Here is a 56,260-nt window from a genome sequence, read left to right as displayed (position 1 = left end):
TGTCGGGGCCGAGGAAGACGTGGTCGCCGGCCTCCACCGCCACGGCCCGGCGGGAGCCGCCGACGCCGGGGTCGATGACGGCGACATGTATGCCCGGGGGGAGATAGGGAACCGTCTGTGCCAGGATCGCCGCGCCGCGCCGTACGTCGCCGGAGGGCACGAGGTGGCACACGTCGATGATGCGGATGCCCGGCGCGATCCCGGCGATGACGCCGTGGCACATGGCGACGTAGCCGTCTTCCGTCCCGTAGTCGGTGAGGAGGGTGATGACAGAGGTCACATCAGGTGACTGTACGTCTGACCATCTGCCATGAACAGCCGGAAATTCCCGACTATCCTGGCATCGGGCCGCGTGCGCGCGGTGCGGTCATCGTGCGCCCGACCGAGGAGGACACCAATGGACACTGCGCCGATTCCCGGTGACAGTGCTGCCCAGGACGCCGCTCAGGGCGCCGCCCGGAACCCGGCCGCGCGGGCCCTCACCGAGAGGGAGCGGGAGCTGCTCGCCTTCGAACGCCAGTGGTGGCGTTACGCGGGCGCCAAGGAGCAGGCCATCCGCGAGGCCTTCGACCTGTCCGCCACCCGCTACTACCAGCTGCTCAGCGAGCTCATCGACAGACCCGAGGCCCTCGCCCACGACCCGATGCTGGTCAAGCGCCTGCGCCGGCTCCGCGAGAGCCGCAGGCGCGACCGTGCCGCCCGGAGGCTGGGCTTGCGCCCCTGATCCGCGGGTACGGCACCGGCGGGCCCGCCGGTGCGGGCGTCTTCCGGGAGCTCCCCGGCAGGCAGGGGATCCGACAGGACGGGCACCGAAGCATGATCTTCGACAGGACGGGTGGCGAAGCATGATCTTCGACAGGACGGGTGGCGAAGCATGATCGAAGCACTGGAGGCGATCGTGGCCGACCCCGCCGGAGCGGTGGTCGGCCTCGACTTCGACGGCACGCTCGCACCGATCGTGCCCGACCCGGAGGCGGCCAGGATCCACCCGGCCGGTCCGGAGGCGCTGGCCAGGCTCGGCGGGCTGGTCGGCTCCCTGGTCGTCATCACGGGCCGCCCGGCGGCCACGGCCGTCGAGTACGGCTCCCTGGCCGCAGTGCCCGGCCTGGTCGTGCTCGGCCACTACGGCCTCGAACGCTGGGAGGGCGGCGAGCTGTCCAGCCCGCCGCCCCATCCCGGCCTGATCACGGTCAGAGCCGAGCTGCCCACGCTGGTCGCCGGGATCGCCGGGGTCGGGATCGAGGACAAGGGGCGGGCGGTGGCCGTGCACACCCGGCGGACCGCGTCGCCGCAGGCCGCGTTCGACGCGCTGGCCGGGCCGGTCGCGGAGCTGGCCGCGGAGACGGGCCTGGCGGTCGAGCCGGGCAAGTTCGTGCTGGAGCTCCGGCCGCCGGGGACGGACAAGGGGGTGGCGCTGGGCGACTTCCTGCGGGAGCGCTCGGCGCGCTCGGTGCTGTTCGCCGGGGACGACCTGGGCGACCTGGCGGCCTTCGAGGCCGTACGGACCTGCGGGCTGCCCGGCGTGACGGTGTTCAGCGGGTCGGCCGAACTCAGCGTGGAGGCCGACATCGTGGTGGACGGGCCCGCCGGGGTCGTCGAGCTGCTCGGCTCGATCAGCGACGCGATCGCCGCGCGCCGGCGGTGACCCGGGGCACGACCGGCGGTGATCCGGGGCACGACGAGCCGCGGCCCGGGGCGGGTACAACCGGCCGTCAAGTCGGCGGCAAGTGGCGGCCGATAGCTTGCCGGCATGAGAAAGCGATCTTTCGTCCTCGCCGCGCTGGCCGGCGTCACCGTGCTCGCCGCCCCGGTCACCGCCTCGGCCGCCGCGGAGACCTCGGGGGCCGCGGGGGCCTCGGGTACGGCGACCGCCGCGGAGACGTCGGGGGCGGCGGGCACCCGGACCGTCTCCTTCCGGGGGATGAGGCTGCGGGTCCCCTCCGGCTGGCAGGTGCACCGCCAGGGCGACTGGATGCTGGTGCAGACGGGCCGGTGCGACCGGCCCGCCTACTTCGCCCCCGGCTGCAAGGGCTTCTGGGTGCTCGGCCCGGAGGCGATCAAGTACGGTCGCGAGGGCTTCGGCGCCTACACCGGCGAGCAGCCCTTCTACCCGGCGAGCGACGTGCAGTCCTGTCCCTTCAGCGCCAAGACCGGCCAGGTGATCGGCAAGCCCACCGCGGCCGGCCTGCGCCGGGTCGGGCGCGGGCACAAGGCGAAGTACGTCTCCTGGTTCGGCCGGTGCGTGACGCACCAGGGCGGGCGGCAGACGGCGACCTTCGCCCAGCGGGAGTGGTTCCTGCCCACCTCGAAGATCCTGGTGGTGGACGTGTGGAACACCCCCGGCCTGTCGAACGTGCTGAAGAACGCCACCTGGAGCTGACCGGCCGGGACCGGGGCGCGGCCCTGTCCGCCCCTCGGCCGCCTGCCGGCCCCGCGCCGTCTACCGCCCGCCGGCCAGGATCCCGCCGACGGCCAGGCCGATCAGCACGGGGACCATGAGGAAGGCGCGCTGGGCGCCGAACCCGTCGGCCAGCGCGCCCAGTACGAACGGTCCCGCGCCGATGGCCAGGCCGGAGAAGACCGAGGCCACGGCCGAGGCCCGGTCCAGGAGGCCGCCGGAGGCGGCGAGCACGCGCGAGAGCGCCAGTGGGAAGTGCAGCGAGACGCCGATCCCGGACAGGACCAGGCCCAGGTAGGACACGACGGGGTCCCCGCTCACCCAGAAGATCGCCCAGCCCGCGCCGGTGAGCGCGAGCGCGCCGACGAACAGGGGGGTCGGCGCGATCCGCAGGGCCAGCCAGGCGCCGCCCCAGCGACCGGCGGCCATGCCGGCGGTGAACGCGGTCAGCGCGGTCGCCGCCACCGCCGCCGACAGCCCCGTCTGGTCGGAGACCAGCTTCGCCGCCCACAGGTTGAAGCAGAACTCCATCGCGACGCAGCAGAACAGCACCGCGCCGGCCAGGTAGAACCGCGCGCCGAACCGCTCCCCGGCCGCCGGGGCCGCACCGTCCCCGGCGGCCTCGGCGCGGTCGCGCGCGCCGGACCGTTCTCCGCCCGCCGGGACCGCACCGGCTCCGGCGGTCCCGGCGCGTCCGGCCCCGGGGATCCGGACGCGGCCCATGGCCAGGACGAGCAGGGCGCTCGCGACCGGGGTGGCCAGCAGCGCGGCCCGCCAGCCGAGCGCGCTCTGCGCGGCGAGGCTGACCAGGAACGGCACCGCGATGCCGACGGTCACGCACACCGCGTTGGCCTCGCTGATCGCCGCGGGACCCGCCGGGCCGTGGTGGTCGCTGAGCACGGCCATGCCCGAGTAGAGCATGATCGAGGCCATCCCGCCGGCGACGGCGTACCCGAGGAGGGTGACCGGCAGGACGCCGCCGAACAGCACCAGCAGCACGCCGGCGTTCATCCCGGCCAGGCCGGTCCAGGCGACGGCCGGGCGGCCGATCGCGCGGGTCAGCCGGGGCAGCGCGAGCCCGGTCAGGACGGCGCCCGCCGCCATCGCGGTGCCGTGCAGCCCGGCGACGGCCTGGGTGATCTCCAGGTCGAGGCGGAGCAGCGGCAGGACCGCGCTGAGGCCGTACAGGTAGGTGGCGAAGACGCCGAGCTGGAGGTAGATGAGCCAGGTGGCGCGGTCACGGACCAATCGGACGGACGTGATCGCGGTCACCGATGTTCCCCCAGTGGACGGAAGGCGATTTGCCCACCGAAACTACCTCACCTGATCGGGTGACCAGCCGAGGGCCGCCAGCTGCTCGGCGAACCACAGGTGCGGGGGGAGCGCGGCGGCCGCGGCGGCCAGCCGGGCGCCCCGCCGCCTGCGCTCCTCCTCGGGCATCACCAGGCCCCGGTGCAGGGCCTCGGCCGTGGCAGAGACGTCGTAGGGGTTGATCACCAGGGCGTCCGGGCCCAGCTCGACCGCCGCGCCCGCCTCCCGGGACAGGACCAGCGCACCGGCGGGGGAGAGGATGGGGCCCTCCTTGGCCACCAGGTTCATGCCGTCGCGGATGGGGTTGACCAGGAACACGTCGGCCAGCCGGTAGGCGGCCAGGGAGCGCGGGTAGTCGTCGTTCACGTTGAGGATGAGCGGGTCCCAGTCCTCGGTGGCGTACTCGTCCTCGATCTCCTTGGCGCAGCGCTGCACCGCCGCGGTGTACTCGCGGTACTCGGGCAGGTCGTGCCGGGACGGGTAGGCGAAGGCCAGGTGCACGACGCGGCCGTGCCACTCCGGATGGGCGGCCAGGAACTCGCGGTAGGCGGCCAGCCCCCGGACGATGTTCTTGGACAGCTCGGTCCGGTCGATCCTGACGATCAGCTTCCGGTCGCCGACCTGGTCGCGCAGGGCCGCCATGTGCGACTCGACGTCGGGCTCGCCCGCCCTGGCCCACAGCGCCTCGCCGTCCACGCCCAGCGGGTGCACGCCGATCCGGGTGGTACGGCCGGCGTGGGAGACGGTGTGACCGGCGCGGTCGACCCCGGCGCCGAGGACCGCCTCGCAGCAGTCCATGAACGCACCCGCCCAGCGCGTGGTCAGGAAGCCGGCGTGGTCGGCGCCCAGGACGCCCTCCAGCAGCTCGACGGCGACGTCGTCGGGGAGCAGGGCGAAGTACTCGGGAGGGGCCCACGGGGTGTGCGAGAAGTGCGCGATGCGCAGGTCGGGCCGGTCGACCCGGAGCATCGCCGGGGTCAGGCTGAGGTGGTAGTCCTGGACCAGCACCTGCGCGCCGTGCGCGGCCTCCTCGGCCAGCGCCACGGCGAACGCGGCGTTGTAGGACTGGTAGGACTCCCATTCCCGGCGGAAGCGCGCGTCGAAGTGCGGGGTGTTGGCGGTGTCGTAGAGCAGGTGGTGGACGAACCAGAGGGTGGAGTTGGCCACCGCGTTGTAGGCCCGGTGGAACGTCGCCGGCGGGATGTCCAGCATGCGCAGCGCGCCGGTGTCGTAGCCGGCCTGGTCGATGCGGCCGCCGGGCGCCAGCCGTACGGCGCCGCGGTCGCCGTCGGAGAGCGCGGCGCAGACCCAGAGCATGTCCAGCTCCTTGGCCACCTCGGACAGGCCGGACACCAGCCCGCCGCCGCCCCTGCGCATGCACAGGGAGCCGTCCTCCGAAACGGTGAACGAGACGGGACCACGATTGGACGCCACCAGGATCGTGTTCATCTGTTCTTCCTCGTCTAGGACATGCCCCTTGTCTCCTGCCTACTGCGGACGGCGGCCTGTCGCCCCGCCCCGGGGCACGCTTGCCCCAGAGGTTAACCAAACATTGCCCCCGCCCGTAGGATGTCCAGCGACCGTGATCGCTGATGGGGGCTCGGGATGGCGCTGGACGAGACGACCGAGGCACTGGCCCGCGCGGCCGCCCAGGGCGACCACCGCGCGCTGGGCGAGCTGCTCAAGCGGATCGAGCCCGACGTGCTGCGGCACTGCGGGCGGATCCTGCCCTACCGGCAGGACGCCGAGGAGGCGTGCCAGGACACCCTGCTGGCGGTGGCCCGCAACATCGGCCGCTTCGAGGGCCGGGCCCGGTTCACCACCTGGCTGCACATCGTGACGGCCAACTGCGCCCGGACGACCTACCGCTCGCTGAAGCGCCGGGCGGCCGAGCAGAGCTCCGACGAGCTGCCGCTGCAGAAGCCCGACGTGGCCCGGGTGAGCGTGATCGCCGGCTCCCGGCTGGACCTGCTCGACGTGATGGAGTCACTGGAGGCCGAGAAGCCCGATCTGGCCCAGGCGCTGGTGTTGCGCGACATCTGCCAGCTCGACTACAACGAGGTGGCCGAGCAGCTCGGCATCCCGCTGGGCACCGCCAAGTCCCGCATCCACCAGGCGCGCAAGTACGTCCAGAACGCGCTGGGCGACGCCTACGGCTTCTGACCCGGCCCGGTGCACCCGCTCCGGGTGTCCGCCGGTCGACACATCCCGTCTCGGAAAGTGAGATGGATGGTCGAAGCGGTGAGCGGCCGGGGTAGAGTGCTTGCAACCTGCTCATCAGGTTCGACAACTGAATATTGCTCATCCAGAGGGGTGGAGGGACCGGCCCTGCGAAGCCCCGGCAACCCTCCCGGTTCAAGACTCGTGATCTGACGAGGTCGGCCGGGACAGGTGCCAATTCCGGTCTGTGACCAAGGTGGTCGCAGACGAAGATGAGGGAAAGGCCTCGCTTCATGGCGCTCGCAAGCACTGAAACCACCACCACCTCCCTTGACTTCGGTCCGGCCGTCGCGCTCTCCTGCCGCGAATGCGGGGCGCGCTCCCCGCTCGGCCCGGACTTCGCCTGTACCGAGTGTTTCGGCCCCCTCGAGATCGCCTACGAGTTCCCCCGGGTCACCCGCGAGCAGATCGCCGCGGGGCCGGCGAACATCTGGCGCTACCGCGCGCTGCTCCCCGTCCCGGCGGACGTGGCCTCCAAGCGCAACATGGCCCCCGGCTGGACCAAGCTGGTCAAGGCCGACAACCTCGCCCGCGAGCTGGGCCTGCGCTCCCTGCACGTGAAGGACGACTCGGGCAACCCCACGCACTCCTTCAAGGACCGCGTGGTGGCCATCGCGGTCGAGGCGGCCCGCAACTTCGGCTTCCACACCCTGTCCTGCTCCTCCACCGGCAACCTCGCGGGCGCGGTCACCGCGGCCGCCGCGCGCGCCGGACTGGACGCCTGCGTGTTCATCCCCTCCGACCTGGAGCAGGCCAAGATCGTCATGGCCTCGGTGTACGGCGGGCGCCTGGTGGCCATCGACGGCAGCTACGACGACGTGAACCGCTTCTGCTCGGAGCTCATCGGCGACGAGCTGGGCGACCGGTGGGGCTTCGTCAACGTCAACCTCCGCCCGTACTACGCGGAGGGCTCCAAGACGCTGGCCTACGAGATCGCCGAGCAGCTCGGCTGGCGGCTCCCCGACCAGATCGTCGTCCCGGTGGCCTCCGGCTCCCAGCTGACGAAGATCGACAAGGGGTTCAAGGAGCTGGTCGCCCTCGGGCTCGTCGAGGACCGGCCGTACAAGATCTTCGCCGCGCAGGCCGAGGGGTGCTCGCCCGTCTCGGCGGCCTACAAGGCCGGCCACGACGTGATCCGCCCGGTCAAGCCGGACACCATCGCCAAGTCGCTGGCGATCGGCAACCCGGCCGACGGCCCGTACGTCCTGGACATCGCCCGGCGCACCGGCGGCGCGGTGGAGGACGTCACGGACGCCGAGATCGTCGACGCGATCAGGCTGCTGGCCCGGACCGAGGGCATCTTCGCCGAGACCGCGGGCGGCGTCACCGTCGGCGTGCTCCGCAAGCTGGTCGCCGAGGGCAGGCTCGACCCCGACGCCGAGACGGTCGTCCTCAACACCGGGGAGGGGCTCAAGACCCTCGACGCGGTGGCCGACCACGCCCGGCCCACCGCGGTCATCCGGCCGTCGCTTGACGCATTCCGTGCCGCCCTCGCCTGAGAACTCCTGAAAGGTACTGGACTATGAGCGTTTCTGTGCGGATTCCGACGATTCTTCGCACGTACACCAATGGCGCCGCCGAGGTGGGCGGAGAGGGTGCGACCCTGCGGGAGGTTCTGGAGAAGCTCGACGCGGACTTCCCCGGCATCGGCGCCCGGATTCTCGATGAAACGGGCAAGATCCGGCGTTTTGTCAACGTTTACGTGGGAGAAGAGGACGTCCGTTTCGCGGACAACCTCGAGACCGCCACGCCGTCCGGGGTCCAGATCTCCATCATCCCGGCGGTCGCCGGGGGCTGATCCCCTCGGGCCGTCCAGGCCGCTCCGGGAGCTCCCGGGGCCTCCGCCACCCCCGCGACACCCGTACGCCGCTCCGGCCGCGTACGGGTGTCGTGCTTTGTAGCGTCCGTTCATAACCGGGACGCGAGGAAATAATGCAATATTGAACCAAACGGCGCGAGGGCAAAAGCTTGTTCTCCTGCCAAAGGCGCCGGTAAACGGATGATTAGTGGATTGACTCTGTTGCCCTACGGTGTCCCACAGGTATGGTCGAGAACGATCGATGCGGACGAGGTCTTCGCCGCGGAGATCGAAGGCTTCGCGAGTGGAATGGGCGTGGTCTTCAGGGCCGGTAAGAGGAGTCGGAAGTGGCGCAGGGCACCGTCAAATGGTTCAACGCGGACAAGGGCTACGGCTTCATCGCGGTAGACGGTGGTAAGGATGTTTTCGTCCATTACTCCGCGATCCTGATGGACGGCTATCGTGCGCTCGAGCAAGGCCAGCGGGTCGAGTTCGAGATCACCCAGGGGCAGAAGGGGCCGCAGGCGGAGGCCGTCCGGACCGTCTGAGGCGGTCGGCCGGCGGATGCGCCGGAGACGGCCGGGACCCCCGCGGCAGTGCGGTCCGCGCGGATCCCCCACGTGTCGGCCCGGCCCACCGGACGCCCGGAGGGCCGGGCCTTCGCGTTCCCGCACCCGGTGCCTGCCGGCGCGCCGTGCGGCGGGAGGTTCCCGTGGCGGAGAGGGGGTCGTCCGCCCGGCTTCGCCCCGATCCGGCGCCTTCGCTCTGGGCGGAGCCCAGCTCAGGAGGGCGTAGCTTGCACTCGGCAGGGTAGAGTGCTAAACAGTTCGTTGGCACTCTCTGTTCGAGAGTGCCAACCCTGGATCGAGACGATGGGACCCGCCGAACGGAGTCGCGGGTCCACATGCCGTCGCGGGCGTCGGCTCGATCCGGTGCACGCCACCCTGTGTTTGGGAGGTCTAGCCGTATGGCAGCCAAGATGATCGCGTTTGACGAGGACGCCCGGCGCGGTCTCGAGCGTGGTATGAACCAGCTCGCGGACGCCGTGAAGGTGACCCTCGGCCCCAAGGGCCGTAACGTCGTTCTGGAGAAGAAGTGGGGCGCCCCCACGATCACCAACGACGGTGTCTCCATCGCCAAGGAGATCGAGCTCGAGGACCCGTGGGAGAAGATCGGGGCCGAGCTCGTCAAGGAAGTCGCCAAGAAGACCGACGACGTCGCGGGTGACGGCACCACCACCGCCACCGTGCTCGCCCAGGCGCTGGTCCGCGAGGGCCTGCGCAACGTCGCCGCCGGCGCCAACCCGATGGCCCTGAAGAAGGGCATCGAGGCCGCCGTCGAGCGCGTCAGCGAGGAGCTCTCCAAGCTGGCCAAGGACGTGGAGACGAAGGCGCAGATCGCCTCCACGGCCTCCATCTCCGCGGGCGACCCGCAGATCGGCGAGATGATCGCCGAGGCGATGGACAAGGTCGGCAAGGAAGGCGTCATCACCGTCGAGGAGAGCAACACCTTCGGCCTGGAGCTCGAGCTCACCGAGGGCATGCGCTTCGACAAGGGTTACATCTCGCCCTACTTCGTGACCGACCCGGAGCGTATGGAGGCCGTCCTCGACGACCCGTACATCCTCGTCGTCAACTCCAAGGTGTCCGCCAACAAGGACCTGCTCCCGGTCCTCGACAAGGTCGTGCAGGCCGGCAAGCCGCTGCTGATCATCGCCGAGGACGTCGAGGGCGAGGCCCTGGCCACCCTGGTCGTCAACAAGATCCGCGGCCTGTTCCGCTCGGTCGCCGTCAAGGCCCCGGGCTTCGGCGACCGCCGCAAGGCGATGCTGGGCGACATCGGCGTCCTGACCGGCGCCCAGGTCATCAGCGAGGACCTCGGTCTCAAGCTCGAGTCCACCGCGCTGGAGCAGCTCGGCCGCGCCCGCCAGGTCATCATCACCAAGGACGAGACCACCATCGTCGACGGTGCCGGTGACGCCGAGCAGATCGCCGGCCGGGTCAACCAGATCCGCGCCGAGATCGAGAACACCGACTCCGACTACGACCGCGAGAAGCTCCAGGAGCGTCTCGCCAAGCTGGCCGGCGGCGTCGCCGTCATCAAGGCCGGCGCGGCGACCGAGGTCGAGCTCAAGGAGCGCAAGCACCGCATCGAGGACGCCGTGCGCAACGCCAAGGCGGCCGTCGAGGAGGGCATCGTCCCCGGCGGTGGCGTGGCCCTGCTGCAGGCCGGCGCCAAGGCGTTCGACAAGCTCGAGCTGCTCGGTGACGAGGCCACCGGCGCCGCGATCGTCCGCAAGGCGCTCGAGGAGCCGCTGAAGCAGATCGCCGTCAACGCCGGCCTCGAGGGCGGCGTCGTGGTGGAGAAGGTGCGCAACCTCACCCCGGGTGAGGGCCTGAACGCCGCCACCGGCGACTACGTCAACATGTTCGAGTCGGGCATCATCGACCCGGCCAAGGTGACCCGTTCCGCTCTGCAGAACGCGGCGTCCATCGCGGCGCTGTTCCTCACCACCGAGGCCGTCATCGCCGAGAAGCCCGAGAAGAACCCCGCTCCGGCCGGCGGCATGCCGGGCGGCGGCGACATGGACTTCTAGTCCGGCGCCTGCTCGAAGAAGAGGCCGGTCCCGCACGGGACCGGCCCTTTCCTTTTCCCGGCTTCCGCGCGGTCCCCTCCGCGCGGCCGGGTCAGCCGGTCAGCTGGGGCGGGAGGTCCCTGGCGTGCAGCACAGTCAGGGACGTGACCGCGCGGGTCAGCACCACGTACAGCCTGGCCAGGCCCCGGGGTTCGGCCTCCACGATGTCGGCCGGCTCGACCACGATGACGTGGTCGTACTCCAGGCCCTTGGCCAGGCTCGCGGGGACGACCAGGAGGCGGTGCTCCTCGACGGAGTCGGGCGCCAGCACGCGGTGGTCGAACCCGGACAGCGCCTCGGAGGCGGCGGAGACCCGGGCGTCGGCGACGATGACGCCGATCGAGCCCTCCCGGGAGAGCGCCTGCGCGGCGGCCTCCGCCAGGGACGCGGCCGGGTCGGGCGCGGGCCGTACGGACAGGGAGCCCGCGCCGGGACGGAGCGACCGGGGCGCGGCCAGGCCGGGGGCGACGGAGGGCAGCAGGCGGGCGGCGTAGTCCAGGACCTCGCGGGGCACGCGGAAGCCCAGGGTCAGCTCGGTCACCGCGCCCCCGCCGCCGTCCTCCCCGTCGCCCGGCGGGAAGCCGAGGTGGTGCAGGACCTCGGTCCAGGAGCGCGCCGACCACGGAGTGGTGCCCTGGGCGAGGTCGCCCAGGACGGTGGCCGACCCCGTACGGCACCGCCGCCCCAGGGCGCGCAGCTGCATCGCCGACAGGTCCTGGGCCTCGTCCACGACCAGGTGGCCGAGGGACGGGGTGCGCTCCATCATGTCCCCGAGCTCGTCCAGCAGCGCGCTGTCGGCCGCCGACCACTTCGCCGAGCGGAACGACTTGGGCGGCCTGGTCCACAGCAGCGCGGCCTGCTCGTCCGGGGTGAGGTCGTCCCTGGCCGAGGCGGCCAGGAACGCGGGGTCGCTCAGCAACCGGTGCAGGACCTGCTGGGGGGTGAGCTTGGGCCAGACCTGCTCCACCAGCTGCTTGACCGGCTTGGAGCGGGCGACGGCGTCCTGCACCCGGTCGTCGGGGGACTCGCCGCGCTGCTCCATCCGGACCAGCACCAGGTGGGCCAGGCGCTGGGCGAGGGTCGCGCGGCCGGGGTTGTAGCGGGTGGTGCCGCGCAGGGCGGCGACGATCTCGCGGACCTCGTGGTCGGCCACCCGGTAGCGGTTGATCCCCCGGGTGTACAGCAGGCCCTCGGCCGGTTTGACGATGTGCGCCCAGAGCGCCCGCCGCAGCACCGGCACCATCCGGGCGTCGCCCTTGACCGCGGCCACCGCGGGGTCCTCCGGGGCGGCGTGATCGCCGAGCATCCCGGCGACCGTGGTCTGGTCGACCTTGACCTCGCCCAGGGCGGGGAGCACCGAGGAGATGTAGGACAGGAAGGCCCGGTTGGGTCCGACGATCATCACGCCGGACCGGGCGAGCTTCTCCCGGTGGGTGAAGAGCAGGTAGGCGGCGCGGTGCAGGCCGACGGCGGTCTTCCCGGTGCCGGGGGCGCCCTGGACGCACACGGTCCGGGTCAGCTCGGAGCGGACGATCTCGTCCTGGTCGGGCTGGATGGTCGCGACGATGTCGCGCATCGGGCCGGAGCGGGGCCGCTCGATCTCCTCGGTGAGGATCTTCGACTGCCGGAGCACCTCCCCCTGGTCGAGCCGCTCGTCCTCGAAGGCGGTGAGTTCGCCGCCGTGGTAGCCGAACCGGCGGCGGCGCGAGACGCCCATCGGGTCGGACGGGCTGGCCTGGTAGAACGCCCGGGAGATCGGGGCCCGCCAGTCGACGACCAGGGGGCGGCTGCGGTCGTCGTGGACGTGCCGGCGCCCGACGTGGACGGTGCCCGGCAGGTCGTCGGCGACGGAGCGGTCGAGCCGCCCGAAGAAGAGGGGGGTGCCGGAGTGGTCGGCGAGCGCGGCCACCCGCTGGTCCAGCAGCGCCTGCAGGATCTGCTGGGAGACCCAGTCTCCGGCGGCGTCCGAGGACAGGGACTGCGCGTGCTCGCGCATCGCGCGCAGGGCGGCCCGGGAGACGGCCAGGTGCTCGCGCTCGGCGGCGAGGATCCGGGCCGCGGACGCTTCGTCGGACGCCTCGTCCGATGCCTCTTCGGAGGGCCGGGGGGCGGGTGGACGGTCCGGGGAGGGACCTGGGGCGGAGGGCGGATCGTCCGGGGAGGGACCGGCGTCCGGGCCGGAGAGCAGTCCTTCGGTGGGCATGCGGAAATCGCCTCGCATTCGTAAACGGAGGTGGTGGTCATCAGGCAGCGAATCGACTAGCTTACCGAGGGGCCGGACAGCGCTCAAAAGGATTGTTTCCGTGCCCGGGAGACCGGACGGCGCGCCGCCACGTGCGGCGGCACGGGCTCCCCGCCCACCGGAGGGAGGCCCGGTGCGGTGCGGCGACCCGGCCGTTCAGCCGGGTGCCGCCGCAGCCGAACGGGATTCGCGAAAAGGCGCGCGTTTCACCGGGGAAATGAGCGGCAGGTGACTGTCCGGTGACCGTCCGTCATTTCTGTGCGGGGCGCCAAAAAGGTAGGCAAATCTGGTGGAGCGTGCAGAATACGGGGTATGCCGCCACTGTTTGTCGCGGTCCGAGGAGGGGGTGGTTCCTTTGTCGAAGACCCGCGGGCTCTCGTGGATCTGACAGAGGCCATGCGGTGCTCGCCGGCGGGATCTCAGTCGCCGGCGAGCACGTCGTCCGCGTCGATGATCTGGTAGGCGTATCCCTGCTCGGCCAGGAACCTCTGCCGGTGCGCGGCGAACTCCTGGTCGACGGTGTCCCGGCTGACCACCGAGTAGAACCTGGCTCCGCCCCCGCCCGACTTGGGCCGCAGCACCCGGCCGAGCCGCTGGGCCTCCTCCTGGCGTGAGCCGAACGTCCCCGACACCTGGACGGCCACCGACGCCTCCGGCAGGTCGATGGAGAAGTTGGCGACCTTGGACACGACCAGGACCCGGATCTCCCGGTCGCGGAAGGCCTGGAAGAGCCGCTCCCGCTCCTTGACCTTGGTGTCCCCCTTGATCACCGGAGCGCCCAGGTGCTCGCCGAGCTCGTCGAGCTGGTCGATGTACTGCCCGATGACCAGCACCTGCTCGTCCGGGTGCCGGTTCACCAGCGCCTCGGTCACGCGGGTCTTGGACGGCGTGGTGGCGCAGAACCGGTAGCGCTCCTCGGCCTCGGCCATCGCGTAGGCGAGCCGCTCGTCGTCGGTGAGCGTCACCCGGACCTCGACGCAGTCCGCCGGGGCGATCCAGCCCTGGTTCTCCATGTCCTTCCACGGCGCGTCGTAGCGCTTGGGGCCGATCAGCGAGAACACGTCGCCCTCCCTGCCGTCCTCGCGCACCAGCGTCGCGGTCAGCCCGACCCGCCGCCTGGCCTGCAGGTCGGCGGTCATCCGGAAGATCGGCGCGGGCAGCAGGTGCACCTCGTCGTAGATGACCAGCCCCCAGTCGCGGGCGTCGAACAGCTCCAGATGGCGGTAGGCGCCCTGCCGTCGCGTCGTCATCACCTGGTAGGTGGCGATGGTGACCGGGCGGATCTCCTTCTTGGTCCCGGTGTACTCGCCGATCTCGTCCTCGGTCAGCGACGTCCGCCTGACCAGCTCCTGCTTCCACTGGTGGGCCGAGACCGTGTTGGTCACCAGGATCAGCGTGGTGGCCTGGGCGTGCGCCATCGCCGCCGCGCCCACGATCGTCTTCCCCGCGCCGCAGGGCAGCACGACCACGCCCGAACCGCCGTGCCAGAACGCCTCGGCCGCCTCCCGCTGGTACGGGCGCAGCTCCCAGCCGTCCTCGGCCAGCGTGATCGGGTGGTGCTCGCCGTCGACGTAGCCGGCGAGGTCCTCGGCCGGCCAGCCCAGCTTGAGCAGGAGCTGCTTGATGTTGCCGCGCTCGCTCGGGTGGACCGCCACGGCGTCGCCGTCGGCGCCGTCCAGCCGCTCGCCCAGCAGCGGCTGGATCTTCTTGGAGCGCAGCACCTCCTCCAGCACCGCGCGGTCGGTGCTGGTCAGGACGAGCCCGTGCACGGGGTGCTTCTCCAGCCGGAGCCGGCCGTAGCGCGCCATGGTCTCGGCGATGTCCACCAGCAGCGCGTGCGGCACCGGGTAGCGGCTGTGGGTGATCAGCGCGTCGATCACCTGCTCGGCGTCGTGGCCCGCGGCCCGCGCGTTCCACAGCGCCAGCGGGGTCACCCGGTAGGTGTGCACGTGCTCGGGCGCGCGCTCCAGCTCGGCGAACGGCGCGATCGCCTTCCGGCACGCGTCGGCCTGCTCATGGTCGACTTCCAGTAGAAGCGTCTTGTCGGACTGGACGATCAGCGGGCCGTCGGCCACAGACTTCTCCCTCGTGTACGGCTACCGCCTATCCAACGCCGGATGACGACCCCGCAGTCCCGGATCGGGCAGATTTCAGAGGGAGCCGCTGGCGGCCGCCACGAACAGGGCGATCAGGCCCAGCAGGAGCAGCCCGAAGTTGGTGCCGATGCTGATCCAGGTCCACTTGAGCAGCTTCCTGGCGTAGGCGGTGTCGGCCTCGACCTTGCTGAGCGCGATCCCCGACAGGATGGCTCCGATGAGACCGCCGATGCTGACGTAGCAGCTCATCGCCAGCACGATGCTGATGACCAGCGCGACGATCGCGTGCGTCCTGGTGCCGTCGACGTTCTGCTGCGGCCGGGGGCCGTACGGGCCGCCGTAGCCCGGGGAGGCGTAGCCCGTGGCCCCGTAGCCGGGGTCGTAGCCCTGGGCCCCGTAGCCGGGGTCGTAGGCCGTGGCCCCGTAGCCCTGGGCCCCGTAGCCGGGGTCGTAGGCCGTGGCCCCGTAGCCCTGGGCCCCGTAGCCGGAGTCGTACGCCTGGGAGCCGTGGCCCGGGTCGTAGCCGGGGGAGCCGTACGACTGGGAGCCGTGGCCCTGCCCGTGACCGGCTTGGCCGTAGGGGTCGTGGGGGGCGCCGTGGCCCTGCCGGTGCGGGTCGTGACCGGAGGGCTGCCCGCCGTATCCCGAGGTCGGGCCGGGGCCCGTGCTGTAGGGGCTCTTCCAGTCGTCCGGGTTCGGGCTGGGGCCTTCGGGGGTGCCACTGCTCACGGGGGAACTCGCCTCACCTCTAAGAACGGTCTGGGTCAACAGATATCACGACCCGGACGGAACGGTCACAAAGATGCAGGGACGGACACCTCGCCGCCGGGCCGCCGGGGGCGGGGCGCGGGCCGCGTCCGGGACCGCCGGGAGCGGGATCCGGCCCGCCGCCCTGACGCGGCCCGGAGCCCCCGGACCCGGGCCCGGCCTACGGCTGGACGTCGGCCACCCCGGTGATGCGGTGCAGGGCGAAGCGGTGGACCGCGGCCCGGGTCTCGTCGTAGGCGGTGAGGTAGCCGCCCTCCATGCGGGCGGGTTCGAGGATGCGGCTGGTGGCGTTGCCCTGCGAGTCGAGGTAGCCGATCCAGACCTGCGACCCCTGCCGGATGGCCTCGCGCAGGGCGCCGATCGTGGCGGTCGCGGGGGAGCGGGGGACCTGCCCGTCGGGGGCGGCCGCGGGCTTGCGGCGGGCCCGGTGGGCGGCGTCCCCGGCGCGCACCGCGCGGACGGCGGCCGTGATCACGTCGGCGTCCAGGCCGGCGGCCGCGACCGGGGCACGGAGCTGCGGCGGGCCCTCGGTCCTGCGCACGTCCAGCCGGGTGATGATCACGTCGCCCTCCAGGGACTCGGCCACCGGGGCGTAACCCATCGCGCGCAGCGAGTCGACCAGGGGCGCGCGGGCGGTCTTGGACGCGATCACGGTGGGCGCCAGGCGGCGCAGCCGCAGCGGGGCGGCGCGCCGGTCGGCCATCACCTCGTCGAGCGCGGAGGGGTCGTCGCAGCGGATGTAGGAGCCGGCCGTGCCGACCCGCATGCGGCCGTGGCGGCGGGCCACGTCGGTGACCAGGTAGCTGAGCGGCTGCGGGACCGGCGTGGTCGAGTGCCGCTCCAGCATGGCCAGCATCTCGTCGGCGCCCTGCCCGGCGTCCAGCGCCCGCCGGATCGAGTGCTCGCCGAACCGGTAGACCGTCGCGCCGCCGGTGGACTCCACGTCGGCGGCGAGCGCCAGCCAGCGGCCCAGCTCGCCGGTGAGCGGGCCCGGCGCCACCGCGGTCAGGTCGGCCTGGAGCAGCACGTGGTCGAGCGGCACGGGCAGCAGCGGGGCCAGCAGCCCGGCGGCCGCTCCCGCACCGGTCTCCGTCCCGGCGGCCGCCGCCGGACCGGTCCCGGCACGCCCCGAGGTGTCGCCGCCGGCCTGGACGGGCAGCAGGGCGCGGCCGTGGCGGGCGAGGGCGCCGAGACCGGTGATCCCGATCTGCTCGGCCTCGCGCAGGGTGAACTCCACCAGCCGGTCGCGGTGGGGGCCGCGGCGGCGCGGCTGCTCCCAGGCCAGGCGCTCCCGGACCGCGTCGAGGGTCGGCGCCAGCGGCGCGGTCGCGGCGTCCCCGGCCGCGGCCAGGACGCCGAGCACGGCCGCGCGGACCTCCGGCGCGGCGGCGCGGCGCAGATCGGGGTGGAGCGCGTTGAGCAGCCGGTCGCGCTCGTCTCGGTCACCGATCACCCCCGGCACGCGGTCCGTGGCGAGCCAGGTCGACGCCAGCGCGACCCAGCGCTCCTCGGTGGCGCGCACCCGCCAGCCGTCGTAGACGGGGGTGGGCATCCAGTCGCCGTCGACCGCGCCGCTCGCCGCCACCAGGCCGGCGGCGTGCGCCACCTCGATGACCAGGCCGGCCGCCCAGTCGGGCAGGTCGAGCAGGGCCGCGGCGCGCTTCAGGTCGCGCACGGCCAGGCCCCCGCCGCGGAGCACGCCGGGAGGCTCGGCGCTCCACCGCTCGCAGAGCTCCTCCACTGCGCGGGTGAACGCGAACGCCTGCCCGGCGGCCGTCCGGTCGGTGAGATCGCGCTTGCGCCCGGCGCCGTCCAGCGGCGGGGGGACGGGACGGAGATCGCGGTGGATCCGGTCGCCGCGCAGGAACAGCCCGACCTCGCGCGGCAGCACGACGGACTCCTCCCCGGTCGCGCAGAGCAGCGCCCGGGCGAGCAGCTGCTCGATCGGCGACCGGGCGGTGGCGGCCCGCACCTCGCGGCGGGCGTTGGCCACCCGGCCGCTGGCCGGGCCCCAGGCCAGCTCGTCGAGGGCGGACCGGGCCTGCGGGGAGACCTCCGCGACCAGCCGGGCGACGACCTCGGGATCGGCCAGCAGCGTGCCGAGGGCCTCGGCGGTGTCGCCGCTCCCGCCGAGGTCCTCGACCAGCTCGGCCAGGCGCTCCCGGTGGTAGTGCCGGAACGCCTCCCGGGCCGGCGGGCCCAGGCCCGCGGGGCCGTCCAGGACCTCCCGCACGCCGGGGGCCGGGACCAGGGCGCGGTCGGGCCCGTAGACCAGGGCCAGCGTCCGCAGCCGGTCGACGGTCTCCCTGAACCCGGCCTCGAAGACGGAGTCCGCCGGTCCGGACAGCGCACGGGCCAGTTTGGCGCGGAGCGGCCGGTAGGAGACCGGGGAGGGGAGCACGGCGAGCGTCTCGACGACCGCGAAGGTGAAGCGGTCGAGCCGGTCGAGCACCCTGCCGACCGCCGACGGGCTGCTCGCCCGCCCGGCCAGCCCCTCGACGTGGGCGGGGACGGGGGTGATGAGTTCGGGGCGCAGGGCGACGAGCTCCCGCAGCTGCTCATCGCTCCGGCCGCGCAGCCACTTGGTGAACTCCGTGCTCATTCCCACCATGCTAGGAGCCCTCGCCGACAACGCGTGGACCGGTACGGCCCGGGGAGTCCGGCCGGCGGGGAACCGGTGGCCGGGCCCGGCGGATCTCCCGCACGGAGCCGGTGGCCGGGTCTAGCCGATCGCCTGCACGGCGGGGCTCGGCATGAGGCCGAGCGCGAGCCGTACCCAGGAGTCGACGAAGCGGTCCTTCTCGGCGCGGCCGGGGGGCTCGCCCACGGTCTCCTGGAACAGGCGGTAGTGGATGACCGCGCCGCCCAGCACCGCCCCGATCGCGGGCCAGTCGAGGTCGGCCCCGGCGTACTCGGGCTGGGCCCGGAACCACGTGGTGATCGCGTCGAACATGGGCTGCAGCAGGCCCTCGCGCACCACCGCGACCAGCTCGGGGAACTGGCTGAGGTCGCGGAAGAAGACGCGCGTCAGCTCGCTCTCCTCACGCACCTTGGCCAGCCCCGACCGGCACAGGTGGGCCAGGCGCTCCTCGATGGCCAGGTCCGCCTCGACGGTGCTCATCTCCGCCAGGGTCTCGGCGATCTGCGCGCTGGTCCGGGCGGCGTGCTCGTTCATCGCCGCGGCGAGCACCTCGTACTTCGACTTGAAGTGCCGGTAGAGCCCTCCGGCGCCGGGGGACAGCCCGGAGGCGGCCTCGATCTCGGCGACCGAGGTCGCCGAGTAGCCCCGTTCGGCGAACAGGCGCAGGGCCTCGTCGATGATCCGCTCGCGCGTCGATCTGGTCATTTGTCTGCAGATACCTCCGTCATGACCCTATCCAGTCGCGACCTGTCAGGGTGCGGCTCACCGGACGAGACCGGCGGGCTCGGGTGCGCCGGCGCGCACCGGTGGACCCGTCGGCCGGGGGAGTAAGCGACTCCTTTCGCCAAGGGTTCCACAGCCGCCGCCGCGGCGTACAGCGAGGGGCCCGGCCGCGCGGGGCGGTGTACGGCGAGGGCCCGGCCGCGCGGGGCGGCGCAGGCTGGATTACCTGTGGCTTGCCCTGCTTTGGCATGCTGCGGGGCATGCACTCGGTGGGATTCGACCTGGACATGACGCTCGCGGACACCCGCGCGGGGATCGCCGCCGTCTACGACGAGCTGTCGCTGCGGATCGGGGTGCCCATCGACAGCGCCGCGGTGGTGGCGCGGCTGGGGCCCCCGCTGGAGCTGGAGCTGGCCAACTGGCTCCCGGCGGACGAGATCCCCGCCGCCGCCGCGATCTTCCGTTCCCTCTACCCTTCGATCGCCGTCCCCGCCACCACCCCGCTGCCCGGCGCCCGGGAGGCCGTCGCGGCCGTACGGCGCGCGGGCGGCCGGATCGTCGTGGTCACCGGCAAGAACGCCGGGGACGCCGTGCGGACCGTGGAGTTCCTCGGCCTGGACGTCGGCGAGGTCGCGGGCTCGGTGTTCGGCGCCGCCAAGGGTCCGGCCCTCGCGGCGTTCGGCGCGGCCGCCTACGTCGGGGACCACGTCGCCGACATCGAGGCGGCGCGGGCGGGGGGCGCCGTCAGCGTGGCGGTGGCGACGGGGCCCTACCGGGCGGGGGAGCTGCGCGAGCACGGGGCCGACGTCGTGCTGGGCGATCTGATGGAGTTCGCCGGGTGGTTCGACGGGTGGCGCAGCGTCGCTGCGGTCGGGTGATTCGTCCCTTTTTACACGGTCGCTCTGAACGGCCTATGGGCATAACCTACTTCCATCCCCTACACCACAGTCTGAACGAGGTCACCCCTGTGCCGAGTGGCAAGGTCAAGTGGTACGACGCCGACAAGGGCTTCGGCTTCCTCACCCGCGACGACGGCGGTGAGGTCTTCGTGCATTCCTCCGCGCTGCCCGGCGGCGTGGACTCCCTCAAACCGGGTCAGAAGGTCGAGTTCGGAGTGGCCGAAGGGCGCCGCGGCCAGCAGGCGCTCTCGGTCCGGGTGATCGACCAGCCCCCGGCCCTCGACCGGACCGCCAAACCGAAGGGCAAGCGCAAGAAGCCCGACGAGATGGTGGTCATCGTCGAGGACCTGATCAAGCTCCTCGACGCGGTCTCCACGTCCTACCAGAGGGGCAAGCACCCGGACGCCGCGCACGCCAAGAAGATCGCGACCGTGCTCCGCGCGGTGGCCGACGACCTGGACGTCTGACCCGGTCCCCGTCCGGGTGCTGACGGGATCCTCCGGCCCGGCTCCGCACGCGGAGGACGTCCTCGGCGCCCGCCCGGGGTCCGGGTGGGGTCCGGGCGGGGTCCGGGCGGGGAAGGTCCGGCCGGTCCGCCGGACCCGGTGGGGATCCGGGCCTCCGCCGGCCGCCCGGCTCAGCCGTGGGGGTTGGTCAGGGGTTTGGTCCGCTGCTCGGTGGGCGGTTCGCCGCGCCGTACGACGGCGGTGGTGGTCCCCGCGGGCCGCTTCCGCGGGCGGGCCGGGCCGGCTTCGCGCCTGGTGGCATCCGGGCCGTGCGGCGGAGCCGCGGGCTCGGGGCCGGGCTCCTCCTCCGGATCACCGTGATCCTCGTGGTCCGCCGGGCCGTGCGGCGGGTCCGGGACGGCGGCGCGGGCGGCCCGCGCCCTCGCGTCCCTGACCCGGATGCGCGCGCGCCGCCGCACGACCAGCCAGCCGAGCGAGCCGGCCAGCACCGCGGACATCGCCGCCAGCCCGCCGGGTCCTGCGGCGAACAATGAGAGCAGCAGTCCGATCAGTCCGCCGACCACCCAGGAGATCTGCAGGAACGCCTCGACCACGCCGAAGGTGGACGAGCGGATCTCCTCGCCGATCTCGCGCTGCACGATCGCGTCCAGCGCGAGCTTGCCCAGCCCCTGGGAGAAGGCGGCCGCCAGCGCGACGGCCACGGCGGTCCACAGGCCGAACACCGCGGCCGCCACGACCGTGACCGCTCCCGACAGTGCGAGCGTGGCCAGCACGATGACCTGCGGGGAGTGGCTCCGCGCCCACGAGGCCACCCCGGCCCCGGCCAGGCCGCCCGCGCCCGCGGCCAGGGCCAGCACGCCGATCGCCGCCGCCGGGGGCATGCCGGGCAGCTTCTTCTCCTGCACCAGGAAGAGCAGGTAGAACAGCAGGAACCCGGAGTGGAACCGGATCGCCACGTTGGCCAGCATCGACTCGGCGACCACCGGGCCGACGTTGAGCATGGTCCGCCAGCGCGGCGGGCGCTCCTCGCCCTCCTGCAGCTCGTCGAGGTCGGGGGAGTCGACGTGGCGCGGGAGCCGTACGGCCAGCACGCCCTGGAGCAGGAAGAGCACCGTCGCCGCGCGCAGCACCCACTCGGCGCCGAGCCAGGCGCTGACCCCCGCGCCGACGGGCACCGCGACCCCCGCCGAGACCAGGGCGAACAGGGCGACCCGGGCGTTGGCGGTGACCAGCGCGATGTCGGCGGGCAGCACGCTCGGCATGATCGCGGCCCGGGAGACGTTGTAGGCCTTGGAGAGCACCAGCACGGCCAGCGCCGCGGGGAAGATGGTGAAGACGTCGCCGGGGACGACCGCCGCGGCCATGGCGAAGCAGAGCAGTCCCCGGCCGAACAGCGTGCCCGCCATGACGAAGCGGCGGCCGGAGCGGAACCGGTCGAGGACCGGGCCGACGAACGGCGCGACCACCACGAACGGGATCATCGTGATCAGCAGGTAGAGCGCGACCTGGCCCCGGGCCTCGTTGACCGGGAGCTTGAACAGCGTGCCGGCCAGCGCCGCGGTGACCAGCGCGTCGCCCGCGCTGTGCGCGGCCGTCAGCTCGATCAGCTGGCCCAGCCCGGTGCGGCCCGCCCCCTGGGCGTGGGTCAGCCGGCGCGCCGCCCTGCCGACCCCCAGGGTCGCGTCCGCCGCGCCGCGCCCGGCGCGCACGGTCGCCCGGCCCGTGCCCCGGGCCGCCCGCGCGGTCGCCCGGCCCGTGCCCCGGGCCGCCTGAGCGGTCGCCCGGCCCGCCCGTACGGCGGCGCGGCCGAAGCGGCGGGAGGCCTCCCCCGCCGTCCGCCGTGCCCATTCCCAGTCCGCTGCCACGCCTCCAGTCATACCCGACGGGTGGCCGCGCTGTCCGACGCGGCACGTCGGCCGGGGCGGCGGACCGGGGCGGCGGACCGGGACGGGGAGGAGGGGCGGGGAGGAGGGGCGGGACAGCTCCGGCGAGCATTCGATATCAGGACGAGCCGCCACATATAGGGGCGTCAGCCGGTACGCGGTGCCGTTCGCTCCGGGCATAGGCGAGAATGAATTACGTGACCCGTACTCGATCTCGCGCTGTAGCTCTCGACCAGGCCTGTGTCGCCGCCGTCGATCTGGCCCGCTCCGCGATCGAGGAGAACGTCAGACCGGATCAGATCGGCGAGCACCTGGGGGTCGAGGGCGAGGGCGACCGGGTGGTCACCCACTATTTCGCCTGCCTGGACCGCGCCTACCGGGGCTGGCGCTGGGCCGTCACCGTCGCGCGGGCCTCGCGGGCCCGCAACGTCACGGTCAGCGAGGTCGTGCTGCTGCCCGGTCCCGGCGCTCTCCTGGCACCGCAGTGGGTGCCGTGGAGCGAGCGGCTGCGCCCCGGCGACCTCGGCGTGGGCGACCTGCTGCCCACCGGTGAGGACGACGACCGGCTCGCCCCCGGCTTCACCGACACCGGTGACGAGACCGGCGGCGAGATCGACCACCAGATGATCTTCGAGTACGGCCTCGGCCGGGCCCGGGTGCTCTCCCCGATCGGCCGCGACCTCGCGGTGCGGCGCTGGCACTCCGGCGAGGCAGGCCCGCACACCCCGATCGCCCACGCCGCTCCCGCCCAGTGCTCCACCTGCGGGTTCTACTGGCCGCTGGCGGGTGCGCTGCGCACCGGGTTCGGCGTCTGCGCCAACGAGTACGCCCCCGACGACGGCCGCGTGGTCGCCGCCGACCACGGCTGCGGCGCGCACTCCGAGGCCACCGTGGTGCCGCACCAGGTGGTGCCCACCTCGCCGATCCTCGACGACCACCTCTACGACGTCGAGGAGGAGGCGGGAGAGGCCGACCTGGCCGGTTCCGTGGACGACGGCTCCTCCGACGAGCCCCTGGGCCACTCCTGACCTGACCGATCCGACACCGTTCCGCGGGCCGCCGGGTCGCCTCAAGCCCCGGGCCGCCGGGTCGCCTCAAGCCCCGGGGCGCCTTCCGCCCCGGGGCGCCTCCGGTCCGGGTCGCCTTCCGCCCCGATCCGCCGGGTCGCCTCCCGCCCCGGGCCGCCGCCACAGCGGCGACCGGGGCCCTGACCTTTTGGGAACATCGCTGTGACTGACATCTTCGGCACCGATCGCCTGCGCTCCGCCGTGCTCGCGGCGTGGACCGCCTCGCCCGCGCGCTTCCGCGAGGACGCCAACGCGGAGGAGGACTTCGCCCTCGGCGGCTACCGCGACCGGTTGATCGTCGAGCTGGCCCAGAACGCCGCGGACGCCGCGCTCCGCGCCGGGGTGCCGGGACGGCTCCGGCTGTCGCTGCGCGAGGGCGTGCTCTCCGCGGCCAACACCGGCGCCCCGATCGACGCCGCCGGGATCGAGGGGCTGTCGACGCTGCGCGTCTCCGCCAAGCGCGGCGAGTCCGGCGCGGCGGGCCGGTTCGGCGTCGGCTTCGCGGCCGTGGTCTCGGTCTGCGACGAGCCGGTGATCGGCTCCCTCGGGACCGGGGTGGTCCGCTGGTCCCGCGAGCAGACCGCCGCGCTGGTGGCCGCCGAGCCCGCGCTGGCCGCCGAGCTCGCCGAGCGCGGCGGGCACGTGCCGCTGCTGCGCCTGCCGTTCCCCGCGGGTCCGGTGGAGATCCCCGCCGGGTTCGACACGCTGGTACGGCTCCCGCTGCGCGACGGCGCGGCGGTGGAGGCCGTACGGCGGATGCTCCACCAGGCCGGTCCCGCGCTGCTGCTCGGGCTGCCCGCGCTGGAGACGATCGAGATCGACGTGGACGGCGAGACCCGGACGATCGTCCCCGACGGCTGGCGGGTCGTCTCGGCCTCCGGGCAGTTCAGCCCCGAGCAGGTGGCCGAGCTCTTCGCCGACCGGCCGACCGAGGAGCGGGCCCGGCCGTACTGGACGGTCCGCTGGGCCGTGCCGGTCTCCGCCGGGGACGGCCCGGCCGGGGCCGAGCCCCGGCCGCTGCCGGAGCGGGTGCCGCCCGTGGTGCACGCGCCGACGCCGAGCGACGAGCCGCTGGACCTGCCCGCGCTGCTGATCGCGTCCTTCCCGATGGCCACCGACCGGCGGCACGTGGCCGTGGGGCCGCTGGCGGAGTTCCTGGTCGAGCGCGCCGCGGAACTCTACGCGGAGCTGCTGTCGGGCCTGCCCCGGACGCCGAAGCTGCTCGACCTCGTCCCCGGCCTGATGGGCAAGGGCGAGCTCGACGCCCGGATCCGCCGGGCGATCCTGCGACTGCTCCCGGACGTCCCGCTGCTGCCCGCTCTCTCCCCGCCCGCCGACGCCGCCGGCTCCGGTGGCGGTTCCACCGGTTCCGGTGGCGGTTCCACCGGTTCCGGCGACGCGGCCGATGGTGGTTCCGCGGGCTCCGGCGACGCGGCCGGCGGTCCCGGTGGCGGGCTCGTCGTGTCCGGCCGGCAGGCGAGCGTGGTGGCGGCCTCCGGCGAGCTGCTGGAGCGGATCGCCGCGGCGGTGCCCGGCCTGCTGCCCGCCGGCTGGCCGGTCCGGCATCCTGCGGTCACCACGCTCGGCGTGAAGCGGGTCGAGCTCGCCGACGTCGTGGACCTGCTGGCCGGTGACCTGTCCGGCGAGACGGCGGCCGGCCGGGACCCGGCCTGGTGGCGCTCGCTGTACGAGGTGCTGCCCGCCGACGACCTGGAGGCGCTCGGCGCGCTGCCGGTCCCGCTCTCCGACGGCCGCCTGGTCCGCGGCCCGCGCGGCACGCTGGTGCTGACCGAGCGCGGCGCCCTGGACCCGGACGTGCTCGTCCCGCTGGGACTCCGCGTGGTCCACCCGGACGCCGCCCACCCGCTGCTGCTCCGCCTCGGCGCCGCCGAGGCGACGCCGCGCGCGGTCCTGGAGGACCCGCTCACCCGCAGGGCCGTCTCCGAGTCGCTGGAGAGCGCCGACCCCGAGCCGGTGGTCCAGGCCGTGCTCGCCCTGGTCGACGCCGCCGGGCTGACCCCCGGTGAGGCCCCGTGGCTGGCCGACCTGGCGCTGCGCGGCGCCGACGGCGAGCTCTACCCGGCGGGCGAGCTGCTGCTGGCCGACGGTTCGCTGGCCGGGCTGCTGGACACCGAGACCCACTTCGGCACGGCCGCGCCGGAGCTGGTCGAGCGGTACGGTCCCCGCGTGCTGGCCGCCACCGGGGTGCTCGACGGCTTCGCGGTCGTCAACGACACCGACGTGATGATCGACCCGGACGACTGCGACCACGACCTCGACCGCGAGGACGAGTGGCTGGAGGCCGTGCTCGACCTGCTGCCGGAGCTGGACGTCCCCCCGGTCGCCAGGGAGTTCTCCGCCGTCCGCGACCTGGAGTACGTCGCCGACTGGCCCTCCGCCCTGGCGCTGCTCTCGCGCCCGCCGCTGCGGGCGGTCCTGCACCCGCTGCGCGTCGTGGCCGCGGGCGAGGTCGTGGAGGTGCCGTCCTACACCTCGTGGTGGCTGTCCACCCACCCGGTGCTCGGCGGCAAACGCCCCACCCAGCTGCGTCTGCCGGGCGGCGACCCGCTCCTGTTCGGCCTGTACGGCGACGCCCCGCCCGCGGCCGACGCGGCGGCCCTGGCGATGATCGGTGTGCGGACCACGCTGGCCGACCTGCTCGCCTCGCACGGCGGCCCCGACGAGCTCCTCGACCTGCTCGCCGACCCCTCCGTCGAGGTGGACCGCGTCCAGCTCCGGGCGCTGTGGGTGGCCCTGGCCGCGGTCGACCCGGCCCGCGTCGCGCCCCCGCGGGCGGTCCGAGCGGTCCTCGGCGGCGAGATCGTGGTGGCCGACGTCGAGGACGGCCGCCTGCTGTCCGGCGGCCCCGGTGCGGGCCCGGCAGCAGGTGCGGGCCCGGCAGCAGGTGCGGGCCCGGCAGCCGGCGCGGAGGCCGGGGCAGGCGCCGGTTCCGGTTCCGGGTCCGGGACGGATGCGGTGGAGGCGGGTGAGCCGGTCGTGGTCGAGGCGCCCGACCTGCTCCCGCTGGTCGCCGACCGGCCGCTGGTCCTGGCCCCGTTCGACCTGGCCGAGGCGCTGTCGGAGCTGCTCGACCTGCCGCTGGCGGGCGAGGAGGCGGCCGGCGAGGTGACGTCCTCCGGCGAGGTCCGGCAGGTCCCGCCCGCGGTGCGGTCGCTGCTGCCCACCGCTCCCGCGACCTACGTGGAGCACGAGAAGCTGCTCGTGGACGGCGTCCCCGCCGCCTGGCGGTTCTTCGAGGGCACGGTGCACGCCTCCGGGGTGGAGGGCCTGGCGCGCGGGCTCGCGTGGGCGTCGGGCCAGTGGGGCGACCGGCTCGCGGTCGCCGCGCTGCTGCGCGACCCCGCCGCGGTGCCGCTGCTGCTCGCCGAGGCCGACCTGGACAGCTGGACCGCCTCGACCACGTGACGGGCGAACGGAGACGGGAGGGCACCGGCGGTGCCCTCCCGTCTCCGTTCTGTCTTCGTGCGGGGAGCGGGCCTCGGCTCTCCGCGGTGGTCAGCTCCACGCCGCGACCACGTCGCCGGGTCCCCACACCAGGTCCGTCCGGCTCAGGTCGACGTCCGCGGCGACGCCGGAGTGCGAGACGACCACCAGGCCTGAGGCGAACCCCGGGACCTGCACGGCCGCGGCCCGCAGAGCGGCCAGGTCATGACGGTCGAACGGTGTGCCCAGCCATTTGATCGATCCGGCGAAGAAGATCCGTCCGGCCGCGGGCGCCCGGTCGGCACCGACCAGATCAACCTCGGGATCGAACCGCCGGTTCCACCACGCCCCCACCTTCTCGGCCTCCGGCCACGGCAGACCTCCGTCGGCGAGGGCCAGTTCGAGCGCCTGCCGGATCAGGGGCTCGACCGCCCGCCCGCGCCAGCTCGTCCAACGCCGCTGCACCAGTTTGAAGGCGGCCTGCGGTCTGCCCCGGCGGCTCTGCTCCTGGGCGGCTCGCAGCATGGCCAGATAGAGCCGGAGGTTGCTGTCCGCGACATGGTAAAGGGCTGGTCTGCCAGGCCGGGTCGAGAGAGGTTCGTCGACGGCGAGCACCCGTTTCTCCTCCACCAGCCGGCGCAGCAGCGGAGACAGCGCCCCCGAGGCCATCATCCCCTGCCATCCTCCCGCGGAGGCCGCGATGTCCGCCTGCGTCCTGTCCCCGCTGCCCACCGATTCGAGGACGCGTCTCGCCTGGTCGGGCGAGGGGAACTCGGCCATGAGCGACGATTCGGGGATGCTGAACAGTGGTGCCGCCGGGTCCGCACACTCCTGCTCGACGAAGGAGAGGGCCGGGGTGCCGTGCGGCCAGCTCCGGAGCACACCGGGGAGGCCGCCGCTCACCAGGTGGGCGTCGACCGCGTCGGCCCCTTCGAGCCCGACGGCCTGTGCCGTCTCCGCCGGGTCGAGTGGGCCGAGGACCATGTTGTCGGCCCTGCCGAAGAAGGGCCTGTCATAGGCGGTGAGCCGCTCCATCATGTGCAGGTCGCTGCCCAGGAGCACGAGGAGGACGGGCTTGGCGCGCAGCAGACGGTCCCAGGCGGTCTGCAGCGCCCCGTCGAACAGGTCGTCCTGCTCGGTGAGCCAGGGCAGCTCGTCGATGACGACGACGGACGTGCTGTCGGGCAGGGCCGCCGCGAGTACGCGGAAGGCGTCCGGCCAGCTCCCGTTCTCCAGTGTCGGAACCAGTTCGGGATCCGCGGGCAGGGCCGAGTCCCTGAGATCGGCGCAGAACTCCCGTACCGACTCGACCGGCGAGGCGCCCTTGGTGGCGGTGAAGAAGACGTAGGGGACGTCCGCCCGGTCGCAGAACTCCTGGACGAGCCGGGACTTGCCCACCTGTCGGCGTCCGCGGAGCGCCACCGCCACGCCGGAGCCTGAGGCGGCGACCCGGTCCAGCCGTTTGCACAGGAGTGCGAGCTCTCCTCGTCTGCCGATGAACCCCTCCGCCAAGTTCCCCCTTATGTAGATTCGTTCTATCTAAATCCAATCTACATAGAAGCGGGAGCAGGTCCCGGCGTCACCTCAGCCGTTGACGGCCCGGTTCGGGTCCTCGGCGGCGCCGGTGGGCTCCTGGCCGGGGACGGGCGGCATGTGGGAGGCGGGCGGGACGGCCGTGGCGGGCTCGAAGGGCTCCTCGGCGGCGGGCAGCGGCGCCGGGTGGTGGCGGGGCCGGACGTACCAGAGGCCGAACCCGCCGAGGACCAGACCCGACACGCAGGTCCAGATCCACCAGCGGTCCTCCGGGTCCAGTCCGAGCAGCAGGAGCACGACCAGGGCGACCGCCCACAGGACCATGCCCATGAGGATCGTGGCCGTGTCGTTGGTCTTCAACGGCTGGAGATCCTGACGGCGAGGCTGGTTCACGTGCTCCAGCGTAGGCGACGGCTTCTCACTATCCGCAAAACGGGCGGGGTGAAGGCGCGGATCGGTTGCGATCCCATCACCATCGGGACCGGGACCTTCCTCGGCGAGGGACGCGATGTCACGCTGAACGTCCGTGAGTGATACCAAAACAAGCTCAATGAGCTCTCTTGACCGTTTCTTCCACATCTCTGCTCGCGGTTCCACGGTGGGGCGGGAAGTCCGCGGCGGTCTCGCGACCTTCTTCACGATGGCCTACATCGTGGTGCTCAACCCTCTGATCATCGCCACGGCCAAGGACGCCGAGGGCCAGTACATCGCCGACGCGACCTCCGCGCCGATCCCCCTGGTCGCCGCCGGCACCGCCTTCGTCGCCGGTGTGCTGAGCATCCTGATGGGCGTGGTCGGCAAGGTGCCGTTCGCGATGGCGGCGGGCCTCGGCCTGAACGCCTTCGTCACGTACGGCATCGCCACGCAGATGTCGTGGGAGTCGGCGATGGGCCTGGTCTTCCTGGAGGGCGTGATCATCGCCCTGCTGGTGCTGACCGGCTTCCGCACCGCGGTGTTCAACGCCATCCCGGCCCAGCTCAAGACCGCGATCAGCGTCGGCATCGGCCTGTTCATCGCGCTGATCGGCTTCGTGGACGCCGGTTTCGTCCGCAGCGGGTCCGGTGTGCCGGTGGACCTCGGCATCGGCGGCAAGCTGACCAGCTGGCCGATGGTCGTGTTCGTGGTCGGCGTGCTGCTGATCGCCGTGCTGGTGGCCCGGAAGGTGAAGGGCGCCATCCTGATCGGCATCGTCGCCACCACGGTCCTCGCGATCGTCGTCGAGGCGCTGGTCAAGGCCGGTGGCGCCGGCACGCCGGACGCGCCGAACCCCCAGGGCTGGCGGCTCAACGTCCCCGCCCTGCCCGAGCGGGTCTTCGGCTTCGAGAACCCGCTCCGGCTCTTCACCGAGTTCGACCCCTTCGGGGCGTTCGCCTCGGTCTCGGTCACCCTGGCGGTGCTGCTCGTCTTCACTCTCCTGATCACCGACTTCTTCGACACCATGGGTACCGTCGTCGGCGTCGGCGCGCAGGCCGGCCTGGTCGGGGAGGACGGCTCGCTGCCCCGCACCCGCGAGATCCTGCTCGTCGACTCGATCGGCGCGGCGGCCGGCGGTGCGGGCTCCGTCTCCTCCAACACCACCTACGTCGAATCGGCCGCGGGCGTCGGCGAGGGCGCGCGCACCGGCCTGGCCAGCGTGGTCACCGGGGTGCTCTTCCTGCTGGCGATCTTCCTCTCGCCGCTGGTCGGGATCGTCCCCCACGAGGCCGCCGCCCCCGCGCTGGTCATCGTCGGCTTCCTGATGATGACGGCGATCCGCGAGATCGACTTCACCGACTACGAGATCGCCATCCCGGCCTTCCTGGTGATCGTGCTCATGCCGTTCACCTACTCCATCGCCAACGGCATCGGCGCCGGCTTCCTCGCCTTCGTGCTGATCAAGGCCGTGAAGGGCAAGGCGCGCGAGGTCCACCCGTTGATGTGGCTCGTCGCGGCGCTGTTCGTGGTCTACTTCGCGCGCGGCGCGATCGAGGGCCTGCTCGCCTGAGCGGCCCTGTGCCGGACCACCGGTCGGTCCGGCATGCCGCAGTACGACGGCGCCGTACCGACCGGCCGGGTCGGGCCGGACCGGTGCGGAGCTGGCTCACCCGGTCGCGGGCTCCGGCGGCGTACGGCCGGTGCTCGCGACGGCGAGCAGCCCGGCCCCCAGGGCCAGGCCGAGCGCGGTGACGACCCCTTCGGGCCAGTAGATGCGGCTGCCCAGCCAGAGGACCGAGGCGGCGATCAGGACCGTGCCGCCGGCCGTCACGCGCCGTCCGCCTCCCGGCGGGCGGACGCGGGCTGGAGGAGGGGGGTCACGGGCGGCCCCCGGCGGGTGCGGATGTCGGCATGTGAGGGATCTTCGCGGCGGCCGGACCGGGCGCGCTTCGGCCGAACCGCCGACCGGTCCGCTACGACTTCCGTCGGTGGCGGATGAGCTCTCCGTCGATGCGGTGTACGTCCCCGGTCGCGGCGGACGGCCGCGAAACCGCTGCGCCGGGGGGAAATCTTTGTCCGCCCGATGGATAAGCGGGTTCACCGGCCGGGTAAGTATGTGGCCGATTGAGGACGGCGGCCGAGGTTGCCCGGGAGATATTCTCGCCCTAATATCGCATGGCGAAAGGATTTGCGGCCGACCGCCGATGAATTCTGGAGCATCGATATCCGTTCCCGGCGGGGTGCCGATTCATCGGCCCGCCGCCCCGCCGTGTCGAAATACCGCAGAACGCGGTGGACATTCACAGGGAGACGTTCATGCGAATCCGGCCGTTCGTTCGCGTCCGTGTCAGGTGGTTCGCCGCGGCCTCCGCGGCGGGCCTGACGGCCCTGCTCGGCGCCGTCCCGGCCTCGGCCGGCGCGCCCGCGCCGGGCGGGCCCACCGGTTCCTACCTCCTGGAGGTGGCCCGGGAGGACGGCTCGGCGCCGGTCAGGAGGGCGACGCTGACCTGCGGTCCCGACGGCGGCACGCATCCCCGTGCGGCCGCGGCCTGCGGCCAGCTCCGCCGTGCCGGCGGCCGGGTGGAGGACGTTCCCGAGAGGCCGGGGGCGTGCACGCTGGAGTACGCACCGGTCCGCGTCACCGCCACCGGGACCTGGCAGGGGCGGCGGTACCGCTACGCCGAGACCCATCCGAACCGGTGCGCGGCGATACGCGCCACCGGAGGAGTCCTCTTCGCTTTCTGATCCGCTGTTCAGTGAAATGTTTTCCTGGTCGGCCGTCCGGTGAAAGCATTTTCCGGGTGATCGCCCTGTGGAATTCCTCCGGGTGGCCGTTCTCCGGGCCCGGGTGATTCGTCCGGCCGCCGACGCCGATTCGCCGGTGGATTCGCATCGGCGGATGTCCGGTCCCTTGATATCCGGAGCCCGTGCCGGAAAGGACCGCAGAGGATCGGGGCGCACCCGTGAAGGGACGGGCACCCCGGCACCCCGCCCGTAACTGCACACGCCCGCTCTTCCCCCACCGTTTGGAGACGACGCATGCAGCCCATCTACCACGAGCAGCCCGCCCGGGACGCGGCCGGCCTGCTGCACGACGCCGTGGACCGGGCGGTCCACGGCAGGCCGGGTGCCGACGCCCTGGCGCTGGCGGGGGTCGGCCTGGCCCTGGTGGACCTGGCGGCGGAGCTGAGGGCCGCGCGGGAGGGCTCCGGGCGGGGCGCCGGCCGCACGGCCTGACGGCGGCGCGGGCCCGTCCCGGGTTGGGGATCCCGGTCGTGTCTGAGACTCTGACGGCCCACGGGAATAAAACCCGGTCCGGAGGGAATGAGATGCGATCAGACATCGTTAGCAAGGGCAATGACTTATGCTAACGAACCCACCAAGGAAGGACCCCGTCGCGAACCTGCGCAGCGACGCCGGTCTGGCCTCGGCGCTGCGCGTGTCACTGGCACGGCTGACCCGGCGCCTGCGCAGGCAGGCCGCAAGCCACTCGCTGACCCCCACCCAGGTCGCGACGCTCGTCGCCGTGGAACTGCATTCCGGGATAACCCCCGGCGAATTGGCCGAGCACGAGAAGGTGCAACCGCCCTCGATGACCCGCGTGATCGCCGCGCTGGAAGAGCGGGGGCTGGTGTCGCGCACACCGCACCCGACCGACCGGCGGCAGGTGACCGTGACCGTGACCGAGGCGGGCTCGGCCCTGCTGAAGGAGGAGCGCCGCCGCAGGGACGCCTGGCTGACCCAGCGGTTGAAGGAGCTCACGCCCGAGGAGAGGACGGTGCTCCGGCAGGCGGCCCCGATTCTGGAGAAGCTCAGCCGGATCTAGCCGAGCCTGAGGAACCCTGCGCCTCGGCCGTCTCCACAGCGGCCGGGGCGCCGGTGGCCGGGGCGCGCGCCGTACCCGGGGACGCCGAGGCGCGGGGCGGGATGTTCCGCTCGCTGCGCAACCGCAACTACCGGCTGTTCGCGATCGGCGGCGTGGTCTCCAACGTCGGCGGGTGGATGCAGCGCACCGCGCAGGACCTGCTGGTGCTGGACCTGACGAACGGCAGCGCCACCGCCCTGGGCGTGGCCACCGCGCTGCAGTTCCTGCCGATGCTGCTGCTCGGCCTCTGGGGCGGGATGCTCGCCGACCGCTACCCCAAGCGGCGGGTGCTGCTCGTCGCCCAGTCGCTCATGGGCGTGCTGGCGCTGACCATGGGCGTGCTCACCGTGACCGGGGCCGTGCGGGAATGGCACGTCTACGTCATGGCCTTCACCCTGGGGCTCATCGCCTGCGTCGAGGTGCCGACCCGGCAGTCGTTCGTGGTCGAGATGGTCGGCCGCAAGGACCTGCCCAACGCGATCGCGCTCAACGCCTCCAGCTTCAACCTGGCCCGCGTGGTCGGCCCGGCGGCCGCGGGTCTGCTGATCCACATGCTCGGCGGCACCGGCCCGATCTTCCTGGTCAACGCGGTCTCGTTCCTCGCCGTGCTCGGCGGCCTGCTGCTGATGCGCGCCTCGGAGCTGACGACCCCCGACCCGGTGCCCCGGGTCAAGGGCCAGCTCCGCGAGGGCCTGCGCTACGTGCTGGAGCGGCCGGACCTGCTGATGCCGATCCTGATGATCGCCTTCGTGTCGATGTTCACGCAGTCGTTCTCGATGTCCATCGCGCTGATGGCCCGCGAGGTCTTCGACGCGGGCCCCTCCTCCTTCGGCCTGGCCTCCAGCATGTTCGCGGTGGGCGCGCTGGGCGGCGCGCTCATGGCGGCCCGGCGCACGAAGCCGAGCCGGCGCCTGCTGGTCGGCGGCGCGGTCTCGTTCGGCCTGTTCCAGATCGCCACCGGTCTGGCCCCCGGCTACCCCGTCTACCTGATCCTGCTCGTCCCCACCGGGGTCGCGCTGATCACGGTCAACACGACCGCCAACGCCGGTGTGCAGCTCGCCGCCGCGCCGGAGATGCGCGGCCGGGTGATGGGCCTGTACGTGCTGGTGTTCACCGGCGGCGCCCCGATCGGCGCGCCGCTGCTCGGCTGGGTCTCCGACCTGGGAGGCCCGCGCACGGGTGTCGTGATCGGCGGGGCGCTCACCCTGATAGGCGTCGGCGCGGCGATAATGCTGACGAAGGCGATCGGCAGGAGGACGCATGCGGCTGTTCGTGGCGTTGCTGCCGCCGCGGCCGGTGCGTGATGAGCTCGCCCGCGCGCTCGCGCCCCACCGGGAGCACTGGCCCCAGCTGCGCTGGGCCGATCCGGACAACTGGCATCTGACGCTGGCGTTCCTGGGCGAGGTGGCCGAGGAGCTCCTGCCCGCGCTCCAGGCCCGCCTCGCCCGCGCCGCGTCGAGATACGAGCCGATGACGCTGGCGTTCGCCGGCGCGGGTGCGTTCCCCTCGGCCCGGCGGGCCCGGGTCTTCTGGGCCGGGCTGCGCGGAGGCGAGACGCCGCACGGGGGCGGTGCGTCACACCGGGGCGGCGGGCCGTACGGCGGTGCGCCGCACGGCGGTGAGACGCCGCACGGGAGCGCCGGGCCGCACGGCGGCCGCCCCGGGATCGTCCGCCTCGCCGACTCCGTCGGCGCGGCGGCGCGGCGCGAGGGCATCGCGGTGGACGAGCGGCGGTTCCGGCCGCACCTGACCCTGGCCAGGACCAAGATCAGGGGCGATGTCGATCTGCGCCCGCTGGTCGGGGCCCTGGAACCGTTCACCGGCAGCGCGTGGGAGGCGGACACCGTGCACCTGATGAGAAGCCACCTGGGCGGCCGGGTCCGTTACGAGACGGTCGAGAGATGGCCGCTCGTGGCGCGGGCATCCCGCGGGCAGGGCTAGGCTCCAGGGCGTGGATCGTCCCCGTCGCTGGCTGCTGCCCACGGTGCTCGCACTGCTCGTGCTCCTCGTGGTGGTCGGAGCCCTCGTCTCCTAGCGCGGAGCCCTCCTGAACGGAGCGCCCGCTACCAGGCGTACTCCTCGGGGGCGGTCTTGAAGCCCGGGAAGATCTCGTCGAGGCGGGCCAGGGCCTTCTCGTCGAGCGTGATCTCCAGGGCCTTGACGGTCCCGTCGAGCTGCTCCAGCGTGCGCGGACCGATGATCGGCGCGGTGACGGCCCGCTGGTGGAGCAGCCACGCCAGGCCGACGTTGGCGGGGTCCTCGCCGAGCTCGTCGCAGAACGCCTCGTACCGCTCGATCTTGTCGCGGTGCTTGTCCAGCTCCTTGACGATGGTCTCCGAGGCCGAGCGGCCCTTGTCGATCTTCCGGAGGACGCCGCCGAGCAGGCCGCCCGCGAGCGGGCTCCACGGGATCAGCCCGAGACCGTAGTCCTCGCAGGCCGGGACGACCTCGAGCTCGGCGGCCCGGACCAGCAGGTTGTAGTGGGACTGCTCGGAGACCAGACCCACCGTGCCCCGGCGGCGGGCCTCCTCCTGGGCCTTGGCGATGTGCCAGCCCGCGAAGTTGGACGACCCGACGTACAGGATCTTGCCCTGCTGCTTGAGGATGTCCATGGCCTCCCAGAACTCCTCGAACGGGGTGTTCCGGTCGACGTGGTGCGCCTGGTAGAGGTCGATGTAGTCGGTCTGCATGCGCTTCAGCGAGGCGTCGCAGGCGCGGCGGATGTTGAGCGCCGAGAGCCGGTCCTCGTTGGGCCAGTCGCCCATCCCGCCGTAGAGCTTCGTGGCGATGACCGTCTTCTCCCGGCGGCCGCCGCCCTGGGCGAACCAGCGCCCGATGATGTTCTCGGTGATCCCCTCGCCCTTCTTCCACCCGTAGACGTTGGCGGTGTCGAAGAAGTTGATCCCCAGCTCGTGGGCGTGATCCATGATCGCGAAGGAGTCGTCCTCCGTGGTCACGGGGCCGAAGTTCATGGTGCCGAGGCACAGGCGGCTGACCTTCAGGCCGGTACGGCCAAGCTGCGTGTAATCCATGCGTTCCACATTAGGGACCTGGAGCGCGCTCCAGGCGAGTGCCTTTTCCGGAGGCGCCGGATGTCTCGCGTCCCTCCGTCGACCCGGATGCCGCTCGCCCGGATGCGGCTCGCCCGGATGCGGCTCATCGGGATGCGGCTCATCGGGATGCGGCTCATCGGGATGCGGCTCATCGAGATGCGGCTCGCCCGGGTGCCGCGGGCGGGGCGCACGTGCGCCGCGGCTTTCCGCGGGCCGGGGCCCTAAGCTGTCCGGTCATGCGCCTCCTCCCGCCCGGCACCGGTTCCCCCCGGCCCCTCCGGCGCCCGGCCGTCCTCGTCCGGCGGGTCCTGCCGGCCGCCCTGTGCCTCGCCGTCCTGCCGGCGGGGGCCGTGCAGGCCGTATCGGGGGCCGTCCAGGCCGCGCCGGGGACCGTCCAGGCCGCGCCGGGGGCCGTGCGGACCACGGCGGCCACGGGGCGTCCGGACGCGGAGAACGCGCCGGTGCGGAACCCGTTCGCGGGGACCGGCAGACTGGCGGCCACGTCGTGCCCGGAGCCGCCCATCACCGAGGGCGGGATCCCCCGGACCCGCGAGTACCTCGCGGCGGCCGTGAAGTGCCTGGACCGGGCATGGTCCGCGCATTTCTCCCGGGCCGGGCTGAAGTTCCGCGCACCCGCCGTGCGCTTCTACGAGGAGCTTCCGGAGTATGTGTGCGGGGTGAGGAACCCCCACGTGGACGCCCTCTACTGCATCAAGCGGGCCACGCTGGTGTTCCCGCTCACCGGCATGTGGATCGAGGACCGGACCGACCTGTATCCCCTGCGGACGGCGGCCCACGAGTACGGCCACCACCTGCAGAGCCTCACGGGCGTCAGGAGTGCCTACGAGACCCGGGCCCTGCGCCGCGGAGTCTCCGAGGCCGAGCGCGAACGGCTCAGGCGCCGCTACGAGCTGCAGGCGGACTGCCTGGCGGGCGTGTTCCTGGGCGGCGTGCGGCACTCGCTGGCGCGCACCGGGCGGGACTGGGCGGCGCTGTCCGACACGCTCCGGGCCAGGGGCGACGACCCCGAGTACCGCACCCACGGCACCGGCGCGAACCGGGTCCGCTGGTTCCGGCGCGGCCTCGACACGGTCTCCCCGGCCGCCTGCGACACCTGGAGCGCCCCGCCGTCGCGGGTCTCCTGACCCACGCCCCGCGGCGCCCCGCAACGGGCCCGGCCCGGCCCGGCCGCCGTGGCACCTTCCGGCCCGTACGGTTTCCGTCACATCGGTCGCACGCTGAGCCGGTTCGGCGGTTCTCAGGGGGCCTGACCGTACAGGCGCGGCAGGTCGATGAGAATGATCCTGCCGTCGGCCGCCGCGGCCGTACGGAGATCGTCGTCGAATCCGGCGCCGCCGTAGCAGATCAGCCGGGTGCCCTCCGTGTCGTACTTCCTGACCGCCAGCAGGTCCCGTGCCCTGCGAAGCCGGTCGAGGTGGCGCAGGCCCATGACCTTCCCCCATTTCGCCTCGCCCAGGGCGAGGAGCCGGGCGGGCCTGTCAGGTTCGCCGGAGGTGAGGGCGGCGACGTCCACCTGGATCGACCTCCTGCTGGAGGGATCGGTCACGGCTCCGGAGCTCACCTGCGCCGGAAGCTCGCCGAACAGCTCCAGGCTGCTCCGGATGGTGAACTCCCGGCACAGCTCCTCGAAGTGCGGTCCGACCACCTGGGAGAGGAAGCCGCTGCGGGACGCGGTCCACGCCTGCTCGGCGAGGCCGCGCTCCAGGAAGCTCCAGGTGCGTCGCATGACCCTCTCGTAGAACGTGATGAGCGGTTCCGCGATCCGGTAGACGAATCTGCCGGAGGCGAACGCGTCCTGCTCGCGGGTGATCAGGTGGCTGTCCTCCAGCACCGTCAGGGGATGGCCGATGTGGGTGGAAGGCCGTCCGAGGTAACCCGCGATCCCCCCGCGGGTGTTGTGCCCGGAGGCGATGGCTCCGAGAACGGCGTGGTACAGCGCGGGATCGCGGATGTCGGTCTCCTCGGCGAGGAGGTAGCGGGCCTCCCGGAAGATCGGGACCATGGGGTTGAGCACGGTCCTGACCACCCAGTCGTCGAACTCCTCACGGGAGGAGGGGGCGTCGGAGTAGACGAGTTCGTGCCGGTAGGCAGGAGTGCCCCCGACGACGGCGTGCAGGAGGACCGCCAGTTCACGGTCGTGCTCGCAGCCCCAGAAGCGGGCGGCGGTGAGGTAGTCCATCGGGTTCACCACGAGCTCCAGGCTCGCCCGCCCGCGGAGCGGTGCGTTACCGGCCAGGAGTCCGCCCATCACCGACATCGCGGACCCGCAGAGCAGCAGTTTGGCCGAGGAGCGCCGTGCCGTACCGCCCGGATCGAGGGCGCGCTGGAACAGGGAGGGCAGGACCGGGCTGGCCTTGGCCAGGTAGGGGAACTCGTCGATGACGATGACGCCGTCCTGGACCGTCGCGTACAGCCGGTCGAGGGCCTGGTCCCAGTTGTCGAAGTGGTACTGGCCCCCGCCGCCGCTGCGGAAGGCGAGCGCCTCCCCGAACCTGCGGAGGCCTTCGGTCTCGGTGTCGTCGGCGGCCACGAAGTAGAAGCCACCGACCGCTTCGGTCAGGGCGTTGAGGAGGTAGGTCTTGCCCTGCCTACGCCGGCCGCTGACCACGCCGAGCCGGGTGCTCGGCGCCGTGCTCTCGGCGAACCGGCTCAGCGCCCTCCACTCCGCGTCCCGCGCGAAGACGTGTCCGGGCTTGGGAATCATCCTGCCTCCTTAGAGGTACAGCTCTTAGAACCATACCTCTAAGAATCACGCCTCTAACGCCGCCTGCGTCCCGACGCCGACGAGCCCCTCCTGCGCCGCCTGCGCGAGCTGCTGCCGGGGCATGATGGCTGAATGCACAGCAGACCGGGGGAAGTCCTGATTCGGGTGTTCGCCGCGGCCGGGGTGGTCGCGGCGGCGGTGTTCACCGGCCCCGGCGCGCAGGCGGCCGGGCCGACGGAGCCGGCCGGGGGCGGGGAGGCGGACCGGGTCCTGTTCCGCTTCGAGGACGAGCGGATCACCGAGTCGAGTGGACTGGCGGTCTCGCCGACCCACGAGGACGTCTACTACACCCACAACGACAGCGAGGCCGGACCGGTCTTCTTCGCGGTCGGCGGCGACGGGAAGACCCGGGCGGCGTTCACCCTGCGGGGCGCGGCGGCCCGCGACTGGGAGGGGATGGCGGTCTCCAGGGACCCGAAGACGGGGCGCGGGGTGCTCTGGTTCGCCGACATCGGCGACAACTTCGACGGCGCCTGGCCGGACGTCTCGGTCTACAAGGTGGCCGAGCCCGCCTCGCTCAAGGACGCCGTGCTCCCGGCCGTGCGCTACCGCTTCCGCTACGAGGACGGCGGGCACAACGCCGAGGGCGTCATGGTCGACCCCCGGACCGGGCGGCTCCACATCGTGACCAAGGAGTTCGCCGGGGCGATCTACGCGGCGCCGAAGCGCCTGCGCACCGGGCGGGTCAACGTGCTGCGCAAGGTCGGCTCGGCGCCGATCATGGCGACCGACGCCGCCTACGCGCCCGACGGGTCGAGCTTCGTGGTCCGGACCTACATCTCCGCGACGGTCTACCGCGACTTCGACGAGCAGCTCGCCCGGGTCCCGATGCCCCCGCTGGAGCAGGCCGAGTCGATCGCCTACACCGCGGACGGCAGGGCCCTGCTGACCGGCTCCGAGGGCGAGGACAGCCCGGTCCACCGGGTGCCGCTGCCCGCCCGGGTCCTGGAGGCGGCCACGCCCACGCCGACCCCGGAGCCGAGCACCGCGCCGCGGGCGGGGACGGAGGCGGAGGCGGACGGGGCCACCGAGGCGGCCGGAGCCGACGAGGACGGGGACGCCGGGGTGCCGCTCTCCGCCGTGCTCCTCTGGCTCGCCGTGGCGGCCGGGGCCACCGGCGTCATCGCCTTCATCGCCCGCCGTACCAGGTGAGTTCCCGCCCCACCAGGTGGGGCGGGCAGGAGGGTTCGGTCAGCGGCGACGGCGGCGGTTTCGGCGGAGCGTGAACAGGACGGAGAGGGCGACGAGGGCGAGGCCGGTCAGGAGGCCCGCGACGAAATCCAGACCGAACTCGTGGTCCCCGATGGAGAGCAGGCCGACGGTGAGGGCGACCATGAAGAGCGCCCAGACGACCATGAAGACGTAGAAGCGCCTGCCGAAGAACACCCGGCGGGCGGGAGCGGCGGGGGCGTCGGCGAGCTCGCCGGCGGGCCCTTCGGCGACGGCTTTGGGGCGCTTGAAGTACTGGAAGTACATCCAGTCGCCGCAGGGCTCCCAGCCGTCCGGGGCCAGGCGTTCGGCGAGGGCGTCGTGATGCGCCGGCAGCGCGCTCTCGCGGCGGTACTCCCAGCGGAGCGGGTGCTCGGGGTCGCGGCGGCTGACGAAGCGGCCCAGGTGGTCGATGCGCTCGACCTCCCAGCCCTGCTCGCCGTACCTGTTGAGGTACTCGCGGTCCCGGAAGGCGTCGGCGGTCCAGACCCAGGTCTCGGCGACCGGGTCCGGGCGGCTCTCCGGGGCGGCGTCCTCCGCGGCGGGGGCGAGGGTGGCGGCGAAGCCGGCCGCGGGGCCGAACTCCTCCTCGGGGTCCGCGCCGCTCTCGGCGGCGTAGGCGGCGAGGTCGTCGACCGTCGCGGCGACCTCCTCCGCGGGGACGCCGCGTCCGCGCAGGTGCGCGGCGAGTTCGTCGAAGTAGGCGGTGGTCATCTGACGCCTCCCCGGGCGAGTGCCGAACGGACGGATTCGTCGAAGGCGAGCCAGAGCGCGCCCTGCTCGGCGAGCGTGTCGCGGCCCTGCCGGGTCAGGGTGTAGTAGCGGCGGCCGGGGCCGCGCTCGGTGGCACGGAACTCCGCGGTGACCAGGCCGGCCTCTTCGAGCCGGTTGAGCACGGGGTACAGCGTGCCGCCCTTGATGTCGAACCCGATCTCGGCGAGGCCCTTGGCGATCTCGTAACCGTAGTTCTCGCCCTCGGTGAGGCCGGCGAGCACCAGCAGGTCGAGGACGCCCTTCAGCCAGCTGGCGCGGCGGTCGGCGGTCATGGGGTTAGCGGCGGGCACGGGCGAACTGCCAGGCCAGGGTGACGGCGGCGACGGTGACCAGGCCGGTCGTGAGACCGGAGAGGAAGTCCTGGTCGGAGTATCGGTCGACGAGGATGCGGGCCACGGAGAAGATCCAGAAGGCGGCGAGGGTGAACTGGAAGCGCCTGTCGGAGAAGAGCGTGCTGCGGGTGGGGGCTGCGGGGGTCTGGGCGCCGGACTGCGTGGTGGTCATCTGATCTCTCCCCTGGTGGGTGTCGGTCGGGTGGATTCGTCGGCGGCGACTCCGGGGAGTCGTCGTCTTCGCGATGTAGAAGCTACAGCCATCTAGTTAGAGATGCAACCTAGGTTGCTGCGACGCCCAGGATGGTGCGCCGACTCGCCGATCCGTCGGCTCCGCAGGCGCGATCGGGGAGATCCGGCCGTTCCGTGCGTCGTGTCGGAAGTACTCAGTCCCGGATGAGTAGCCCGCCGGATGCGGCGGACGACCGGCCGGCGGCACGGTGGAGGCATGGAACCCGCCGATCCGCTCCCGGACGCCACCGGCCCGCTCCCGGACGCCGCCTTCCTGCCGGGTGAGCCGAGGTGCCCGGAATGCGGGGTGCGCCTCACCGCTCCCCAGGAGCGTTGCCCGCACTGCGCCCTGCCGCTGAGCGGGCCGCTGGCCGCCGAGCTGTGGCGGCTCGACCAGGCACTGGCCGAGCTCGGGATGCGCAGGTCCGAGCTGCTCGTCCGCCGCAGCCGGCTGCTCCGCATGCTCCGGGCGGAAGGTGACCGTCAGGGCGCCCAGGCGGGCGGGAGCACCCCGGAGGCCGCTCCGGGAGCGCGACGGGCGGGGACGGGCCGGGAGACGCGGGGGCCGGTCGGGGCGGGGCGGACCGGAGGGGGACGGAACGGGCCCGGAGGGGGTCCCGCGCGTCCGGGCGGAGACTTCTCGCCGAAGGCGGTGCAGAACCTGCTGCTCGCCCTCGGCGGGCTGCTGCTGGCCGTCGCGGCCGTCGTGTTCACGGCGGTGAGCTGGGGGCACCTCGGCATCGGCGGGCGGGCCGCGGTCCTGGCCGGCTTCACCGCGGTGATCCTGGCGGTGCCGCGGGCGCTGGCGGGACGCGGGCTGACCGCCACCGCGGAGACCGTCGCGGCACTCGGCGTGGTCCTGCTCCTCCTGGACGGCTACGCCGTACGGCAGGCCGGTCTGGCCGGAGCCGGCGCCCTCGCCGGGAACGTCTACGCGGGCGGGGTGTCCGCCGTGGTCGCGCTCGCCATGGCCGCGTACTCGCGGGTGGTGCCGCTGAGGCTGCCGCTGCCCGCGGCGGTCCTGTTCGCCCAGTTCCCCCTCGTGCTCCTGGCGGCGGAGCTGCCGACGCCCTGGGTGACCGCCGCGTTCGCGGCGACGGCCGCGGCCGACGCCGCCCTCCTGCTCTTCCTGAAGCGTCGGTCCGCGGCCCCGAGCCGGCCCGGGGTCCGGAGGACGGCGGCGTTCTCGTTCGGCACCGTGTGGACGCTCGGCGTGCTGTGCGGCTCGTCGGACTCCGCCCTGGGCCTGGTGGCGGGTTTCTCCCCCGCAGACCGGCTCGGCGCCGCGGCCCAGGGAGCGCTGCTGGCCGTCCTGGCGCTGACCGGGATCGCGGTGGCCCTGCGGCGCGCGGTGGGGCCGGTCACCGTCCTCGCCGCCGGGTCGGCGTTCGCGCTGGCCGCGGGCCTTGCGGCGCCCTTCCTGCCGCTCGTCCACTCCGGCTGGCACGCGCTCGTGTACACCGTGGCGGGACTGGCCGTCGCCGCCGTCGCGCTGTGCGCGTCCGGGCCGGACGCGCCCGGGATCCGTTCCGCGGCGGCGGCCACCGGCGGGGTCCTGGCCGTGCTGACGGTGCTCCCGTTCCACACGAACATCTCCTGGGCGCTGACGGAGCCGTTCGCCCGCCTGGACGGGATCTGGTCGGGCCCGCACGGATACGGCGAAGGCTGGTCTCCGGTGCCGCTCACACCGGTGTTCGTCCTCGCGCTGCTCGCCGCCTCCTCCGCCGCCCTGGCAGTGCGGGGCCGCGGGCCCGCCGCCCCCACCCGGGACCCGGCGCCCGCCGTACCGGCTCCGGAGGCGGCGGGGGGCGGACCTGCTGTCCCCGCGCAGGATCCGGTGCCCGGCGTGCCGGCTGTACCCGCGCGGGACCCGGCGCCCGCCGTGCCGGCGGCTCCGGGGACGGCGGGGTCCGGTCACGGGCTCCGGAGGCCCGCGGCCGTCGCCGCGCTGCTGTTCGGCACGCTCGGGACGGTGCTCGTCCCGGACGCCCTCGACTGGACCCACCCGGCCGCCGTCGCGACCCTGCTCGCGCTCACCGCGGTGCTCGCGGCGGGGGCGGCCCTGACCGGCCGGCGGCGGCGGGCGGAGTTCCTGGTGACCGCCGCCGCGGCGGTCACCCTGCTCGCGGCCGTCACCGCCCTGGCCGAGCGGACCGCCACCCATGTGGCGCTCGTCTGCCTCCTGCTCGTCTGGGCCGCGGCCGCCCTCCTCGCCAGGACGCGGGCCGTACGACTCCTCGGCGCCGGGCTCGCGGCGGTGTTCGCGGGCGGCGAGATCCTGGCGGTCGAGGCGTCACTGGGCTGGCCGGCCCGGCACGCGGCGTTCGGCCTGTTCGCGGTGGCCGGTCTGGCGGCGGCGGTGGCGGGCCTGGCCCGAAGGCCGTACGGCCCGGCGGTGCGGGGGAGCGCGGCCGGCCCGGGAGATCCCGGGGTCCGGGAGGGCGCGAACGGCTCTCGGGCCTCCGGAACCGGGCGCGAGGGGGAGAGCGGGCCGCGGGAGCCGGCCGGGCGTGACGGGAAGGGCCGGCTGCGGGATCTGTCGGCCGGGCTGGAGGCGGCGGGTTACTGCCTCGCCGCCTGGGGGCTGGCGCTCGTCGTCCACGACGCGCTGGTCCCCGGCCTCCCCCACCTGCCGGCCCTCAGCCTGGCCTGCGCCGTCGTCGGCGTGCTGCTGTCGGGTACGGCGCTGCGCCCGGACCGGCGGCAGGCGGCGTACGCCGGGACCGGTTTCCTGCTGGTGGCCGCCTGGCTGCGGCTGCTCGCCTCGGACGTCACCGTGGTCGAGGCGTACACCGTGCCGCTCTCGCTCGTCCTGCTGGCCTTCGGGCTGCTGCGGACGAGGGGCGGGCGGGCCTCCTCCTGGAGCGTCTACGGCTCCGGCCTCGCCTCCGGCCTGCTGCCCAGCACGATCGCCGTGCTGACCGGCGACGGCGGGCTCCGGCCCCTGCTGCTCGGCGTGTTCGCGCTCGCGATCCTCCTGGCCGGCGCCAGGTCCGGGCTCCAGGCCCCGGCCGTGCTCGGCGGCCTGACGCTGGCCGTCGTGGCCCTGCACGAGCTGGCGCCCTGGATCGCCCAGGCCGTCGCGGCGGTGCCCCGATGGGTGCCGATGGCCCTCGGCGGTCTGCTCCTGGTGGTGGTCGGCGCGACCTACGAGGCCCGGCTGCGGGAAGTGCGCCGCCTGCGCGAGGCCGTCGGCCGGATGCGGTGACCGGAGCCCCGGAGGTCCGGGCCGGGTGCCTCCCGCCCGCGGCCGGGGTCCGGGCCGGGTGCCTCCCGCCCGCGGCCGGGGTCCGGGCCGACTGCCTCCCGCCCGCGGCCGGAGGACCGCCGCCGGACGCGGTGACCGGGCGTTCCCCCTGGCCCGCGACCGGCGGTTGCCGCTAGCTTTCGAAGAATGTGTGCTTCCGTGAGGGAGCATCCTGTTTCGGAGGTCGTGCCATGAACGTCGGGATCGTAGGCGCCGGCATCGTCGGCCTGGCGGTGGCCAGGGAGCTCGCGCTGACCCGCGGCGCGCGGGTGACCGTCCTCGACAAGGAGGACCGGGTCGGGGCCCACCAGACCGGGCACAACAGCGGGGTCGTGCACGCCGGTCTCTACTACCGGCCGGGCTCGCTCAAGGCGGAGCTCTGCCGACAGGGCATGGCCCTGCTGCGGGAGTACTGCGCCGAGCACGCCATCGCCTACGACGAGATCGGCAAGCTCGTCATCGCCGCCACCGCCGCCGAGCGGCCCGCCCTGCGCGCGATCGCCGAGCGGGCCAGGGAGAACGGCGTGCCCGGCGTCGCCGAGCTGGACGCGCTGGCCCTGCGCGAGGTCGAGCCGCACGCCGTCGGGGTGGCCGCCGTGCACTCCCCGCGCACCGCGATCGCCGACTTCCCCGCCGTCGCCCGCCGCCTGGCCCGCGACGTGGAGGAGTCCGGCGGCGCGGTACGGCTCTCGCACCCGGTCCGCATGCTGCGCCAGACCGCGGACGGGGTGGAGGTGGTCGCCGGGGGGAGCCGGATGCGCTTCGACCGGCTGATCGTCTGCGCCGGGCTCGGCACCGACGCGGTCGCCCGGATGGCCGGGTCGCCCGGCGAGGTGCGGATCGTCCCCTTCCGCGGGGAGTATCACGCCCTCGCCGGACGGGCCAGGGAACTGGTCCGCGGGCTGGTCTACCCGGTGCCCGACCCCCGTTACCCGTTCCTCGGCGTGCACCTGACCCGCAGGATCGACGGCGAGGTGCTCGTCGGCCCCAACGCGGTGATGGCGCTGGCGCTGGAGGGCTACTCCTGGCGGGACGTCGACCTCGCCGACCTGCGCCGCGTCGCGGCCTGGCCGGGGACCCGGCGGCTGGCCGTCCGGCACTGGCGGACGGGGATCGGCGAGGTGCTGGGCTCGCTGTCCAGGAGGGCCTTCCTGGCGGCGGCACGCCGGTACGTCCCCGAGCTCACCGCCGCCGACCTCGTCCCGGCCGGAAGCGGGGTCCGGGCGCAGGCCGTGGCCCGCGACGGGAGCATGCCGGACGACTTCGCGATCGACACGCACGGCCTGATCACCCTGGTGCGCAACGCCCCTTCCCCCGCTGCGACATCCAGTTTGGCGATAGCCAGGCATCTTGTCGGGATAACCTCTGTTCTGACTTGTTGACGGCTTTCTCGGACGGACGGGTGGGGATGGGCCTCGTGAACGGATCTCCCGAGGCCCGCCTGCTGATCGTCGAGGACGAGCCCAACATCCTCGAACTGCTGGCGGCGAGCCTGCGGTTCGCCGGCTTCGGAGTGAACACCGCGGGCAACGGCGCCGACGCCGTCGCCGCCGTGCAGCGCCACCGCCCGGACCTGATCGTGCTCGACGTGATGCTCCCCGACATGGACGGCTTCGACGTCGTGCGGCGGCTGCGCGGCGGGGGGACCGACACGCCGGTGCTCTTCCTCACCGCCCGGGACGCCGTCGAGGACAAGATCCGCGGGCTGACCGCGGGCGGGGACGACTACGTGACCAAGCCGTTCAGCCTGGAGGAGGTCGTGGCCCGCATCCGGGCCGTGCTGCGCCGTACCGGCGGGGGGGACGCGTTCGCCCGGCCGCCCCGGCTCACCTTCGCCGACATCGAGCTCGACGAGGAGAGCCACGAGGTGTGGCGCGGGGGCCGGGCGGTGGCGCTGTCGCCGACGGAGTTCAAGCTGCTGCGCTACTTCATGGCGAACGCGGGCCGGGTGCTGTCCAAGGCCCAGATCCTCGACCACGTCTGGGACTACGACTTCCGCGGCGACGTCGGGATCGTGGAGTCCTACGTCTCCGTGCTCCGCCGCAAGATCGACAACACGGACCCCCGGTTGATCCACACGCTGCGCGGGGTCGGCTACGTGCTCCGCCGCCCGCCGGACTCGCCGGGTTCCTGATGTTCGCCCGCAGCCCGCTGCGCGTCAGGCTGATCGGCATCATCCTGGTCCTGCTGGCCATCGCGCTGGTCCTGATCGGCGTGGGCAGCGTCTCGATCATGCGGGGCTACCTGATCGACCGGGTGGACAGCCAGATCGACCTCACCACCGCGACCATGCTGCGCCGCCTGTACTCCCCGGGCTCCTTCAACATGAACGGCAGGGCGCTCCCGCCCGACATGAAGGTGGAGCTCCGCGGCCCGCAGGGCCGGGCGCTCGTCACGGCCAGCGGGGCGGACGTGGAGGGCAGGCCGGTGCCGGCCGTACCCTCCGACCCGGGCCTGGAGCCGTTCCACCACGACGAGTGGCGGATCCGGGTGACCCCGCTGGACACCGGCGGGAGCATCCTCGTCGCCGTCGACCTGGCCGAGGTCCGGCAGATCATCGGCCAGCTCGCGCTGGTGGAGCTCCTCGGCGGCGGCGGGCTGATGGCGGCGCTGGCGCTGGTGGGCGTGGTGGTCATCCGGCGGAGCCTGCGCCCGCTGGAGGAGATCGAACGCACCGCCGAGGCCATCGCCGCCGGGGACCTGAGCCGCCGCGTCCCCGACGCGGACTCCCGCACCGAGGTGGGCCGCCTGGGCCGGTCGCTGAACGGCATGCTCGCGCAGATCGAGGCGGCCTTCCGGGCCAGGTCCGAGTCCGAGGCCGCGGCCCGCGGGTCCGAGGAGCGGATGCGCCGGTTCGTCGCCGACGCCTCGCACGAGCTCCGCACGCCGCTGACGTCGATCCGGGGGTTCGCCGAGTTCCACCGGCAGGCACCCGGCGTCGACGCCGCGCCGCTGATGCGCCGGGTGGAGTCGGAGGCGGTCCGGATGGGCCTGCTCGTGGACGACCTGCTGATGCTCGCCCGGATGGACCAGCAGCGGCCGATGTCCATGCGCCCGGTGGACCTGCTCGCCATCGCCGCCGACGCCGTCCACGACGCCCGGATCCTCGCCCCGGAGCGGGAGGTCTCGCTCTCCGTCGACGGCGCCGCGCTGATCGTCTCGGGCGACGAGGTACGGCTCCGCCAGGTCGTCGGCAACCTGATGAACAACGCGCTCACCCACACCCCCCAGGGCACGCCCGTGCGGGTGCTGCTCCGCGCCGAGGGCGGGACGGCCGTCGTGGAGGTGGCGGACGAGGGGCCGGGCCTGACCGCGGAGCAGCGCGAGCGCGTCTTCGAGCGGTTCTACCGGGTCGACTCCGCCCGCGGCCGCCGCGCCCCGGAGGACGGCGGCAGCGGGCTGGGCCTGGCCATCGTCGCGGCCATGGTCGAGGCGCACGGCGGCACCGTGTCCGTCGGCTCCGTGCCCGGCGAGGGCGCCGTCTTCAGCGTCCGGCTCCCCCTGGCGCCCGACTCCGGCTGAGACGGGGCCCCGGCGCCGGGCGGGCTCTCAGCAAACGTTCAGCGGCCCCGGAGCGCCTCCCCAGGCAGGTGAGCGAGCCTCGTGGTCGTGCTGGACAGAGTTGAGGCCCGCCTGCTGGTGGTGGACGACGAACCGAACATCAGGGAACTGCTCTCCGCGAGCCTGCGCATGTCCGGCTTCGAGGTCGTGACCGCGGCGGACGGCGGGGAGGCGGTGCAGTTCGCCCAGCGGATCCGCCCCGACCTCGTGGTGCTCGACGTGATGCTGCCCGACATGGACGGCTTCGCGGTGGCCGGTCGGCTGCGGGAGCTGGGCGGTCAGATGCCCGTGGTCTTCCTCACCGCCCGGGACGGCGTCGACGACAAGGTCACGGGGCTGCGGCTGGCCGACGACTACGTGACCAAGCCGTTCAGCCTGGAGGAGGTCCTCGCGCGCATCCGGGCCGTGCTCCGCCGCACCCGGGGGGACCTCGACCTCCCGACGCGCCTGAAGGTCGCCGACCTGGAGCTGGACGAGGAGGCGCACCAGGTCTGGAAGGCGGGGGAGCCCGTACGGCTCTCGCCGACGGAGTTCAAGCTGCTGCACCACCTCATGGTCAACACCGGCCGGGTGCTGTCCAAGGCGCAGATCCTGGAGCACGTGTGGAACTACGACTTCGGCGGCGACGCCGGTGTCGTCGAGTCCTACGTCTCCTACCTGCGGCGGAAGGTCGACACGGCCGAGCCGCGGCTCATCCACACCCTGCGCGGGGTGGGCTACGTGCTGCGTCCGCCGCAAGGTGATTGAACATTCAGCTGGCTTTCAGCTCCGCCTGACCTGACCCTGAGCTTGATGGGTTCCAATGGGCGGTGCGTGACCCCAGAACCTCCCGGAACGGCGGCGGGTCCGGGATCGTCTCCAGCTGCGGGGGAGATGAGCCCGGTCAAGGCCCGCAGCCGGAGCCGGGAGACAGGCCCCATCGCTCGACCGGGTTCGCCCCCGTGACCCGGTCGAGCGGTGGGGCCGTTCGCGTCTAGGCGCTCTTTCCTCGGGAATGACCCGTTCTATGAAGGAAAGCGACGGTCTGCTGGGAGCGCTGCGGGAACTCCGGCGCCACCTCGACCATGAGCTGTTCCCCCTGGCGGCCGGGGACGCGGCGGCCGACCGGCGGGCGCTGCGGGAGCTGACCGGCCAGCTCGACGACTACCTGATCCCGCGCCTGAGCGCGATCGACGCCCCGCTGCTGGCCGTCGTCGGCGGGTCCACCGGGGCGGGCAAGTCCACCCTGGTGAACTCCCTGGTCGGTGCGGACGTCTCCGAACCCGGCGTGCTCCGCCCCACCACCCTGGCCCCCACGCTGGTGACCGCACCCGCCGACCGGGACTGGTTCGCCGGCCGCCACGTCCTGCCCGGCCTGCCCCGGGTGACCGGGAGCGGCTCCGGCGAGCCGGGCACGCTCCGGGTGGTCGTCGCCGAGGCGGTCCCGCCCGGCCTGGCCCTGCTCGACGCGCCCGACATCGACTCGGTCGTCGCGGCCAACCGCGAGCTGGCCGCCCAGCTCCTCGCCGCCGCCGATCTGTGGCTGTTCACCACTACCGCCGCCCGCTACGCCGACGAGGTGCCGTGGGGCTTCCTGCGCGCGGCCCGGGAGCGGAGCACGGCGCTGGCCCTGATCCTCTCCCGCGTCCCGCAGGAGGCGAGGGGCGTGGTCGCGGGCGACCTGACGAGGCTGCTGGAGGCCAACGGACTGGGCGGGACCCGGCTGTTCGAGGTGCCGGAGCTGCCGCTGCCCGAGGAGAACGCCCGGCTGCCGCGCGAGACGGTCCGGCCGATCACCGAGTGGTTGGACGGCATCGCGGCCGACGCGGCCTCCCGGGCCGAGGTGGTGCGCCAGACCCTCTCCGGCGCGCTGGAGAGCCTCGCCGTCCGGGTCCCCGCGCTCGCCGACGCGGTGGACCGCCAGCACGCGGCGGACGCCGAGCTCCGGGCCGCGACCGGCGCGGCCTACGCCGAGGGCATGGCCCGCTTCGAGGAGGGCATGCTGGACGGCACGCTGCTCCGGGGCGAGGTGCTCGCCCGCTGGCAGGACTTCATCGGCACCGGCGACCTGATGCGCTCTCTGGAGAGCCGGGTGGGGTGGCTGCGGGACCGCGTCGTCGCGTTGTTCACCGGCCGGCCCGCCCCGGAGAGCGAGCTGCGGGTCGCGCTGGAGAGCGGGGTGGAGGCGCTGATCCGGGCGTCGTCCGACAGCGCCGCCGAGCGCGCGCTGGAGTCGTGGGCCGCCAAGGAGGCGGGCCGCGCGCTGCTGGAGCAGGCCGGCGCCGTCGAGGCCGGGCGCCTGGGCCGCTCCTCGCCGGAACTGCGCCGCTCCGCCGAGGAGGCGGTCCGGGGCTGGCAGGGGTACGTGCTGGACCTGGTCCGGCAGGAGGGCGCGGAGAAGCGGACCGCCGCCAGGATCGCCTCGTACGGGGTCAACGGGGCCGGGCTGCTGCTCATGATCGCGGTCTTCGCCTCCACCGGGGGGCTGACCGGGATCGAGGTCGGCATCGCCGGAGGCACCAGCGTGCTCAGCCAGAAGCTCCTGGAGGCCGTCTTCGGGGACCAGGCCGTCCGCACCCTGACCCTGCGGGCCCGTGAGGACCTGCGCGCCCGGGTCGAGGACATCCTCGCCCGGGAGGCGGCCCGCTTCACCGGCCTCCTCGACGCCGTCCGGCCGCCCGAGGGGAGCGCCCCGGCGTTGCGGTCGGCGGCGGAGGCCGTACGGGAGCACCGGCGGGAGATCCCCGGCGGGGCCCCGGCCGCGGCCGGGAAGAGGGCGGGTGACCGGTGAAGCTGCTCAGGCGCACTGACCGCGGGAGCGGACCCTCCCTGGACGACCGGCTGGCGGCCCTGGCCCAGGCCGCCGAACTGGCCGACGGGCGGCTGGACGGCGGAGCGGTCGCGCGGGCGCGCGCGGTGGTCGACCGGGCGGGCGCGCGGCGGAGCCTGTCGGTGGACCACACCGCGGTCGCGCTGGCCGGGGCGACGGGCAGCGGCAAGTCGTCCCTGTTCAACCTGCTGTCCGGGACCTCGCTGGCCAGGGTCGGCGTGACCCGGCCCACCACGTCCACCGCGCAGGCGGCGCTGTGGGACGGCGCCGGGTCCGGGCCGCTGCTCGACTGGCTGGAGATCCCCCGCCGTCACGAGGTGGACGGCGCGGCCGAGCACCGTACGGCGGGCGGCACCGGGAACGGCGCGGCCGCAGGCGCGGGGGCCGGCGTGCGGAACGGCACCGGGAACGGTGCGGGGATCGGCACCGGGATCGGCGCGGGCGAGGCCGGTCTGAGCGGGCTGGTCCTGCTCGACCTGCCCGACCACGACTCGATCGAGCGGGCGCACCGCCTGGAGGTGGACCGGCTCGCCGGGCTGGTCGACCTGCTGGTGTGGGTGCTCGACCCGCAGAAGTACGCCGACGCGGCCGTGCACGACCTCTACCTGGCTCCGCTGGCCCGGCACCGGGACGTCACGGTGGTCGTCCTCAACCAGATCGACCGGCTCTCCCCGGCCGCGGCCGAGCGGTGCCTGGCGGACCTGCGGCGGCTGCTGGAGGCCGACGGGCTGGCCGGGGTGCCGGTGCTCGGCGTCTCGGCGCGGACCGGGGCGGGCGTCGGCGAGCTGCGCGCGCTGCTGGCCGCCCGGGTCGCCGGCCGCCGCTCCTGGACCGACCGCCTGGCCGCCGACGCGGAGACCGCCGCCGACGCGCTGGCCCGGGCCTCGACCGGCACCGCGTCCGGGACCGGGGATTCGACCGGCACCGGGTCCGGGACCGGGGGTTCGAACGGCTCGGGCGGGGCGGCCGGAGGAACCGGTGCCCGCGGCACGGGCGGACCGGCGCCGGTGGGCGGCGCGACCGGACCGGTGCGGACCCCGGACGCGGACGCCGGCGTCCTGGCCGGGCCGCTGGCCGCCGCGCTGTCGCAGGCGGCCGGGGTGCCGGTGGTGGTCCGGGCGGTGGCGAAGGCGCACCGGCACCGTTCGGTCGCCGCCACCGGCTGGCCGGTGACCCGGTGGGCCCGCCGGTTGCGGCCCGACCCGCTCCGCCGCCTCCGCCTGGGCGGCGGCTCCCCGGGGCCGGACGCGGTCGGCGAGGCCGTCGGGCGCACCTCGATCCCCGCCGCCGGGGCGGTCCAGCGCTCCCGGCTGGACACCGCCCTGCGCGACACGGCCGCCGCCGCCTCGGCGGGACTGTCCGAGCCGTGGGCGGCGGCCGTACGGCGCGCGGCGCGGTCGCACGCGGACGAGCTGGAGGACGCGCTCGACCGGGCGGTGGCGACCACCTCGCTCGGCGCGTCCCGCAGGCCGCTGTGGTGGCGGGTGGCCGGGGCGGCGCAGTGGCTGGTGCTCGCGGCGGCGGTGGCGGGCGCGCTCTGGCTGCTCGGCCTGTTCGCCATGGACTACCTGCACCTGCCCGAACCGCCCGTGCCGACCGCCGGTGAGCTGCCGTGGCCCACCCTGCTGCTGCTCGGCGGGCTGCTGCTCGGCGCCGTGCTCGCGCTGCTCTCCCGGGCCGTCGCCTGGCTCGGCGGGCGGCGCCGGGCCCGGAAGGCGGCCGGGGCGCTGCGCGCGAGCGTGGAGCGGGTCGGCCGCGAACTCGTCCTGGACCCCGTGCAGGACGAGCTGACCCGCCACCGCCGCTTCACCGAGGCGGTCGCCACGGCCCGGAACGGGGCCTAAGACCCCTCGGCGATCCGCTCGAGATCGATGACCATGTGCTTCTTCCCGAACGGGTACGTCACCATGCGGTCTTCGGTCGTACCGGCACGCAGGGACACGCCGCGCAGTCCCAGGTCACCGGATCGGCCGGTGACCTGGTCGTACAGGTACTCGCCGTCCGACGGCCTGGGCATGTTCACGATGTAGAAGCGGTCGAGGGCCGACTCCGCGGACGCGCCGGGGGGGAGGTCGCGCTCCTGCGAACCGTCGCGCGACCGGCGGAACCGCGTGCCGTCGCCACGGCCGCCGGTGCACGTCGTCACGCCGCAGCGCAGGCCCCGCTCGCCCGGGCGGACCACCGCCCTGCTCGTCTCACCGGTCTCGGCGTTGAGCAGTTCCCCGAAGCTCGGCTCCCCGTTCGAGGTGTGATCACCCGGCGTGCCGACCCAGGGCCAGCTCAGGATGTGGTGCCGGTCGGCGCCCGGCACCGGCTCGACGGTCCCGCCCCCGAGGGGGACCGTGAAGACGCCGCCTTCCCAGAGGGAGAAGGCCAGCTTGCCGCCGGCCACGGCGAGCTGATCGCTGCGTCCCTTCAACGGGCGGTCCGTGGTGACGGCCTCGGGTTCCCCGCCCCCGACCGGGACCGACCAGAACTCCACGGTCTTGGTGCCCTCGCGCCCGCCGCTGCCCTCGTCGACCGTCTGCCAGACGATCCGCCCCTCGCCCACCCTGAACCCGGAGGCGAACACCCCCTTCGGGGTGCGGATGTCGGCGATCTTCCGGGTCTGGCCGGTGTCCAGGTCGTAGGCGTGGATCGCGCTCGCCTTCTCGAAGCTCTCCTCCGTCGTCAGCAGGAGCGTACGGTCGTCGATGATCGCCTCCGGATGGATCTTCCCCACTCCGGGCAGTCTGGCGGGGATCTTCCAGACGGCCTGCGGCCAGACCTTCTCCACCGGTTCGGGGAGGGCGGCCGGGGACGGCGTCCCGGGCGCGGTCTCGGCGCTCGCCGCCGGGGACGGGCTGAGGACCGGCGGGGCGGAGCCGCCTCCGGCGCCCCGCACGGCCAGCCCGGTCCCGCCCGCGACCACGGCGACGGCGGCGGCGGCGACCAGCGCCTGGGCGCGGGCCCTGCGCCGCCGGGAGCGGGCCGCGACCCGGGACGACAGGGCGCCCGGTGCGCGGGGCGCGCGCTCGGCGGCGCGGCGGAGGGCCGCGTGCAGGTTCTCTTCCAAGCCGTCGGTCATCGCGCGCTCCTGTCGGCGGTGGTCGGGTGCGGTACGGCGGCGCGGAGCCTGCCCAGGCCGAGCGAGGCGTGGCTGCGGACGGTCCCCCTGGACACGCCGAGCACCCGGGCGATCTCCGCGTCGGTCAGCTGCTCGTAGTAGCGCAGGACGAGCACGGCCCGCTGCTTGCGCGGCAGGTCCTCCAGCGCCCGCCAGAGCCCCTGCTCGGCGCCGGAGGGCGGGGCGTCCAGATGTGCGTCCTCCGGCGGATCCCACACGAGCCGCTCGCGCCGCCGCAGCCGCCAGGCGCTGACGTGCAGCCGGGCCATGGTCGTCCTGGCGTAGCCCTCCGGGTCGCTCTTGCGGCGCACCCGCGACCAGGCCCGGTGCAGCCGGATCAGCGCCTCCTGGGTGAGGTCGGCCGCGTCGTGCGGATTGCCGCTGAGCACGTAGCCGTAGCGCAGCAGCGCGTCGGCCCGCTCGGCGACGAAGTCCGCGAAGCGGGAGTCGTCGTCCAATGTCTCTGCCTTTCCGAGTCCGTCACATCCCAGACGAACCCGGCCGCCGAAGTGTTGAATCCCCGGGCCTGCCGTAGAAACCGAACCCGCGCCCGTCATCGTCGCCGTGCCGGGATCCGCCCGCCGCCTCCATGCTCAGGAGGTCCTGATCGGATGCCGGGCCCCGGGCCGCAGGGGCCGGGATCCGCCCGCGAGGCCGGGGTCAGCTCAGGGCGGTCGCGGTGTGCCGGAGGGCGTCGAGCAGGGGGACGAGCAGGGGATGGCGCTCGGCGCCGCGCCGTACGGCGGCGAAGACCCGGCGCTGCGGGCCCTCGACGGGGCGGATCACCACGCCGGACAGGTCGGCGCCGCGCAGCGCCAGGCGCGGCACCATCGCCACGCCCGCCCCGGCCGAGGCCAGGGCGACCACCGCGCGGAAGTCGTCGGAGGAGTGCGCGAAGGCGGGGGTGAACCCGGCGTGCTCGCAGGCCAGGGCGATCATGTCGTGGCAGGGGTTGCCCGGGTAGGGGCCGATCCAGGTCTCGCCCGCCAGGTCCGCGACGGTGATCGTCTCTCCGGGGAGGGCCGCATCCGCCGCGGTCGCGCCCGCCGTGCCCGCCGGACCGGTGCCCACCGTGCCCGTGTCCGCCGAGCCCGCCGGGCCGGCGTCCGCCGCGTCCGTGCGGGCCGTACCCGCCGGGTGCGTGAGGCGGTGGTCGCGGGGGAGGACGACGTCGAACGGCTCGGCGTAGAGCGGGATGCGGGAGAGCCGCCGGTCGTCCGCGCCCGGAGCGCCGCGGTACTCCACGGCGACGGCGACGTCCACCGCGCCGTCCAGCACCATGGTGAGGCTCTGGTCCCCCTCGGCGTCCAGGACGCGCACCCGCAGGCCCGGTTCCTTCTCCCGGAGCAGGCCCACCGCCGGGGCCACCACGAGGCCGATCGCGGTCGCGAACGAGGCGACCTGCACCTCGCCCGCCGTACCGGTCGTGTAGGCGGCGATGTCGGCCCCGGCCCGCTCCAGCTGGGCGAGGACCTCGTTGGCGTGGCCGAGCAGGATGCGGCCGACGGCGGTCAGCCGCACGCCCCGGGCGTCGCGCTCCAGCAGCCGGTGGCCGACCTCGTGCTCCAGGGCGGCGAGCTGCTGGGAGACCGCCGAGGGGGTCAGGTGCAGCGCCGCGGCGGCGGCGGTGACCGTCCGGTGGTCGGCCACCGCCCGCAGGGTCCGCAGCCGCCGGGTGTCAATCACCCCTTCATTGTCGGCCAGCGCCCGGACCGCCCGTGTCCGTGACGGCCGGGCGGACGGCGTAGCCGCCGAGGGCGGGCTCCAGGGCGTCGAAGGCGGTGCCGATGTGGGCGGTGAGCGCCGCGGCGATCTCCGCGTCGTCCTGCCCGTCGAGGGTGCGGTGGAGCGTCTCGTCGAACAGCAGCCGGTGGACGCCGCCCAGCAGGGCCGCGGCCACCCTGGGCAGGATGTCGCCGGGCCCGGTGCCGGCCTCCTCGGTGAGGGCGTCGGCCAGCGCCTTCTCCCGCTCGTCGTGGAACTCCCGCAACCGGGCCGTCAGCGCGGGGCTGTCGGTGATCATGCGGGCGAACGCGGGGCCGGAGAAGCCGATCACCGGGCTGTGCTCGGCGACCGCGGCCAGGTAGGTGCGGCGCAGCGCGGCCAGCGCCGACTCGCCCGGCTCCCTGGCCCGGACGGTCCGGGCCAGGGAGCCCACGAACTCCTCGCTCAGGTCGAGGGCGAGGTCCTCCTTGCGGGGGAAGTAGTTGGTGACCGTCATCTTGGCCACCTGGGCGGCCGCCGCCACGTCGGCGATCGTCACCTTGTCGAAGCCGCGTTCCAGGAAGAGCCGGGTGGCCTGGTGGGAGATGTTCTCCCTGGTCTGCTGCTTCTTCAGCTCTCTGAGGCCGGTCGTCTGGGTGCTCATGCGTCCACCTTACCTTGGATTCGACCTAAATTCGGTATTGACATATTTCTAGGACCGACATAAGTTTGTGTCCGGCAGGCCGCCGTGACCGAAAGGGAGACCCGCATGGCCGAGAAGACCCTCAGCACCGCCCGCCTCGCCGAGGCGATCCGGAAGGCCGCGGATCCGGAGCCGGCCGCCGCCCGTCCCGGCATCCGGCCGAGCACCCCGCTCCGGGAATCGATCACCCCGTTCCCGCGTTCCCGTTGACCCCACCCGGTGAAAGGAATCTCAATGACCACGTCAAGCGGCAAGTGCCGTGACCTGCTGTGGCGGGACCGGGGAGAAGACCCGGTTGTCGCGCAGCAGGGCCCACAGCACGTCGACCAGACGGCGCGCGAG

Annotated in this window: 50 protein-coding genes and 1 riboswitch (1 of these 51 cut by a window edge); of the genes, 29 read left to right on the top strand and 21 right to left on the bottom strand. The window is 73.8% G+C overall.

Translation table 11 applies throughout. From position 1 onward, the window contains the following. A protein-coding gene (locus IEZ06_RS26710; RefSeq protein ID WP_189239437.1) for an SAM hydrolase/SAM-dependent halogenase family protein crosses the window boundary here: on the bottom strand, positions 1–280 show its 5' portion. 527 nt of this gene lie to the left of the window's left edge; only the first 280 of its 807 coding nucleotides appear in the window; it begins with the start codon at positions 278–280; its stop codon lies off the left edge, out of view. A 117-nt stretch (positions 281–397) separates the two neighbouring features. Between IEZ06_RS26710 and IEZ06_RS26705 the strand changes: the two genes are divergently transcribed. From IEZ06_RS26705 to IEZ06_RS26695, 3 genes are all read left to right on the top strand, one after another. After that, the gene (locus IEZ06_RS26705) at positions 398–724 is read left to right on the top strand and encodes a DUF3263 domain-containing protein (RefSeq protein ID WP_189239436.1); all 327 of its coding nucleotides are present in this window, start codon (positions 398–400) and stop codon (positions 722–724) included. Positions 725–874: 150 nt separating this feature from the next. Next, entirely contained in the window at positions 875–1,645 is a 771-nt protein-coding gene (otsB, locus tag IEZ06_RS26700; RefSeq protein WP_189239435.1) for a trehalose-phosphatase, read from the top strand. A 105-nt stretch (positions 1,646–1,750) separates the two neighbouring features. Continuing rightward, positions 1,751–2,380 (top strand): hypothetical protein, encoded by a 630-nt coding sequence (locus IEZ06_RS26695; protein ID WP_189239434.1) that lies wholly within the window; start codon positions 1,751–1,753, stop codon positions 2,378–2,380. A gap of 60 nt (positions 2,381–2,440) precedes the next feature. On the opposite strand, the gene IEZ06_RS26690 is transcribed toward IEZ06_RS26695, so the two are convergent. Together IEZ06_RS26690 and IEZ06_RS26685 are read right to left on the bottom strand one after the other, a co-directional pair. Further along, on the bottom strand, positions 2,441–3,670 hold the full coding sequence (locus IEZ06_RS26690; RefSeq protein WP_189239433.1) for an MFS transporter: 1,230 nt from the start codon (positions 3,668–3,670) through the stop codon (positions 2,441–2,443). Between the two features lie 42 nt (positions 3,671–3,712). Then, complete coding sequence (locus tag IEZ06_RS26685; protein ID WP_189239432.1) at positions 3,713–5,158, bottom strand: alpha,alpha-trehalose-phosphate synthase (UDP-forming); 1,446 nt, start codon at positions 5,156–5,158, stop codon at positions 3,713–3,715. Between the two features lie 156 nt (positions 5,159–5,314). Here IEZ06_RS26685 and IEZ06_RS26680 point away from each other — a divergent pair, with 156 nt between their 5' ends. The 5 genes from IEZ06_RS26680 to groL all read left to right on the top strand — a co-directional run bounded on the left by IEZ06_RS26680 (position 5,315) and on the right by groL (position 10,323). Beyond that, on the top strand, positions 5,315–5,872 hold the full coding sequence (locus IEZ06_RS26680; protein ID WP_189239431.1) for an RNA polymerase sigma factor: 558 nt from the start codon (positions 5,315–5,317) through the stop codon (positions 5,870–5,872). A 135-nt stretch (positions 5,873–6,007) separates the two neighbouring features. After that, positions 6,008–6,148: riboswitch (SAM riboswitch) on the top strand. A gap of 14 nt (positions 6,149–6,162) precedes the next feature. After that, entirely contained in the window at positions 6,163–7,428 is a 1,266-nt protein-coding gene (gene thrC / locus IEZ06_RS26675) for a threonine synthase (RefSeq protein ID WP_189239430.1), read from the top strand. A gap of 23 nt (positions 7,429–7,451) precedes the next feature. Next, positions 7,452–7,727, top strand: coding sequence for a MoaD/ThiS family protein (locus tag IEZ06_RS26670; protein ID WP_189239429.1), 276 nt, complete (start codon positions 7,452–7,454; stop codon positions 7,725–7,727). A gap of 347 nt (positions 7,728–8,074) precedes the next feature. After that, on the top strand, positions 8,075–8,275 hold the full coding sequence (locus tag IEZ06_RS26665; RefSeq protein ID WP_068902046.1) for a cold-shock protein: 201 nt from the start codon (positions 8,075–8,077) through the stop codon (positions 8,273–8,275). Positions 8,276–8,694: 419 nt separating this feature from the next. Further along, positions 8,695–10,323, top strand: a complete 1,629-nt coding sequence (groL, locus tag IEZ06_RS26660; protein ID WP_068902048.1) for a chaperonin GroEL — start codon at positions 8,695–8,697, stop codon at positions 10,321–10,323. A gap of 91 nt (positions 10,324–10,414) precedes the next feature. Here the strand turns inward: groL and IEZ06_RS26655 are convergent, their stop codons facing one another. The 5 genes from IEZ06_RS26655 to IEZ06_RS26635 form a co-directional block, all read right to left on the bottom strand. Next, entirely contained in the window at positions 10,415–12,565 is a 2,151-nt protein-coding gene (locus IEZ06_RS26655) for a HelD family protein (RefSeq protein WP_189239428.1), read from the bottom strand. 458 nt (positions 12,566–13,023) lie between these two features. After that, a complete protein-coding gene (locus IEZ06_RS26650) occupies positions 13,024–14,679 on the bottom strand; it encodes a DNA repair helicase XPB (RefSeq protein WP_189239427.1) in 1,656 nt (551 codons plus the stop codon). Between the two features lie 75 nt (positions 14,680–14,754). Then, complete coding sequence (locus tag IEZ06_RS26645; RefSeq protein WP_189239426.1) at positions 14,755–15,429, bottom strand: chromosomal replication initiator protein DnaA; 675 nt, start codon at positions 15,427–15,429, stop codon at positions 14,755–14,757. Positions 15,430–15,628: 199 nt separating this feature from the next. Then, complete coding sequence (locus IEZ06_RS26640; RefSeq protein ID WP_189239425.1) at positions 15,629–18,070, bottom strand: helicase-associated domain-containing protein; 2,442 nt, start codon at positions 18,068–18,070, stop codon at positions 15,629–15,631. 120 nt (positions 18,071–18,190) lie between these two features. Further along, positions 18,191–18,814, bottom strand: a complete 624-nt coding sequence (locus IEZ06_RS26635) for a TetR/AcrR family transcriptional regulator (RefSeq protein ID WP_189239424.1) — start codon at positions 18,812–18,814, stop codon at positions 18,191–18,193. A 278-nt stretch (positions 18,815–19,092) separates the two neighbouring features. On the opposite strand from IEZ06_RS26635, the gene IEZ06_RS26630 reads away from it, so the two are divergent. Beyond that, the gene (locus IEZ06_RS26630; protein WP_189239423.1) at positions 19,093–19,710 is read left to right on the top strand and encodes an HAD family hydrolase; all 618 of its coding nucleotides are present in this window, start codon (positions 19,093–19,095) and stop codon (positions 19,708–19,710) included. 89 nt (positions 19,711–19,799) lie between these two features. Beyond that, complete coding sequence (locus IEZ06_RS26625; RefSeq protein WP_189239422.1) at positions 19,800–20,198, top strand: cold-shock protein; 399 nt, start codon at positions 19,800–19,802, stop codon at positions 20,196–20,198. A 170-nt stretch (positions 20,199–20,368) separates the two neighbouring features. Here IEZ06_RS26625 and IEZ06_RS26620 read toward each other — a convergent pair whose 3' ends face one another. Continuing rightward, the gene (locus IEZ06_RS26620; protein WP_229798722.1) at positions 20,369–22,063 is read right to left on the bottom strand and encodes an MFS transporter; all 1,695 of its coding nucleotides are present in this window, start codon (positions 22,061–22,063) and stop codon (positions 20,369–20,371) included. A gap of 215 nt (positions 22,064–22,278) precedes the next feature. Between IEZ06_RS26620 and IEZ06_RS26615 the strand changes: the two genes are divergently transcribed. Both IEZ06_RS26615 and IEZ06_RS26610 read left to right on the top strand, forming a co-directional pair. Continuing rightward, entirely contained in the window at positions 22,279–23,109 is an 831-nt protein-coding gene (locus IEZ06_RS26615; protein ID WP_229798720.1) for a DUF3027 domain-containing protein, read from the top strand. 201 nt (positions 23,110–23,310) lie between these two features. Then, positions 23,311–26,574, top strand: coding sequence for a sacsin N-terminal ATP-binding-like domain-containing protein (locus tag IEZ06_RS26610; protein ID WP_189239419.1), 3,264 nt, complete (start codon positions 23,311–23,313; stop codon positions 26,572–26,574). A gap of 90 nt (positions 26,575–26,664) precedes the next feature. Here IEZ06_RS26610 and IEZ06_RS26605 read toward each other — a convergent pair whose 3' ends face one another. Next, complete coding sequence (locus tag IEZ06_RS26605; RefSeq protein WP_189239418.1) at positions 26,665–28,104, bottom strand: ATP-binding protein; 1,440 nt, start codon at positions 28,102–28,104, stop codon at positions 26,665–26,667. Between the two features lie 72 nt (positions 28,105–28,176). After that, on the bottom strand, positions 28,177–28,518 hold the full coding sequence (locus IEZ06_RS26600; RefSeq protein ID WP_189239417.1) for a DUF2530 domain-containing protein: 342 nt from the start codon (positions 28,516–28,518) through the stop codon (positions 28,177–28,179). A 157-nt stretch (positions 28,519–28,675) separates the two neighbouring features. Here IEZ06_RS26600 and IEZ06_RS26595 point away from each other — a divergent pair, with 157 nt between their 5' ends. Beyond that, entirely contained in the window at positions 28,676–30,109 is a 1,434-nt protein-coding gene (locus tag IEZ06_RS26595; protein WP_189239416.1) for an NCS2 family permease, read from the top strand. A 96-nt stretch (positions 30,110–30,205) separates the two neighbouring features. On the opposite strand, the gene IEZ06_RS26590 is transcribed toward IEZ06_RS26595, so the two are convergent. After that, positions 30,206–30,370 carry a hypothetical protein gene (locus tag IEZ06_RS26590; protein WP_189239415.1) on the bottom strand — a complete coding sequence of 55 codons (165 nt, stop codon included), beginning with the start codon at positions 30,368–30,370 and terminating at the stop codon, positions 30,206–30,208. A gap of 485 nt (positions 30,371–30,855) precedes the next feature. On the opposite strand from IEZ06_RS26590, the gene IEZ06_RS26585 reads away from it, so the two are divergent. The 5 genes from IEZ06_RS26585 to thpR all read left to right on the top strand — a co-directional run bounded on the left by IEZ06_RS26585 (position 30,856) and on the right by thpR (position 34,345). Further along, the gene (locus IEZ06_RS26585) at positions 30,856–31,284 is read left to right on the top strand and encodes an SSI family serine proteinase inhibitor (protein ID WP_189239414.1); all 429 of its coding nucleotides are present in this window, start codon (positions 30,856–30,858) and stop codon (positions 31,282–31,284) included. Positions 31,285–31,578: 294 nt separating this feature from the next. Further along, positions 31,579–31,776, top strand: coding sequence for a hypothetical protein (locus tag IEZ06_RS26580; protein WP_189239413.1), 198 nt, complete (start codon positions 31,579–31,581; stop codon positions 31,774–31,776). A 127-nt stretch (positions 31,777–31,903) separates the two neighbouring features. Next, positions 31,904–32,365: a MarR family winged helix-turn-helix transcriptional regulator gene (locus IEZ06_RS26575; RefSeq protein ID WP_189239412.1), complete on the top strand. Its 462-nt coding sequence runs from the start codon at positions 31,904–31,906 to the stop codon at positions 32,363–32,365. A 53-nt stretch (positions 32,366–32,418) separates the two neighbouring features. Beyond that, positions 32,419–33,708 carry an MFS transporter gene (locus IEZ06_RS26570; RefSeq protein WP_307811757.1) on the top strand — a complete coding sequence of 430 codons (1,290 nt, stop codon included), beginning with the start codon at positions 32,419–32,421 and terminating at the stop codon, positions 33,706–33,708. Further along, positions 33,665–34,345 carry an RNA 2',3'-cyclic phosphodiesterase gene (gene thpR / locus IEZ06_RS26565; protein ID WP_189239411.1) on the top strand — a complete coding sequence of 227 codons (681 nt, stop codon included), beginning with the start codon at positions 33,665–33,667 and terminating at the stop codon, positions 34,343–34,345. The genes IEZ06_RS26570 and thpR overlap by 44 nt, the downstream gene beginning before the upstream one ends. A 122-nt stretch (positions 34,346–34,467) precedes the next feature. On the opposite strand, the gene IEZ06_RS26560 is transcribed toward thpR, so the two are convergent. After that, on the bottom strand, positions 34,468–35,436 hold the full coding sequence (locus IEZ06_RS26560) for an aldo/keto reductase (RefSeq protein WP_189239410.1): 969 nt from the start codon (positions 35,434–35,436) through the stop codon (positions 34,468–34,470). A gap of 60 nt (positions 35,437–35,496) precedes the next feature. Here IEZ06_RS26560 and IEZ06_RS26555 point away from each other — a divergent pair, with 60 nt between their 5' ends. Next, positions 35,497–35,682, top strand: coding sequence for a hypothetical protein (locus IEZ06_RS26555; protein WP_189239409.1), 186 nt, complete (start codon positions 35,497–35,499; stop codon positions 35,680–35,682). 11 nt (positions 35,683–35,693) lie between these two features. Then, positions 35,694–36,602: a neutral zinc metallopeptidase gene (locus tag IEZ06_RS26550; protein ID WP_189239408.1), complete on the top strand. Its 909-nt coding sequence runs from the start codon at positions 35,694–35,696 to the stop codon at positions 36,600–36,602. A gap of 113 nt (positions 36,603–36,715) precedes the next feature. Here the strand turns inward: IEZ06_RS26550 and IEZ06_RS26545 are convergent, their stop codons facing one another. Beyond that, a complete protein-coding gene (locus tag IEZ06_RS26545) occupies positions 36,716–38,182 on the bottom strand; it encodes an ATP-binding protein (protein WP_189239407.1) in 1,467 nt (488 codons plus the stop codon). Positions 38,183–38,314: 132 nt separating this feature from the next. Between IEZ06_RS26545 and IEZ06_RS26540 the strand changes: the two genes are divergently transcribed. After that, entirely contained in the window at positions 38,315–39,394 is a 1,080-nt protein-coding gene (locus IEZ06_RS26540; protein WP_229798718.1) for a hypothetical protein, read from the top strand. A 39-nt stretch (positions 39,395–39,433) separates the two neighbouring features. Here the strand turns inward: IEZ06_RS26540 and IEZ06_RS26535 are convergent, their stop codons facing one another. The 3 genes from IEZ06_RS26535 to IEZ06_RS26525 are packed head-to-tail and all read right to left on the bottom strand — an operon-like array spanning position 39,434 to position 40,729. Next, the gene (locus IEZ06_RS26535; protein ID WP_189239406.1) at positions 39,434–40,165 is read right to left on the bottom strand and encodes a hypothetical protein; all 732 of its coding nucleotides are present in this window, start codon (positions 40,163–40,165) and stop codon (positions 39,434–39,436) included. After that, positions 40,162–40,497 (bottom strand): PadR family transcriptional regulator, encoded by a 336-nt coding sequence (locus IEZ06_RS26530; RefSeq protein WP_189239405.1) that lies wholly within the window; start codon positions 40,495–40,497, stop codon positions 40,162–40,164. Before IEZ06_RS26530 ends, IEZ06_RS26535 begins: the two co-directional genes overlap by 4 nt. Positions 40,498–40,501: 4 nt before the next feature. Continuing rightward, a complete protein-coding gene (locus IEZ06_RS26525) occupies positions 40,502–40,729 on the bottom strand; it encodes a hypothetical protein (protein ID WP_189239404.1) in 228 nt (75 codons plus the stop codon). Between the two features lie 276 nt (positions 40,730–41,005). Between IEZ06_RS26525 and IEZ06_RS26520 the strand changes: the two genes are divergently transcribed. The 7 genes from IEZ06_RS26520 to IEZ06_RS26490 all read left to right on the top strand — a co-directional run bounded on the left by IEZ06_RS26520 (position 41,006) and on the right by IEZ06_RS26490 (position 52,249). After that, positions 41,006–43,996: an SCO7613 C-terminal domain-containing membrane protein gene (locus tag IEZ06_RS26520; RefSeq protein ID WP_189239403.1), complete on the top strand. Its 2,991-nt coding sequence runs from the start codon at positions 41,006–41,008 to the stop codon at positions 43,994–43,996. A gap of 230 nt (positions 43,997–44,226) precedes the next feature. Beyond that, positions 44,227–45,417 (top strand): L-2-hydroxyglutarate dehydrogenase, encoded by a 1,191-nt coding sequence (gene lhgD / locus IEZ06_RS26515; RefSeq protein WP_189239402.1) that lies wholly within the window; start codon positions 44,227–44,229, stop codon positions 45,415–45,417. A 26-nt stretch (positions 45,418–45,443) separates the two neighbouring features. Continuing rightward, a complete protein-coding gene (locus tag IEZ06_RS26510) occupies positions 45,444–46,169 on the top strand; it encodes a response regulator transcription factor (RefSeq protein ID WP_189239401.1) in 726 nt (241 codons plus the stop codon). Next, positions 46,169–47,557, top strand: a complete 1,389-nt coding sequence (locus IEZ06_RS26505) for a sensor histidine kinase (protein WP_189239400.1) — start codon at positions 46,169–46,171, stop codon at positions 47,555–47,557. The genes IEZ06_RS26510 and IEZ06_RS26505 overlap by 1 nt, the downstream gene beginning before the upstream one ends. Positions 47,558–47,638: 81 nt before the next feature. Beyond that, positions 47,639–48,343: a response regulator transcription factor gene (locus IEZ06_RS26500; RefSeq protein WP_189239399.1), complete on the top strand. Its 705-nt coding sequence runs from the start codon at positions 47,639–47,641 to the stop codon at positions 48,341–48,343. Positions 48,344–48,602: 259 nt separating this feature from the next. After that, positions 48,603–50,366: a GTPase family protein gene (locus IEZ06_RS26495; RefSeq protein WP_229798716.1), complete on the top strand. Its 1,764-nt coding sequence runs from the start codon at positions 48,603–48,605 to the stop codon at positions 50,364–50,366. Continuing rightward, the gene (locus tag IEZ06_RS26490; protein WP_189239398.1) at positions 50,363–52,249 is read left to right on the top strand and encodes a GTPase family protein; all 1,887 of its coding nucleotides are present in this window, start codon (positions 50,363–50,365) and stop codon (positions 52,247–52,249) included. The genes IEZ06_RS26495 and IEZ06_RS26490 overlap by 4 nt, the downstream gene beginning before the upstream one ends. Here IEZ06_RS26490 and IEZ06_RS26485 read toward each other — a convergent pair. The 4 genes from IEZ06_RS26485 to IEZ06_RS26470 all read right to left on the bottom strand — a co-directional run bounded on the left by IEZ06_RS26485 (position 52,246) and on the right by IEZ06_RS26470 (position 55,879). Beyond that, entirely contained in the window at positions 52,246–53,472 is a 1,227-nt protein-coding gene (locus IEZ06_RS26485) for a hypothetical protein (RefSeq protein WP_189239397.1), read from the bottom strand. The genes IEZ06_RS26490 and IEZ06_RS26485 overlap by 4 nt on opposite strands. After that, a complete protein-coding gene (locus IEZ06_RS26480) occupies positions 53,469–53,969 on the bottom strand; it encodes a SigE family RNA polymerase sigma factor (RefSeq protein ID WP_189239396.1) in 501 nt (166 codons plus the stop codon). Before IEZ06_RS26480 ends, IEZ06_RS26485 begins: the two co-directional genes overlap by 4 nt. A 202-nt stretch (positions 53,970–54,171) precedes the next feature. After that, a complete protein-coding gene (locus IEZ06_RS26475; RefSeq protein ID WP_189239395.1) occupies positions 54,172–55,197 on the bottom strand; it encodes a LysR family transcriptional regulator in 1,026 nt (341 codons plus the stop codon). Positions 55,198–55,201: 4 nt separating this feature from the next. Next, the gene (locus IEZ06_RS26470) at positions 55,202–55,879 is read right to left on the bottom strand and encodes a TetR/AcrR family transcriptional regulator (protein ID WP_189239394.1); all 678 of its coding nucleotides are present in this window, start codon (positions 55,877–55,879) and stop codon (positions 55,202–55,204) included. Positions 55,880–55,984: 105 nt separating this feature from the next. Between IEZ06_RS26470 and IEZ06_RS26465 the strand changes: the two genes are divergently transcribed. Continuing rightward, positions 55,985–56,128, top strand: coding sequence for a hypothetical protein (locus IEZ06_RS26465; RefSeq protein WP_189239393.1), 144 nt, complete (start codon positions 55,985–55,987; stop codon positions 56,126–56,128). The last annotated feature ends 132 nt before the right edge of the window (positions 56,129–56,260 follow it).

The organism is Planomonospora antibiotica (assembly GCF_014647955.1).
In the GTDB taxonomy this organism is placed as follows: Bacteria; Actinomycetota; Actinomycetes; order Streptosporangiales; family Streptosporangiaceae; genus Planomonospora; species Planomonospora parontospora.
Note: the sequence above shows the minus strand (reverse complement) of the source record. Positions and strands in the feature narration are given on the sequence as shown.

Excerpts from the sequence above, each read along its gene's own strand:
- IEZ06_RS26705 (WP_189239436.1), top strand. The coding sequence starts at position 398 with ATGGACACTGCGCCGATTCCCGGTGACAGTGCTGCCCAGGACGCCGCT.
- otsB (WP_189239435.1), top strand. The coding sequence starts at position 875 with ATGATCGAAGCACTGGAGGCGATCGTGGCCGACCCCGCCGGAGCGGTG.
- IEZ06_RS26695 (WP_189239434.1), top strand. The coding sequence starts at position 1,751 with ATGAGAAAGCGATCTTTCGTCCTCGCCGCGCTGGCCGGCGTCACCGTG.
- IEZ06_RS26685 (WP_189239432.1), bottom strand. The coding sequence starts at position 5,158 with ATGAACACGATCCTGGTGGCGTCCAATCGTGGTCCCGTCTCGTTCACC.
- IEZ06_RS26680 (WP_189239431.1), top strand. The coding sequence starts at position 5,315 with ATGGCGCTGGACGAGACGACCGAGGCACTGGCCCGCGCGGCCGCCCAG.
- thrC (WP_189239430.1), top strand. The coding sequence starts at position 6,163 with ATGGCGCTCGCAAGCACTGAAACCACCACCACCTCCCTTGACTTCGGT.
- IEZ06_RS26670 (WP_189239429.1), top strand. The coding sequence starts at position 7,452 with ATGAGCGTTTCTGTGCGGATTCCGACGATTCTTCGCACGTACACCAAT.
- groL (WP_068902048.1), top strand. The coding sequence starts at position 8,695 with ATGGCAGCCAAGATGATCGCGTTTGACGAGGACGCCCGGCGCGGTCTC.
- IEZ06_RS26655 (WP_189239428.1), bottom strand. The coding sequence starts at position 12,565 with ATGCCCACCGAAGGACTGCTCTCCGGCCCGGACGCCGGTCCCTCCCCG.
- IEZ06_RS26640 (WP_189239425.1), bottom strand. The coding sequence starts at position 18,070 with ATGAGCACGGAGTTCACCAAGTGGCTGCGCGGCCGGAGCGATGAGCAG.
- IEZ06_RS26635 (WP_189239424.1), bottom strand. The coding sequence starts at position 18,814 with ATGACCAGATCGACGCGCGAGCGGATCATCGACGAGGCCCTGCGCCTG.
- IEZ06_RS26630 (WP_189239423.1), top strand. The coding sequence starts at position 19,093 with ATGCACTCGGTGGGATTCGACCTGGACATGACGCTCGCGGACACCCGC.
- IEZ06_RS26595 (WP_189239416.1), top strand. The coding sequence starts at position 28,676 with ATGAGCTCTCTTGACCGTTTCTTCCACATCTCTGCTCGCGGTTCCACG.
- IEZ06_RS26585 (WP_189239414.1), top strand. The coding sequence starts at position 30,856 with ATGCGAATCCGGCCGTTCGTTCGCGTCCGTGTCAGGTGGTTCGCCGCG.
- IEZ06_RS26580 (WP_189239413.1), top strand. The coding sequence starts at position 31,579 with ATGCAGCCCATCTACCACGAGCAGCCCGCCCGGGACGCGGCCGGCCTG.
- IEZ06_RS26575 (WP_189239412.1), top strand. The coding sequence starts at position 31,904 with ATGCTAACGAACCCACCAAGGAAGGACCCCGTCGCGAACCTGCGCAGC.
- thpR (WP_189239411.1), top strand. The coding sequence starts at position 33,665 with ATGCGGCTGTTCGTGGCGTTGCTGCCGCCGCGGCCGGTGCGTGATGAG.
- IEZ06_RS26560 (WP_189239410.1), bottom strand. The coding sequence starts at position 35,436 with ATGGATTACACGCAGCTTGGCCGTACCGGCCTGAAGGTCAGCCGCCTG.
- IEZ06_RS26555 (WP_189239409.1), top strand. The coding sequence starts at position 35,497 with ATGTCTCGCGTCCCTCCGTCGACCCGGATGCCGCTCGCCCGGATGCGG.
- IEZ06_RS26550 (WP_189239408.1), top strand. The coding sequence starts at position 35,694 with ATGCGCCTCCTCCCGCCCGGCACCGGTTCCCCCCGGCCCCTCCGGCGC.
- IEZ06_RS26545 (WP_189239407.1), bottom strand. The coding sequence starts at position 38,182 with ATGATTCCCAAGCCCGGACACGTCTTCGCGCGGGACGCGGAGTGGAGG.
- IEZ06_RS26540 (WP_229798718.1), top strand. The coding sequence starts at position 38,315 with ATGCACAGCAGACCGGGGGAAGTCCTGATTCGGGTGTTCGCCGCGGCC.
- IEZ06_RS26535 (WP_189239406.1), bottom strand. The coding sequence starts at position 40,165 with ATGACCACCGCCTACTTCGACGAACTCGCCGCGCACCTGCGCGGACGC.
- IEZ06_RS26530 (WP_189239405.1), bottom strand. The coding sequence starts at position 40,497 with ATGACCGCCGACCGCCGCGCCAGCTGGCTGAAGGGCGTCCTCGACCTG.
- IEZ06_RS26525 (WP_189239404.1), bottom strand. The coding sequence starts at position 40,729 with ATGACCACCACGCAGTCCGGCGCCCAGACCCCCGCAGCCCCCACCCGC.
- IEZ06_RS26520 (WP_189239403.1), top strand. The coding sequence starts at position 41,006 with ATGGAACCCGCCGATCCGCTCCCGGACGCCACCGGCCCGCTCCCGGAC.
- lhgD (WP_189239402.1), top strand. The coding sequence starts at position 44,227 with ATGAACGTCGGGATCGTAGGCGCCGGCATCGTCGGCCTGGCGGTGGCC.
- IEZ06_RS26510 (WP_189239401.1), top strand. The coding sequence starts at position 45,444 with ATGGGCCTCGTGAACGGATCTCCCGAGGCCCGCCTGCTGATCGTCGAG.
- IEZ06_RS26505 (WP_189239400.1), top strand. The coding sequence starts at position 46,169 with ATGTTCGCCCGCAGCCCGCTGCGCGTCAGGCTGATCGGCATCATCCTG.
- IEZ06_RS26495 (WP_229798716.1), top strand. The coding sequence starts at position 48,603 with ATGAAGGAAAGCGACGGTCTGCTGGGAGCGCTGCGGGAACTCCGGCGC.
- IEZ06_RS26485 (WP_189239397.1), bottom strand. The coding sequence starts at position 53,472 with ATGACCGACGGCTTGGAAGAGAACCTGCACGCGGCCCTCCGCCGCGCC.
- IEZ06_RS26470 (WP_189239394.1), bottom strand. The coding sequence starts at position 55,879 with ATGAGCACCCAGACGACCGGCCTCAGAGAGCTGAAGAAGCAGCAGACC.
- IEZ06_RS26465 (WP_189239393.1), top strand. The coding sequence starts at position 55,985 with ATGGCCGAGAAGACCCTCAGCACCGCCCGCCTCGCCGAGGCGATCCGG.